Source organism: Pseudomonas brassicacearum, from assembly GCF_003732265.1.
Classification (GTDB): domain Bacteria; phylum Pseudomonadota; class Gammaproteobacteria; order Pseudomonadales; family Pseudomonadaceae; genus Aquipseudomonas; species Aquipseudomonas brassicacearum_D.
Genome location: NZ_MOBK01000006.1, coordinates 343,638 through 400,671 on the forward strand (window position 1 = coordinate 343,638; position 57,034 = coordinate 400,671).

Consider the following 57,034-nt stretch of genomic DNA (forward strand, 5'->3'; position numbering starts at 1 on the left):
TTGCCCGCGCCGAAGAACAGGTCGAGCTGGAACTGTATCTGGTGGAGGCGGGCGCCTGCGCCGAGGCCATGGTGCAAGCCCTGGTGTCGGCAGCCGAGCGCGGTGTGCGCGTGCGCTGCCTGTTCGATGACTATGGCAGCCTCGCATTCACCCTGACCTTGCGTCAGCGGCTGACGGCGGCCGGGGTCGAACTGCGTTTCTACAATCGCCTGAACTGGCGTCGTTGGGTCGGCAACTTCTACCGCGATCATCGCAAGCTGTTGCTGGTCGATCAAAGCCTGGCGGTGGTCGGTGGCACGGGCGTCACCGATGAGTTCTGGACGCCGGGTGAAGACACCAGCGAATGGCACGAGGTGATGGTGGAAATCACCGGGCCTTTGGTCATCGACTGGCAGTTGCTGTTCGACCGCCAATGGATCGCCAACCGCCATCGACGCGCCTGGAAACCGGCTTCGCATTTCGGCTTGCCGCGCCTGCCGCGAGTGCCGTCGATGGGTGAAGGCATGGGCCGGGTGGCCTATGCCGACGCCCGCCAGCACCGCGATATTCTGCAATCGCTGGTGCGCGCGTTGAACAGCGGCCAGCAACGCATCTGGCTGGCGACCCCGTACTTCCTGCCGACCTGGAAAGTCCGCCGCTCACTGCGCCGGGCCGCCGCCCGGGGTGTCGACGTGCGTCTGTTGTTGACCGGGCCGCGCACCGATCACCCGTCGGTGCGCTACGCCGGGCATCGCTACTACCCGCGACTGCTCAAGGCCGGGGTGAAAATCTTCGAGTACCAGCCGTGTTTCCTGCACCTGAAAATGGTCCTGATCGATGATTGGGTGAGCATCGGCTCGTGCAATTTCGATCACTGGAACTTGCGCTTCAACCTGGAAGCCAACCTCGAAGCGCTGGACCCGGGGCTGACGCTGGCCGTGGCGGGGAGTTTCGAACGGGACTTTGCGCAGAGCCAGGAAGTCAGCCTCGAAGAATGGCAACGCCGACCCTTGTGGAAGCGGGTCAAGCAACGGATCTGGGGCTGGGTGGATCGACTGGTGGTGAACCTGCTGGATCGTAGGGGCTGAACCTAATCTTAAGCACACCCTAAACCGAATGTGGGAGCGGGCTTGCTCGCGAAGGGGGAATGTCAGTCAACGATGATGTCGACTGAAAGTCCGCCTTCGCGAGCAAGCCCGCTCCCACAGGTTTTTGCGGTGTTTGAATAATTACAGCAATTCAAAGCTCTGCTGCGTCACGTCCTGGGAGTCCAGGCCGATCTGTACGTTGAACTTGCCCGGCTCGGCAGCGAACTTGAGCTGGGTGTTGTAGAACTTCAGGTCGTCCTCGGTGATGGTGAAGTGCACGACTTTCTGTTCGCCGGCCTTGAGCATGACTTTCTGGAAGTTCTTCAGCTCCTTGAGCGGCCGGATCATCGAGCCGGTCACGTCCTGGATGTACAACTGCACCACGGTTTCGCCGTCACGTTTGCCGGTGTTTTTCAGTGTGACGCTGGCGTCGAGCTTGCCGGTCTTGTTCAGCGTGGTCGACGACAGGGCCATGTCGCTCAGGCTGAAATCGGTGTAGCTCAGACCGAAACCAAACGGGAACAGCGGACCGGTAGTGTCATCGAAATACTGCGAGGTGTAGTTGCCCGGTTTGCCCGGCGTGAACGGCCGGCCAATGCTCAGGTGGTTGTAGTAGGTCGGAATCTGACCCACCGAGCGCGGGAAGGTGATCGGCAGTTTGCCCGACGGGTTGTAGTCGCCGAACAGCACGTCAGCGATGGCGTTACCGCCTTCGGTGCCGCTGAACCAGGTTTCCAGAATCGCGTCAGCCTGGTCTTTCTCTTCGAGAATCGACAGCGGACGGCCGTTCATCAATACCAGCACCAGCGGTTTGCCGGTGGCTTTCAGGGCCTTGATCAGATCGCGCTGATTGGCCGGGATGTTGATGGCGGTGCGGCTCGACGATTCGTGGGACATGCCACGGGACTCGCCCACCGCTGCCACCACCACGTCGGCATCTTTGGCGGCTTTCACCGCTTCGTCGATCAACACTTGCGCCGAGCGCGGGTCATCCACGACTTCCGGTGCATCGAAGTTGAGGAAGTTCAGGTAATCCAGAACCTTCTTGTCGCTGGTGATGTTGGCGCCACGGGCATAGATCAGCGTGGCCTTGTCGGCGACGGCGGCGTTCATGCCGTCGAACAGGGTCACCGATTGCGCCGGCTTACCGGCCGCTGCCCAGCTACCCATCATGTCGATTGGCGCCTTGGCCAGCGGGCCGACCAACGCGATTTTCGCGGTTTTCTTCAGCGGCAGGGTTTCGTTCTGGTTCTTCAGCAACACCAGGCTGCGACGCGCGACGTCACGGGCTTCGGGGCGGTGCAAGCGGCTGTCGGCGTAGGTGTCGGCCGGATCATCTTCAGCCTTGCCGATGCGCAGGTACGGGTCCTTGAACAGGCCCATGTCGTACTTGGCGCCGAGCACTTCACGCACGGCGTTGTCGATGTCGCTTTGCTCGATCTCGCCCGCTTTCAACAGCCCCGGCAGTTCTTTGCCGTACAGGGTGTCGTTCATGCTCATGTCGATGCCGGCCTTGATCGCCAGCTTCGCGGCTTCGCGACCGTCAGCGGCGACGCCGTGTTTGATCAGCTCGAAAATCGCCCCGTGGTCGCTGACCGCCAGGCCTTTGAAGCCCCATTCCTTGCGCAGCAGGTCGTTCATCAGCCAGGTGTTGGCGGTGGCCGGTACGCCGTTGATCGAGTTCAGGGCAACCATTACGCCACCGGCACCGGCGTCAATCGCCGCGCGGTACGGTGGCAGGTAGTCCTGGTACATCTTGACCGGGCTCATGTCGACGACGTTGTAGTCGCGACCGCCCTCGACCGCGCCGTACAAGGCGAAGTGCTTGACGCTGGCCATGATGCTGTCGGCCGCGTTGGCGCCAGTGCCCTGGAAGGCTCGGACCATCACGCCGGCAATGCGCGACACGAGGTAGGTGTCTTCACCGAAGCCTTCGGAAGTCCGGCCCCAGCGCGGGTCGCGGGAGATGTCGACCATCGGCGCGAAGGTGATGTCGAGGCTGTCCGCCGCGGCTTCCTTGGCGGCGACGCGCCCGGACCGGCCGATGGCGTCCATGTCCCAGCTCGAAGCCAGGGCAATCGGGATCGGGAAAATGGTGCGGTGGCCGTGGATCACGTCGTACGCGAAGAACATCGGGATCTTCAACCGGCTGCGCATGGCCGCGTCCTGCATGGGACGGTTTTCCGGGCGGGTGATCGAGTTGAACGTGCCGCCGATGTTGCCGGCCGCGATTTCCTTGCGGATCAGTTCGCGTGGCATTTCCGGGCCGATGCTGATCAGGCGCAATTGGCCGATCTTTTCATCGAGGGTCATCTGCTTCATCAGGTTGCTGATGAAGGCGTCCTTGTTCTCCAGAGGTGCGGGGGTCGTGGCGGCCAATACGTTATGACTGGCCAGGCTGACGAACAGGCCCAGCAAACACAGCTTCTTCATGAATAGTTTTCTCAAAAGCCTAAACGGCAGTGAATACGCGCCGGTCAGCCAAAAGTTAGGGAACGACTATTGTTGTTCAGGTAAATGCAGCACACTTCTGCGTGTTTTTTGTGCAGGGGCATCTTTTAGCCCATTGGCTCGATGCAATCCAGTGGCGGCGGCAGATTATGCCCCAAGTGCCCGGTCAGAAGGGTGTGATTGGTTTTTCAACGGAATGTGCCAGGGAGTGAACCAGATGAATGCAAGACACCACTATCGCTCGAGCTTGCAGGTGGCAGCCTTGATGCTGTTGACCACCGTGCTCGCGGGCTGCGGCATCAATACGATTCCGACCCTCGACGAGCAGGCCAAAGCCGCGTGGGGCCAGGTGCAGAATCAGTATCAGCGCCGCGCCGACTTGATCCCCAACCTGGTGGAAACCGTCAAGGGCTATGCCAAGCACGAAGAAGAAACCCTGACCGCGGTGATCGAAGCACGGGCCAAGGCCACGTCGATCCAGGTGGACGCCAAGACCCTGGACAACCCGGAAAAACTCAAGCAGTTCCAGCAAGCCCAGGATCAGCTGACCGGTGCCTTGAGCCGTTTGATGGTGGTGTCCGAGCGTTATCCGGACCTCAAGGCCAACCAGAACTTTCTCGCCTTGCAGTCGCAACTTGAAGGCACCGAGAACCGCATCGCCGTGGCCCGTCGCGACTTCATCCTCGCGGTGCAGAAGTACAACACGGAAATTCGCACCTTTCCCGGTCGCCTGTGGCACAGCGTGATGTACAGCGATTTGCCGATCCGCGAAACCTTCGAGGCGACTACGCCGGATGCCGATAAGGCGCCGCAGGTAAAGTTCTGACCGGCTAAAAGCATCACCACGGATGAGGTTGCCAATGCGCGTGTTGAAAGTGGGGCTGATGCTGTTGCTCTGGGTGTGTGCCCTGACGGCGCAGGCCGAATTGAAGTTTCCCCCGCTGACCGGGCGGGTGGTCGATAACGCCCAGATGATCGAGCCGTCGGTGCGCGAGCAACTGGCGCAGCAACTCCAGGCCCATGAAGGCGCCACCGGCGAGCAGTTGGTGGTGGTCACGTTGCCGGACTTGCAAGGCACCGACATCGCGGACTTCGGCTACCAACTGGGGCGTGCCTGGGGCATTGGCCAGAAAGATAAAAATAACGGCGCGTTGCTGATCGTCGCGCGTGATGAGCGTAAATTGCGCATCGAAGTCGGCTATGGCCTCGAAGACCGCCTGACTGATGCGCAAAGTTCGGTGATCATCAATCAGGTGATCACCCCGGCGTTCAAGACTGGCAACTTCAGCAAAGGCATCAGCGACGGGGTCGCGGCGATGCTGGTGGTGTTGGGCGGCAGCCCGCTGGATGAACCCTCGACCGTCTATGAACCGCGCGGCGATGAGGACAGCGACTTCGTGGCGCGCCATCCCGGCGTCTTTGTGTTTCTGGTGATGCTGTTCATCCTGACGATTTTTGTGTTGCAGATGCTCGGGCTTCTGCCCGCCGGCCGAGGAGGCTCGGGTGGTTCGGGCGGAGGTTTCGGCGGCGGTGGTTTTGGTGGCGGCGGCGGTGGAGGCGGGGGCTTCAGCGGCGGCGGGGGCAGTTTCGGGGGCGGCGGTTCGTCGGGCGGCTGGTGATAACAATAATGAGCAGGCACTTTTCAACATGGCATTACTGACTGAACACGAACAACGCAAAGTCGCCGAGGCGATTGCCCGGGTCGAGCGCGATACCGACGCCGAACTGGTGACCGTGCTCGCTGCCCGCGCCGATGACTATGCGTACATCCCGCTGCTGTGGGCCAGCCTGCTGGCGCTGATGGTGCCGGGGATCGTGCATTACCTCAGCGGCTGGCTGACTTTGCACAGTCTGCTGCTGGTGCAATGGATCAGCTTTATTGTGCTGTGCCTGGTGTTCCGCCTGCCGAAAGTCACCACGCACCTGGTCCCGCGTTCAGTGCGGCACTGGCGCGCCTCGAACCTGGCGCGCCGGCAATTCCTGGAGCAGAACCTGCACCACACGGTCGGCAGCACCGGGATGCTGATTTTTGTCTGCGAGGCTGAGCGCTATGTGGAGATCCTGGTGGATGAAGGGATTTCCAAACGGCTGGACAACAAGAACTGGGATGCGATTGTGGCGGCGTTCACCCAACAGGTGAAGCAGGGGCAGACGTTGCAAGGGTTCGTGACGTGCATCGAGGCGTGTGGCGAGTTGCTCAAAGTGCATGTGCCGGTGACGCAGGTGCGCAATGAACTGCCGAATCGGTTGGTGGTGTTGGGCTGACCGAATCAGATCAAGATATCTGGCACCCCCTTGTGGCGAGGGGCTTTTGTGGCGAGGGGGCAAGCCCCCTCGCCACAAAAGCCCCCTTACCACTGTCAAACCCTTAGCCTCAGTGAACTTCATTTGCCCCAGGATTCGTGCCGTTCGGTAAATAACTGCGTGTTCCGAACGGCCATCCCCCCTAAAATACCCGCCATTCCCCGATTCGCTCCGCCCGAGGCCGTTTTGCCCATGTCCGTCACCGCCACTCCCGCCAGCCTCGCGCCGGATCACCACGCCCAGTTCATCGACCTGTTGCAAACCAGCCTCGACGCCAACGCCTTCATCAAACTGGTGCTGGCCAAGTACGTCGGCACCGAAGCGGATTTGCAGCGCCTGATCATCAAGCAACTGACGGTCAAGGATCAGCCTTGCCTGTCCTTCGTCTACCGCTACAAAACCCGCGACATCACCAAGAACCTGCCGCTGGCCGAAGGCGTCGCGACCATCGCTGCGTTGCTGCCGGCCTCGTTCAAAAATGCGCATTTGCTGTCATTGACTGACGAAGCCCAGCTCGAATACAGCAAAAAGGGCAAGTCTTCGCTGTTCAAGAGCAAACCTCAGCAATTGCGTGAAGTGCCGTCCGCCGAGCACAACCGCGAGAAAAACCGCTTCCTCGACCTGAACCGGCCGTTCCTCGCTGACCTTGGCGTGACCAACAGCAAGCACGAGCTGATTCCGGCGATGTCGCGCAAGTGGAAGCAGATCAACAAGTTCATCGAAGTCTTCAGCCATGCGCTGACCACCTCACCGCTGGCGCTGGACAAGCCGGTGCAGGTGGCGGATTTCGGTTCGGGCAAGGGTTACCTGACGTTCGCCATCCACGACTACCTGCGCAACACCTTGAACGCCGAAGGCGTGGTGACAGGTGTCGAGCTGCGCGAAGAAATGGTCAACCTGTGCAACGCCGCTGCGGCGAAACTCGAGCACCCGGGGCTGGTGTTCAAGTGCGGTGACGTGCGCAGCGTGGCACCGAGCGAGCTGGACGTGATGATCGCGCTGCATGCCTGCGACATCGCCACTGACTACGCGATCCACACCGGCATCCGTTCCGGCGCCTCGATCATCATGTGTTCGCCGTGCTGCCACAAACAGATCCGCCTGCAAATCCAGAGCCCGGCACTGCTCAAGCCGATGCTGCAATACGGTTTGCATCTGGGGCAGCAGGCGGAAATGGTCACCGACAGTTTGCGTGCGCTGTTCCTCGAAGCCTGCGGTTATGAAACCAAGGTGTTCGAGTTCATCTCGCTGGACCACACCAACAAGAACAAGATGATCCTGGCGGTCAAACGCGCCGAGCCGGTGGACCCGGCCCAGCTGTTGGTGAAGATTCAGGAGCTGAAGGATTTCTACCACATCAGCGAACACTGTCTCGAAACCCTGCTCCGGGCCGACGGCTACCTCTGATCCCTTGTGGGAGCGGGCTTGCTCGCGAAGGGGCCGTCAGATCCAACATCTACTTCGGCTGTTAGTCCGCCTTCGCGAGCAAGCCCGCTCCCACACTTGGTTTGATGGCGGTCTTGCGGCCCAGCATCACCGTCACAATCACCCCGGCAGCAAACAGCCAGGTGATCGGCTCGATGTGTTCACCAAAGAACAACGCCGAAAACGCAATCGTGAAGAAGATCTGCAACAACTGAATCTGACTGACCCGGGCAATCCCGCCCATCGCCAGCCCGGCATACCAGGCAAAGAAGCCGATGAACTGCGAAAACAGCGAGACATAACCAAACGCCCACCAGGTCTTCGCCGAAATCTCGCCTTGATGTTGCAGCGCCAGATACACCACCGGCCCGATCAACAGCGGCGTCGACAGCACCAGCGCCCAGCAGATCACCTGCCAGCCGCCCATCTCCTTGGCCAACCGACCGCCCTCGGCGTAGCCCAGACCACCTACCGCAATCGCCCCGAGCATCAACAAGTCACCGGCCTGAATGCTGCCGGCACCGCTGATCAGCGCATAACTCAGCACCAACGCGCTGCCCAACGCCGCGCAGGCCCAGAAGGCTTTTGACGGACGTTCGTGGGAAAGCCACGCGGCGTAGAGCGCCACGCACAGCGGTTGCAGGCCGTTGACCAGGGCGCCGTGGGACGCCGGCAAGGTTTGCATGGCCCACGCCGACAACACCGGAAAACCGAGAATGACCCCGGCGATCACCAGCGTCAGGCCTTTGACCTGCTTCCAGGTGGGCCACTTCTCTCGTCGCCACAGCAACAACAACGCCGCCGGCACCGCCGCGAACAGCGCCCGGCCGAGGCCATTGAGCAGGGGATGCAGTTCCTGCACGACGATTCGCGTGAAGGGCAGGGTGAGGCTGAAAATCACAACGCCGAGCAGGCCGAGGGCCATGCCGGTGTTTTCGCGCGAGGACATGATGGGGGACCAGAATTCAGGGTGGTGGAATGTCTTTATCTAGCCACAAACCGCGTTGGCTGCGCTGTTACAGCTAGGCGCGGAGTTATCCGTACAGTTTGAGGGCCCCTTCGCGAGCAAGCCCGCTCCCACATTCAACCGCAGTCCACTTGGAGGAACGCGGTTGAATGTGGGAGCGGGCTTGCTCGCGAAGAACGATAACGCGGTAGTAGCTGGTTATTACCCGACCTCCAGGATAAGGACTACCTTGAATACTCCTGCCAACGTTCCCCCAGAGGAGTCCTCCCCATGGCTGCCAAGAAAATCCTGATGCTGGTCGGCGATTACGTCGAAGACTACGAAGTGATGGTGCCGTTCCAGGCGCTGCTGATGGTCGGTCACACCGTCCACGCCGTGTGCCCTGACAAAGCCGCCGGCCAGACCGTGCGCACGGCGATCCACGACTTCGAAGGCGACCAGACCTACAGCGAAAAACCCGGCCACCTGTTTGCCCTGAATTTCGACTTCGCCAAAGTTGCTGAATCCGACTACGACGCGCTGCTGATCCCCGGCGGTCGTGCGCCGGAATACCTGCGCCTGAACGACAAAGTCCTGGACCTGGTGCGTGCCTTCGACAAGGCCGGCAAGCCGATTGCTGCCGTGTGTCATGGTGCGCAATTGCTGGCGGCGGCCGGGGTTCTTGAAGGCCGTGAGTGCAGCGCTTACCCGGCCTGTGCCCCGGAAGTGCGCCTGGCTGGCGGCACGTTCATCGACATCCCGGTGACGGAAGGCCATGTTCAAGGCAATCTGGCCACTGCCCCGGCCTGGCCGGCACACCCGAACTGGCTTGCCGGTTTCCTCGGGTTGCTGGGCACCAAAATCACGCTGTAACGAGGGACCTGTCCATGTGCGAGCTCTACGTCAAAGCCGATCCGATCCTCTACGAATCGCGCTCCCGCTCGCTGCGCATCTGCGGGGTGGTCACCACCCTGCGGCTGGAGAATCAGTTCTGGGACATCCTCAGCGAAATCGCCGAAGTCGATGGCATGACCACCAACCAGTTGATCGCCAAGCTGTATGAAGAGGTGATGGATTACCGCGGGGAAGTGGTGAATTTTGCGTCGTTTTTGCGGGTGAGTTGTATGCGGTATTTGAGTCAGCGGCGGGTCGCTGCGCCGGAGTTGTCGGTGGTTCGGGCTGTGGTGAAGTAGCGAATACCGTGTCGACTCATTCGTCGGAACGCCGCCCGGAGCAAGCCCGCTCCCACATTTAATCGCATTCTCATGAGCGACTCGGTCAAGTGTGGGAGCGGGCTTGCTCCGGGCGGCGTTCCGACGAAGGGGCCGGTGCAGGCGACAGAATCAGCAGGCTGGTCTTTACTCTGAAGCGCGAAACCTCTCAATCGCCAAGGAGAAAGAGCATGTCCGGATGGTACGAAGTGAGCAAAAGCAGCAGTGGCCAGTTCAGGTTTGTCCTCAAGGCCGCCAACGCCGAAACCATTCTGACCAGTGAGCTGTACACCACCCGCGCCGCTGCCGACAAAGGCATTGCATCGGTTCAGTCCAACAGCCCGCTGGATGAGCGCTACGAAAAAAAGACCACCAAGGATGGCCATCCTTATTTCAACCTCAAGGCCGGTAACCACGAGATCATCGGCAGCAGCGAGTCGTACTCCTCCGCCGCCGCAATGGATAAAGGCATTGCCAGTGTGAAAGCCAACGGGCCGACCACGGTGATCAAGGACAAGACTTTGCCGGTGCTTTAAGTAACGACGCTCCCACATTCAATCACGGTCAAATGTGGGAGCGGGCTTGCTCGCGAAGGCGTCAGCCGCCTCGCCGCTAAACCTCAACCGGAACCGTAAGCTTCGGATTCCCCAACGCATGTGTCTTCGAATCAAAAAACCGCAACGCTGATCCTGTCCCCTCGAACACCTTCGCGTAATGCCGCTTCTGATGCTGGATAAACGCCTTGCTGCGCGGATAGATCGAGATCGCCACCACCGACGGTTTCGCCTGACGCAACGCATGAACGATATGGCTGTCCTGCTCACCCAGCGCATGCCCGAAGACACACAACCCGTCGCCATGCCCCAATAACTGGTCATAACAGAACGACAGGTAATCCGAACTGCGAATGGTCTTGAGCTTGTCCTGCGCCGGCCCTTCGTTCACGAACAGCGGCACGTCATCCAGGGTCTTGATCGTGTTGTTGATCGCGAAACTGCCGAGCAACGTGCCCTCGGTCGACATCAGCTTGCGCGCCGTGCCGTCCTGATTGCGCACCAGATGCAAACCACCGTGCAGGTACAGCAAGCGGGTTTTGTCGGTCGCCGTGGTGCTCAGGTCAAAGCCCGGCTCGGCGCCGTGGAACAGGTCGGTGATCGCGTCCGGCTGCTGCTGGATAGACCAGTAATTGAGCAAGTCATAGTTGGTGGTAAACACCGTCCGATAGTTGCCCAGTTCCGCACGGATGGTCGCCAGCGTCGAAGGCACCACCAGCCGCCACGGAATATGCACGGCGTGCACGGTGTTGATCAGCGCTTCCTTGATTGCGTAATAGCGATTGCGCGGTGCGGCGGAGCTGACGGCCAGTGCCTTGTTGACGCGACTGGTGGTTTTCAGTGCGCTAAGCACCTGTTCGAAACTGCGCGTCTGCATCGCCTCGAACACGCTCAGCTCGGACTGGCTCAGGGGTTTTTCTTCGACGGTGCGCGCATTCTCGAACAGCGAGTCGTAGCCAAAATCGTCCCACACCGCACGGCTGGCGCCGTTGCCCACCAGCAGGCCGCTGAACGAGGCGGTGGCGCGCAAGGCGTTCCAGTCTTCAAGTTGGGCATCAACATCCTGGAAATCGGTCATTGCGGTCAAAGTCTCAAAGCAAAAGGTCTGATGGGCGGCGACTTTATCACGACCATGACTTGAGCCAGATCAAGTTACTGCGTGAGCGAAGGGTCGATGCTGTGGGCGTCCCGCTGGATCGGCGTCGCCGATTCGGCCCAGACAGGAGAATCGCTCATGAGCAGCACGTTTTTCATTCCCGCCGTGAACATCATGGGCACCGGTTGCCTCGACGAAGCCATGGACGCCATTGGCAAGTACGGCTTTCGCAAAGCGCTGATTGTCACCGACGTTGGGCTGGCCAAGGCCGGCGTCGCGAAAATGATTGCGGAAAAACTGGCGCTGCAGGACATCGACTCGGTGATCTTCGACGGTGCCAAACCCAACCCGAACACTGCCAACGTCGAACTTGGCCTGGGCTTGTTGAAGGAAAGTCGCTGTGATTTTGTGGTGTCACTGGGGGGTGGTTCGCCCCACGACTGCGCCAAGGGCATCGCGTTATGTGCGACCAACGGCGGGCAGATCCGCGACTATGAAGGTGTCGATCAATCAAGCAAACCACAGCTGCCGCTGATCGCGATCAACACCACCGCCGGCACCGCCAGCGAGATGACCCGTTTTTGCATCATCACCGACGAATTACGCCACGTGAAAATGGCCATTGTTGACCGCAACGTCACGCCGCTGCTGTCGGTCAACGACCCGGCGCTGATGGTCGCCATGCCCCAGGGGCTGACGGCAGCCACCGGCATGGACGCACTGACCCACGCCATCGAAGCGTACGTTTCCACCGCCGCCAACCCGATCACCGATGCTTGCGCACTGAAGGCGATCACGTTGATCAGCAACAACCTGCGGCTGGCGGTACGCAACGGCGAAGACATGGCTGCGCGGGAAAACATGGCCTACGCGCAGTTCCTGGCTGGCATGGCGTTCAATAACGCGTCCCTGGGTTATGTCCACGCCATGGCGCACCAACTGGGCGGGTTCTACGACTTGCCTCATGGCGTCTGCAACGCGGTACTGCTGCCCCACGTTCAAAGCTTCAATGCTCAGGTTTGCGCCCCGCGCCTGACCGACGTGGCTCATGCGATGGGCGCCGACATTCGTGGTCTCAGCCCTGAAGAGGGGGCTCAAGCGGCTATTGCCGCAATCCGTCGCCTGTCCAGTGATGTGGAAATCCCTGCCGGGTTGCGTGAGCTCGGCGCCAGACTCAACGACGTTCCCATGCTTGCCACCAATGCGCTGAAAGACGCCTGCGGTTTTACCAATCCCCGGGCGGCGGATCAGCGCCAGATCGAGGAGATTTTCCGCAACGCCTTTTAGGCCGTTTTGCGACCGGGCGCGAGCATGACGCACAGCATCGCGCCCAACGCCAGCAAGGTGCAGAGCAACGACAACGGCCATGCCTGCTGACTGGCGATCAGGCTGGCAATCGCGCCGATCAGCGCAGCCATCAGTTGATGAATAAAGCCGCTCAACGCCATCGCATAAGCCCCACCGACCGGCGAGCCGTCGTTGGCCAGTGACAGGCTGATGCCTACCGTCATCAACCGGCGCTGTCCGGTGCGCAGTACCAAGGCATTGACCCCCAGCGCTCCCAGAAAATACGCCGCGCTGATCGGCCAGCCCAGCAGACCATATTCCACGACCGACCAATTGAACGGACCTTGCAGAATCAGCGGTGCGGCGGTGTTGAAGGCAATGATCACCCCATAGCCGAGGCCACCGGTAAGGGCCGGCAGCAAGAGGGCCCGATCACGCAGGATGCGCCCGTAACTGGGCCACGCGGCCGATGCGCTGACCCAGGCTACCCCAGAACAACATGGGCAGCGCCATGCCGATCAGATACACCGCCAGTCCCCAGGACACCTGCGAAGCGTTGGCGGACAGATGCCGGGCCATCTCCGGCAGCGCCGGCAGGTAAATGCTCATGCCCAGTTGCGCGAGGAAAACCGTGCTGCAGGTGACGAGGAGGGTGGTGCTGCTCTTCATGGAATCATCCCTGGATGTCTAGCTGATGTCCCCGGCGCATGCGCGCAACAGCTCGGTGACGAGTTCACAAAAATGGCGAATCAGCGTCGGCTCCATGTCGGCGCGCAGCGTGATTCTGATGGCGGCCTTGCCTTGCGCAACCACGGGGAAAAACACGGCCGAGGTAAAGAAACCTAGATTGGATAACTCGATGGCAATACGGTTGGCCAGCCGCGCTTCACCGCAGTGGATCAAGCGAATCGCCATGTTGCTGCCGTGTTGTGCGGTTCGAATCAGGCTGTCGAAGAGCCGGATATTAACCTGAAGTTTTTCCTGTAACGCAGTCAATGCAGGCGTGTGATGCAGCTGGATCGACGCTCTGCCCGCACCGATGGATGCGCTGTTCAGGCTTTGCGACCAATTGCTGGGGCCGCCGTAGCGTTGAATCAGCTTTTTCTGCCGTTCATTGCCCAGCATCACCAGCCCGCCGCTGGCCCCAAATGACTTGGCCAATGAGGCGACAATCAAGGCGTCATCCTCCAGGGCCTGCAACCTGGGACGCACGAGGCCCGCACCGAAAGTGCCGACAGCGGACAACGCGTGGGAGTCGTCGAGGTAAAGAAACAGGCCATAGCGGTCCTTCAGGTACAACAAGCTGTCCATGTCGGCGACCCCGCCCATGCTGTACGCGCCGTCGGCCACATACGCGACCCTGGAATGTTGCTGGCACTGCGTTTCCAGAAAATCCATGTCGTTGTGCGGGCTGGTCACGACCCTGGTTTCGTCGGCGCAGGCGGCTTTGAGGTGACTCATCGAATAGTGTGCCAAACGGTCAAACACCATCACCGGCGGCCGGTTCTCGGTGAACACGCCGCTGGCCAGCAGCGGCAGGATGCCGGCACTCGCCGCGCTGCATGACAAGGTGCTCAGGCACGTGGCGCCGAATAATGCTGACAGCTCGGTTTCGTACTGATCGAGGATCGCCAGTTTGCAGCGGTTTTTCGCGTTGGCGATGCGCAGGGTGCCGGTTTCCCACAAGGTGGTCATGGCGCCGTCGAGCAAGTCGGGGTGGTGGTCCAGGCCGAGGTAGGAGGTGGTGCAGAAGTGATGAAAGGCGCGTCCGTGCTGGTCAACCATGCGGTTGCTGCTTCTGATGTCGACGTTCAGCCCCGCGACTTTTCCGGCTTCTGCGGTTTCCCAGTCGTGATCGGCCAGCGAGATCAGTTTTCGATAGTTGGTGAAGGTGTTTGCCGCGTGCGTTGTCTGGTCCATGTGACGTGTCTGTCCTTGAGTGATGAAACCGTCCGTGTATTTCCAGACTTTACCGCGTGCGATCTGGGCGCTGAATCGGCCGTTTCCTGTTCGGTTGAGTGTTACAAGAGATTTACGTGTAGGGCGATGGCGTGTGAGGTTGTGGGGCAAAACCGGGCTATCCTGCCGACTCAGCCGAACTGAAGTCATCGAGCCCTCCATGCTGCAAAAAAGCCTGATCCGCCGTCTCGACCTGATCACCCTCCAGTTGTTCGTCGCCGTTCACGAAGAAGGCACACTGACCCGCGCCGCCGCGCGTGAAGCCATCGCGGTGTCAGCGGCCAGCAAACGCTTGATGGAACTGGAAGAGGCGCTGGGGATCAGTCTGTTCGTGCGCCAGGCCAAAGGCATGACCCTGACACCGGCCGGCGAAACGCTGCTGCACCACGCCCGGCAGATGCTGTTCAATGTCGAGAAAATGGGCCTGGAGCTGGGTGAGCACAGCCACGGCATTCGCGGTTATGTGCGCATGCTTGCCAACCTGTCGGCGATCATTCAGTTTTTGCCCGAGGACTTGCGGGATTTTTCCGAGCGCCATCCGCAGGTCAAGACCGACCTCGAAGAACGCCCCAGCAGCGGGGTGATTCAAGGAGTGCTGGATGGGGTGGCGGACCTGGGCATTTGCTCCATCGACAGCGACACCAAAGGTTTGCACAGCGTGCTGTACCGGCAGGACAAGTTGGTGGTGTTGATGCTGCCCGATCATCCGTTGGCCAGCCGTTCGAGCCTGGCCTTTGCCAACACGCTGGACAGCGATTACGTGGGGCTGCATTCGGCCAGTTCGATCAACATGCGCACCCATGCGGCCGCGCGTCAGGCGGGCAAGGTGCTGCGGTTGCGCATTCATGTGCCGGGTTTTGATGCGATGTGCCGGATGGTCCAGGCCAACATGGGCATCGGGATTTTGCCGCAGAAGGCCTATGAATTATTTGGCCGGGCGTTGGGGCTGCATGCGGTGCCGTTGACGGATGAGTGGTCGGATCGGGCGTTGATCATTGTGGTGCGGGATGAGGCGGGGTTGTCGCCGGTGAGCCGGATGTTGTTTGAGCAGTTGCGTGGGCAGGTCTGAAGTTTCTTTATTGGTTGTGCCGGCCTCTTCGCGAGCAAGCCCGCTCCCACATTTAACCGAGTTCCTACATGAGAATGCGGTTAAATGTGGGAGCGGGCTTGCTCGCGAAGGCGGCCCGGAGGTCGCAGCAGTCTTCCAGAGCGTTCGCGTTTCACGAACGCCCGTTGCCAACTGAAGGTTGGATTCCTAAACCCCGGCTCCTCTAGCCTTGGCACCTATTCCAAGAACAAGAGGTACGCCGCGATGACTGCCCCGTTAAGTGCAATCAAAGTGATCGAGATCGGCACGCTGATCGCCGCGCCATTTGCCGCGCGGATCCTCGCCGAGTTCGGCGCCGAGGTGATCAAGATCGAAGCCATGGGCCAGGGCGATCCCCTGCGCAAGTGGCGCAAGCTGCACGAAGGCACCTCGCTGTGGTGGTACCTGCAATCGCGCAACAAGAAGTCCCTGGCGCTCAACCTCAAATCCCCCGAAGGCATCGAACTGGTCAAGCAACTGGCGACCAGTGCCGACGTGCTGATCGAAAACCTGCGCCCTGGGGCCCTGGAAAAACTCGGCTTGGGGTGGGACGTGTTGCACGCCCTCAATCCCAACCTGACGCTGGTGCGGATTTCCGGTTACGGCCAGACCGGCCCGTACCGTGATCGTCCGGGTTTCGGCGCCATCGGCGAGGCCATGGGCGGGATTCGCTACACCACCGGCACCCCCGGTTCACCGCCAGCGCGGGTGGGCGTCAGCCTCGGTGATTCCCTCGCGTCGCTGCACGCGGTGATCGGTGCCTTGATGTCGTTGCTGCGAGTCAAGACCGGGCAGGGCGGCGGGCAAATCGTCGATGTGTCGCTGGCCGAAAGCGTGTTCAACGTGATGGAAAGCCTGGTGCCGGAATACGACATGCTCGGCCATGTCCGTGAGCGCAGCGGCGGTGCCTTGCCGGGCATCGCCCCGTCCAATACCTACCTGACGGCCGATGGCGCCTACGTGGTAATCGCCGGCAACAGCGACCCGATCTACAAACGCTTGATGGAGGTCATCGGCCGGCGCGATCTGGCGGATGCACCGGAGTTTGCCCATAACGACGGCCGTGCATTGAAAAGCAATGTACTCGACGCCGCGATCACCCACTGGACCAGCAGCCTGCCGATCGACGCCGTGCTGTCGGCGCTGGAAGCGGCCGAAGTCCCTGCCGGGCGCATCTATTCGGTGGCCGACATCGTCGCCGACCCGCATTATCAGGCGCGGGACATGCTGCTCAGCGCCGACCTGCCGGGCGGCGCCACCGTGAAGATGCCGGGCATCGTGCCGAAACTCTCGGAAACCCCGGGCGGCGTGAACTGGTCGGGGCCGAGTCTGGGCCAGCACACCGACGGAATTCTCGCCGGGCTGGGCCTGACGGACGCCGATATCGAACGCCTGAAAACCGAAGGGGTGGTGCAATGATCACTGACGTTTCCCAGACCCTGATCGTTCAGGAAGTCTCGCCGCGCGACGGTTTACAGATCGAGCCGACCTGGGTCGAAACCGTCGACAAGATTGCCCTGATCGATCAACTGTCGCTGGCCGGGTTCAGCCGGATCGAAGCCGGTTCGTTTGTCTCGCCCAAAGCCATTCCGGCGCTGCGCGATGGCGAGTCGGTGTTCAAGGGCATCACCCGCCAACCGGGGGTGATCTACGTCGCGTTGATCCCCAACCTCAAGGGCGCGCAACGGGCATTGGCGACGCAGGCCGATGAGCTGAACCTGGTGATGTCCGCCAGCCAGACCCACAACCTGGCGAACATGCGCATGCGCTGCGAAGACTCGCTGGTCGCGTTCGGCGACATCGTGCAGTACGTGGGCGACACGCAGGTGCGGCTCAACGGCAGCATCGCCACCACCTTTGGTTGCCCGTTCGAAGGCAGGATTGATGAGGATCGCGTGCTGCAAATCGTCGAGGCTTATCAGGAACTCGGGATTCAAGGGATTACCCTAGCCGACACCACTGGCATGGCCAACCCGCGACAGGTGGATCGGCTGGTACGGCGGGTGTTGGAACGGGTTTCGCCCGCGGATTTGACCCTGCATTTTCACAACACACGTGGCCTCGGCTTATGCAACGTGCTCGCCGCTTATGAGGCCGGTGCCCGACGCTTTGACGCGGCGCTGGGCGGCCTTGGCGGCTGCCCGTTTGCGCCGGGTGCCTCGGGCAATATCTGCACGGAAGACCTGGTCAACCTGTGCGATGAAATCGGCATTCACACCGGCATCGACCTGCCGCTGCTGCTGCAATTATCCCGAGGACTGCCCGCGCTGCTGGGCCACGAAGTGCCGGGTCAACTGGCCAAGGCCGGCCGCAATTGCGACCTGCACCCAAGCCCCTCCTGACCACACGAAATCCCCCTGTGGGAGCGGGCTTGCTCGCGAATGCGGTCTGACATTCAGCATACATGTCGACTGGCACACCGCCTTCGCGAGCAAGCCCGCTCCCACAGTAAAGCTCCCCTACAGTCCCATTCAACCAGACAACAAAAACAATCGGACACCCACGGGAAGTCCGCCTGGAGAACCACCATGAGCCTCAATGTACTGGAGGCGGGCGCGAGCCCGTCCGTTAGCCACGACGAAGAAAAAGCCCTGGTCAGCAAGGTCGCCTGGCGCCTGATGCCGCTGATCATGGTTTGCTACCTGTTCGCGTTTTTCGACCGCATTAACATCAGCTTCGCCAAGTTCCAGTTGCAGACTGACCTGAGCCTGAGCGACACCGCTTACGGGCTCGGCGCCGGGCTGTTTGTGGTCGGCTACGTACTGTTCGAAGTGCCGAGCAACATGATGCTGTACAAGGTCGGCGCGCGGCGCTGGATCGCCCGGATCATGATGTCCTGGGGCCTCGCCACCGCCGCCATGGTCTTCGTCAACAGCGAATGGCAGTTCTACGCGCTGCGCTTTGTGATCGGTGCGATGGAAGCCGGTTTTGCCCCGGGCGTCCTGTATTACCTGACGCTGTGGTTCCCGCAGCACTATCGTGGCCGCATCACCTCGATGCTGTTTCTGTCGTCGGCGTTCGCCGGTCTGGTTGGCGCACCGTTCTCCGGGCTGGTGCTGCAACACCTCGACGGCTTCCTCGACATGCGCGGCTGGCACTGGCTGTTCCTGCTCGGCGGCGTGCCGTGCATCGGCCTCGGTTTGCTGGTGCTGACCTTGCTCAAGGACCGCATAGAAGATGCCCATTGGCTGACCGCTTCCGAGAAGACCCTGCTGGCCAGCCGCATCGCACACCATGAGCCACACAAGAGTGGCGGCTCGTTGCTCGCGGCGCTGCGTATTCCGGGCTTCCTGACGCTGGGCCTGATCTACTTCCTGATCCAGGTGGCGTCTTACGGCTTGAATTTCTGGGCCCCGCAACTGATCCGTAGTGCCGGCACTGAAAGCCCGGTGATGATCGGTTTGCTGACTGCAATCCCCTACATCTGCGGCGCGATCAGCATGGTAGTGATCGGGCGCTTGTCCGACTCGACCGGCGAACGGCGCAAGTTTGTCGCCGGCCTGGTGGCGGTGGGCGCGGTAGGGTTCTTCTGCGCCGGGATCTTCGCTGATCACACGACCTTCCTGATTATTGCGCTGGGCTTGCTTGGTGCAGGGATCATCGCGTCGATTCCGAGCTTCTGGACCCTGCCGCCAAAACTGCTGGCCGGTGCTGGCGCAGGGGCGGCGGGCGGGATTGCGGTGATCAATACTCTGGGCCAGTTCGGCGGCATCGTCAGCCCGGTCATGGTCGGACGGATCAAGGACCTGACCGGCAGCACGACGCCGGCGCTGTATGTGATCGGTGTCTGTGCGCTGATCGCCGTTGCGTTGCTGATGTGGGGCCTGCCGCAGAAGCTGCGTACGCTCGACAAGTTCTAAAATCTGTGTCGTCGGATAGACCGCTTTCGCGAGCAAGCCCGCTCCCACACTCGATTTGCGCCACGCCGCCGATCAAATGTGGGAGCGGGCTTGCTCGCGATGGCGGCCTGACAGTCAACATCTTACCGTCAGTTCCCCTCAACCCTCCGTTTCCATTGCCTTCGCCGCCGAGATGTCGGCGATCTGGCGTCACGGCTGGCGGCCTGTCGACAACGGCCCTATGCCGGAATGAAGTTCTTCGACGATCAGTCAGTCCACGCGCAAGGACCTGAGATAGACTGGCGCCCATTCACCAGACAGTTCAAAAGGATTTCCCGATGACCCCATCGCTGCTAATGGCAGTTCTCGCCTCGGGTTTTATCTACGGCATCACGCCGGGGCCGGGTGTGTTGGCGGTGTTCGGCATTGGCGCGGCGCGCGGTCGGCGGGCGGGGGCGGGGTTCTTGTGCGGGCATTTGCTGGGCGATGTGGTCTGGTGCAGTACCGCGTTGATCGCGATTGTCGGCGCGCGGGAAATCGGCAGCACGGCATTCGATGTGTTGGGTGTGTTTAGCGGGTTGTACTTGTTCTGGCTGGGGTTGCGCGCCGTGCGGGCAAAACGTAGCAGTGCCGAGACACCTCAAGGCCCGGCTCGCCAACCGTTCTGGCACGGTATTCTGTTCGGCCTGACCAATCCCAAGGCATACCCGGTGGCGGTGGCTACGTTTACCGCGCTGCTGTCGAGCCGCGCGGAGTTGCTGCACTGGTCGATGCTGCCGTGGCTGATTGTGCTGAGCTTCGTCGGTGGCCTGATCGCCTACGCTATTCTCATCGGCATCGTCGGTGCGCGGCAGGTTCGCGCCCTGTATCAACGCCACGAACTGGCGATCACCCGGTTGTGCGGGGTCATGTTTATCGGTTTTGCCATTAATGCCCTAGCGCACGCGTTGCCGGGGCTGGTCACGAACAAGACTTGAGGCCATATGCAAGAGACCATGGCATCCAGAAATTCCGCGCCGTTGGCGAGCTACATCGATCTGTTGCTGGACGCCGTTTGTGCGGTCGACAAGCAAGGTCGCTTCGTTTTTGTCAGTGCGGCGTGCGAGCGCATTTTTGGCTACACCGCCGATGAACTGATCGGCCAGCCGATGATCGACATGGTGCATCCCGGCGACCGCCAGCGCACCCTCGATGCCGCGCGGGAAATCATGGGCGGCGAGCCCAAACTCAATTTCGAAAACCGTTACCTGCGCAAGGACGGCCAGGTGGCGCACATCCTCTGGTCGGCGCGCTGGTCGGAGCTCGATCAGTTGCGCATCGCCGTGGCTCGGGACATCACCGAACGCAAGCTGGCCGAGTCCCGGCAAGCGGCGTTGTATGCGATTTCCGAAGCGGCTCACGCGGCGGAAGACTTGCTGGCGCTGTTCAAGCGCATTCACCTGATCATCGGCGAATGGCTGCCCGCGCTGAATTTCTCCGTGGCGCTGTATGACGAACACTGCGCGCAGCTGAATTTTCCCTATCACGTCAACGACCATGAGCTGCAACCCGAGCAGCCCGGCACCATCACCGGGCGCCTGTGTGCGGAAGTGATCCGCAGCGGCCTGCCAATTTTGCTGACCCCGGACCAGGGCCATTCGCCCGCAGGCTTTGAAATGTTGGTCGAGGGGCCGAACTCACCGTGCTGGCTCGGTGTACCCCTGAATTCGCAAAACGGCACCATCGGCGCGCTCATCGTCAAAAGCGTTCCGGGTGGCGAGCGCTACACCGAGCGGGACAAGGAACTGCTGCAATACGTCTGCGCCCAGGTCGCGACCGCCATCGAGCGCAAGCAATTGCATGCCCGGTTGCAGCGCATGGCGCAGTACGACCAGTTGACTCAACTGCCCAATCGCGAGCTGCTGCGAGATCGTCTCAAAGCTTCACTGGCGCTGGCTCGAGCCGATGGCGGGCGCATGGCGTTGCTGTACGTCGACCTCGATCGTTTCAAGGACGTTAACGACACCCACGGTCATGCGGTGGGCGACATGCTGTTGCAAGCGGTGGCCAATCGGATCAAAGGTTGCGTGCGCGAAACCGACACCGTGGCGCGTATCGGCGGGGACGAGTTTGTGGTGTTGTTGCATAGCATCCACGGCCTGGAAGACGCCGACAGCGTGGCGGAAAAAATCCTCCAGGTCCTGGCTCAGCCGCTGCGTCTGGACGGGCATAACCTGAACATCCACACCAGTATCGGCGTCGCTCATTACCCCGAGCACGGCACCGAAGAAAAGCAGTTGTTCAGGCATGCCGACGAGGCCATGTACGCCGCCAAACGCCAGCATCACCTGCGACTCGAAGTCTGATATTTCGCCGCCGTTCGTCGCGGCGTTTTCAGGTTTTCTAAACCTTTTGGGGCTCGTTCATTCTGATTTTATGCGGGCTGCTGCTCGCCTGGATCATTTACCAAGAGGTAGAGAATCATGCCTAACTCAAGAAACTCGAACTCGGGAAACTTCGCCAACGATCGAACGAAGGCGTCTGAAGCCGGTCGCAAAGGTGGGAAAACCACCACAACGACTGTTGATAAAGACTCTACGAAACCCGAGATGGGCCGCAAAGGTCCTCAGAAGTCCAAGTAGTGATTGAAGGTGGTTTTGATCGAGAGGCGGGGGCGCAAGCTCCCGCTTGAATTTTTTCAGAAGGAGGGCGCGACCATGAGCCGGATGGCCACCCGAATACGTAACACAGGTTTCGCCACGTTACTGGGATTGTGCGCCAGCAGTGCCTTTGCCCAGTCCCCCGCCGAATTCATCAACGATACCTCGGCCCAAGGCATGGCCGACATCGAAGCCAGTCGCCTGGCGCATCAGAAATCCGAATCCAAAGAGGTCAAGGACTACACCATCGTCGTCATCAACGACCGCACCACCGCCAACCAGCACCTGGCGAAAATCGCCAAACAACTGGATTTGCCAGTGGCCCCGCGCGAAGAAGTGGTCGACAAGGCCAAAGCCTTGATGCCGCAAGCGATGGACGGCGCAACCTTTGATCAGGCCTACGCCGCCAGTCAGGTGAAAACCACTCAGCAAGCCATCGAGCAACTTCAGCAGCAAGCGCAAACCACGGACATTCCGCAAATCAAAGCGTTCGCTGAAGAAACCCTGCCCAAACTGCAAAACCATCTACAAATGGCCAGGGCGTTGCAGGCCGGTCTATAACCCGGTTTTTTACGACGTTTAAAGCAAACGGCGCGTGATTTACATCACGCGCCGTTTTGTTTGTGTTCAGCACTTATTCAAATCCTGTTTGCGCTGGCTCGTCGTCGCCAGCCCCGCCAGGTCATGCACATCTTTTTCGCCCATGGCCCGATAGTGCCGGCGCAGCGCCTCCAGTTGCTTGAGGTCCAACAACTCCAGCCCCAGCATCGCGTTCTGCGCCTCCTTGTTCACCCGCAGCAACTCATCGATTTTCAAATGCAGGATGTCGGTGTCGCGGTTCTGCGTGTTCTGGATCAGGAACACCATCAGGAACGTGATGATGGTGGTGGAGGTGTTGATGACCAGTTGCCAGGTGTCGTTGAAGCCAAAAATAGGACCGCTCAGGGCCCACAGAATAATAAGAATAAGCGCCCCCATGAATGTCTTGGGGCTGCCGGCCCACAGGGCGAGTTTCTGCGAGATTTTTGCGAATTTCATAGCCGTGTTCCTTATTGGGATGCGCCTGAATGTGTGACAGCGCGGACAGGATGAAAATTCTTTCGGGTTTTGCGCACTCATGGAAGGCCGTATTGCGCTGGCTTCGGATGTAAGAAACCTCTGTATTTCGCAAATCCTGATCGGAATCTTTCTTTGTGCCGGTTTGTGTCTAGTATCAAGGGCAGTCAATTTGCCAGCATGCAAGCACACGGATCGAAACCAGCTCAGAGGTCACTCATGGAATTCTTCGAAAAGTTAGCAAGTCTAGCCGCCAAAGTTCGTTTGCAGAGCGCTGCAATTCAGACGGAAGAAGCGACCAAAAACGCTTTTGTCATGCCGTTTATCAGCACAGTACTGGGCTACGATGTCTTCGATCCGACTGAAGTGACTCCCGAGTTCGTTTGCGATATCGGCACGAAAAAAGGAGAAAAAATTGATTACGCAATCATGAAGGGAGGAGAAGTTCAGATCCTCATCGAATGCAAAAAAATAGGCGAGCCACTCCACATCAATCACGCGTCTCAGTTGTTTCGTTATTTCCATGTCACCAGCGCTCGAATCTCCATCCTTACTAACGGTCAGGTCTACAAATTCTTCACCGACCTGGATGCGCCCAACAAGATGGATGAGAAGCCGTTCCTTGAACTCGACCTGTTGGACATCGATGAGTATTCCGTCCCGGAATTGGTAAAACTCACCAAATCAGCTTTCGATGTGGATTCGATCATCAGCGCCGCAGGTGAATTGAAGTACGTCAGCCAAATCAAAAAGGTCATTGCGGCTCAAGTCAGCAAACCCGATGACGACTTCGTCAAAGTGTTCGCTTCGCGTGTCTACGACGGGGTGATTACTCAAAAGGTCCGCGAGCAGTTTCATGAACTGACAAGAAAAGCGGTGGTGCAATTTCTCAATGATCAAATCAACGACAGGCTCAAGTCCGCCATGAGCGGTGCCATACAACCTGCGTTGGCTTCTCTGCCAGTTTCGTCCAGCGGGGCTGATCAACCGGATGTGCGGGACGAGTCGGAGGACAAGGTCCTGACGACATTGGAAGAACTGGAGGGGTATCACATCGTTCGTGCCGTGGTCCGGTCTGTGGTCGATGCCAAGCGGATTGTTCAGCGCGACACTCAGAGTTACTTCGGTATTCTGCTCGACGACAACAACCGTAAACCGATCTGTCGCCTGCACTTCAATCGTTCACAGAAGTACATCGGCATTTTTGACGAAGAGAAGAATGAAACCCGACACGCGATAAATTCGGTAGACGATATCTACGAGTATTCGGATCATTTGAAGAAGACGGTTGGGTATTACGCCTAGCATCGATTGTCGTAAACCAGCAAAGATTGGCCGATACGGCCAATGCCAGTTAAGGATGATGCATACCTTGTGGCGAGGGAGCTTGCTCCCGCTGGACTGCGCAGCAGTCCCCTTCTTTTTTGGGTGAGAAAGGGGGGACGCTTCGCACCCCAGCGGGAGCAAGCTCCCTCGCCACAGGTTTCTTATCGCTTGTGCTTCTCCGGCATAAGCCTAGGTGGTCGGTTTTTTGTGGCTGTTGTTTGCTACTTCAGTTTCACTACCCAACTCAAGTTACCCATCGCCTCGCAACAACGCACCGACAGGAGAACGCAATGAGTTGGTCCGCCAAACAATACGTCGCTTTTGAAGATGAACGCACCCGCCCGGCACGAGACCTGCTCGCGGCCATCCCGCTGGTGGATGCGCGCTCAGCCATCGACATCGGGTGCGGTCCTGGCAATTCGACCGAGTTGCTGGTCGAGCGCTTCACCGGCGCCACGGTGCGTGGCGTCGACAGTTCGACCGACATGATCGAGGCCGCTCGCAAGCGCCTGCCAAACGTGCAGTTCGACACCGTTGATATCGGAACCTGGAACGATAGCGGCCCGTTCGACGTGATTTTCGCCAACGCCGTGTTGCAATGGCTGCCCGATCACGCGACGTTACTGCCGTCGCTGGCCACCCGACTGACCGAGGGCGGCAGCCTGGCCATCCAGATGCCCGACAACCTCAACGAACCGTCCCATCGCCTGATGCGCGAAGTAGCCGCCGAAGGCCCGTGGGCCAGCAAACTGGCGGATGCCGCCGGTCAACGCACAGAGATGGCCAGTGCCAGCGATTACTACTCGATGCTGCGGCCGCACTGTGCGCGCGTCGATGTGTGGCGCACCACCTACCATCATCCGCTGGCGGGTGGCGCGTCGGGTGTGGTCGAGTGGTTCAAGGGCAGCGGTTTGCGGCCGTTTCTCGAACCGCTGGATGACGCGGAAAAGGTGCAATACCTCAAGCAATACCACGCGGCGATTGAGCAGGCTTATCCGGCGTTGAACGATGGTTCGGTGCTGTTGCCGTTTCCGCGGTTGTTTATTGTTGCGACTCGATAATGCAAAAAGGGACGGATCACGCTGAGCGTTATCTGTCCCTGTGTTTGGCACTCAAGTATTCAAAAATAAACGAAGCAAAGCCGAACAACCCGATCAACGAAATGATCATGATCCCCAACTCTGAATTGTCCATGTAGATCTCTAGGTGAATGTTGAGCTGACAGAATAAGGCACCTGTAGTCAGGACCAACACCGCACTACTGCTTCTTTACCTGATTTCAAAGACCTATACGCAAAATATACAAGAACCCGGCGTGGCTCTTAGCGATGAACGCTAACCAGCAACATCATCGGCCGTTCCCGCTCTTCGGCCAGCGCCGGTTGCGCCGCGACCTCGGCATCGCTCGGCCCCCATTCGTTGACATGCTCGATGCTGAAACCCGCGCCAATCAGCGTATTGAACAGCGTGCCAAGGGTTCGGTGCTGCTTGATCACGCCTTCCGCCAGCCAGTTCGTCACCCGCTCGCCTTCCCGTTGATAACTGTCCACCGGCCACCGCTTGCGGCCCTCGCCGTCGATCAACCATCCCGGATTGCGCGGAGCCATGAAGATCGGATGCTCGATGGAAAACACAAAGCGCGAACCAGGTTGAAGGGCCGCGTGGATCGTCGCGAACAACCCCGGCAGATCCTTGATGTAGTGCAGCGCCAGTGAGCTGTACGCCAGGTCGAAACCGCCTTTGGGTAAATCAAGCTGTTCCAGATCTGCCCGTGAATAGTGGATATTTTCCGCCGATGTAGTTTTGCGAGCCTGCTCCAGCATCTTCTCCGAGACGTCCAGACCGAGCACGCTATCAGCGCCTCGCTCACTGGCCCAGCGGCTGAACCAGCCGTAACCGCAACCGAGGTCTACGACCTTCAGGCCTTTCATCGGTGGCAGCATTGATTTGAGTGTTGGCCATTCCGGTGCTGCGTCGAGGCCTCCGAGGGAACGGCCCATTTGGCTGTAGCCCTGGAAAAACTCCGGATCGTCGTAGATGTTTTGAGTCATGTCGGGTTGCTCTCGTTGAGATCGTTGGTGGACGGAATTTGGGCCGCGCCGATTGGTTTCCCTCGAAGCGTTGTGGCGCGTATTCGTTGATGGTCGCGCGGGGGGAGGGGGCGTTGGAGATGGCGAAAATGCGAGAGTATCCCGAAGAAACAAGGGGCAACAAGACGATCAACTGAGCGAAAACAGTTAACGCTGTTTCATGCGCAGCTCTCGGATTTTGCCTACGACCTAAGCGGGAATCACCCGCTATCCACTGGTGGGTAGACGGGACATAGTGCTCCGCAGAACGGACTGCACGATGGGTGCTGAGTGATTGACGTCCGATAGATTTTGCCGGCTTCGCAGAAAGCGACGCTTAGGTTGGCGGCTAAAAGCCGAGAAGGATGATCAATGCTCCAGAACGACCGCGACAATTCACGGACTCAACACGGTCCGCGAGAGGAGAAAGAAACATGTCCACACATCGTAGTAATCGAGCAAGCATCGAGCAATTGCATCGTGAAATGGAGGCTTTAGCTGAAGAGATGAGACGCCCGGCCCCGACCAAAATCCGCACTACGTTGTTGCCGTTCAGCATCGGTGCTGCATTCGCGCTGACCCTGTTTGTCGTCGTCGCTTTTGTCGCAAAGCATCTTTAATTCTCTGTCGGCTCAGATACCTTTTTTCGTAGTATCGGAGCGCTGAAACAAACCTCATCGTTGTGCCCTCCCTGGCAACCTCCCACCAACTAACGCTTGTCGGCTATCTACCGTCCACAACTGATCGGCGGCGTCGTACAACTCACGGCCAAATTGATCGGCTGGCGTTGACTGGCAGTACCGGCCGAAGAGTCAGCGCTGCACACAAATCCCGCCCATAAAAAAACCGGCCACGAAGGACCGGTTTTTTCTTATCTCTACATCCCCCGTCTAAACATCCTCAACGTGAGACCAAAATTCGATTGGAGCGGGTGAAGGGAATCGAACCCTCGTTATCAGCTTGGGAAGCTGGAGTAATGCCATTATACGACACCCGCTCAGAGCGGCTGACTTTGTACCAGATGTGCGCGTGGAAATGAAGTTTTTCTTTGCGCGGGATAGCTTTAGCGCAGATGTAGCAAGGCACACACCGCAAAAACGGTCTATCGCGGGCAAGCCTCGCGCCTACAGGAATGCGTTGAACTACTGTAGGGCGACGCTTGCTCGCGAGGACGCTGTTTCAGATTGCCAGTGCATGGTGATCCTGGACGTAGTGGTAACGCGTTCGACTGGTGTGTGGTTCAGGTTTCAGGAACCCCAGCAGGGCATTGCGGCTGTCTCGGCAGGCGGCTTTGTGTTCCATGTCGAGAAAGTGGCCGGTGGCTTCCAGGGTCGTGAAGGTGGCGTGTTGCACATGGTTGGCGAACAAGCGCGCGCCATCGGCGGCGGTGTATTCGTCCCATTCGCCGTTCATGAACAGCACCGGTACGTTGATTTTTTCCGCGGCCTGAAGAAAGCACTGGCGATCACTGTGCAGCAGGTCGTTGATGTGGAAGTGCATCTGCCCGTATTCATGATCGGCCAGGCTGCTGACGTGCCGGTAGTTGAAGCGCTTGAACAGGGTCGGCAAATGTTTGCCGATGGTGCTGTTCACCAGGTTGCCGACCCGGTCGCCGTCGCGGCTGCCGAGGTAATCGACGCCGCGCTCGAGGTAGTCGAGCATGTGCGCGTTGATCTCCGGGGAGAATGAGCTGATCACGGCTTTTTCGATCCGGCGTGGCCGTTGGGCGAGGGCGACCAGGGTCGCGGCACCGCCCCAGGAAAACGACAGCACGTGTTCGGCGCCGAAGTGGTCGATCAGCTCCAGGAGGATCTGCCCTTCGACTTCCTTGGTCAGCAATTTCTCGTGCAGGTTGTGCGCCTTGGACTTGCCCGCGTAGGGCTGGTCGTAGCAAACCACATTGAACTGCGGATGAAGGTTTTTCACGGTTTGTGCAAACGACGCAGTCGTGGCCATCGAGCCGTTGACCAGGATAATGGTCTTCTCTGCGGCGTCTGCGCGATAGAACTCCGTGTAAACCCGATACTGACCCTGTATATCCAGCACAGCGATTTCTGGCCTCATGTCATAAGACTCCTGGCAAGCGGGTATGCGCGCAAATGAGATTGCACGAGCTTTGTGACAGGTAGGCATACGCCTGGAATTTGGAGGCCCATGTCGATCCGTACAGCAGGTCGACGGGTATTATTATTGGCGGGCAGTCTGCCGGTCTGAGGCGGAACCTGAGGGTTCTCTAACCGACAAAAAGTTTCTTAGAAGTATGTTGTGACTCGTCAGTCACATTTCGGCTGACGACCTGATTCAAGCAGGGGCGGCGTCATCGCGCAAGTGTCATCGGTGAATTGTTCGACAACTTCTGCTGAGCGGTCGCCTGCTTAGAACAAATGAATCTCTTCGGTGCGCAATGCGCGGTACTCGCCCGGTTTTAGCGCGTTATCGAGCGCCAGCGGGCCCATGCGTTCGCGGTGCAGGCGCAGGACCTTGTTGTCGAAATGGCCGAACATGCGCTTCACCTGGTGGTACCGGCCTTCGACAATGCTCAGCCGCGCCGATTTCGGTCCCAGCAGTTCCAGCTCGGCGGGCTGGGTGGTGAGCTCTTCGAAAGCGAAGTACAGCCCTTCAGTGAATTTCACCGCATATTCCGGGCCGATGTCCTGCTCGGTCTCGACGTAGTAGACCTTGGGCAGTTTGGTTTGCGGTTGAGTCAGGCGTCGCGACCAGCTGCCGTCATTGGTGATCAGCATCAGACCGGTGGTGTTGAAATCGAGACGACCGGCGATGTGCAACTCGTCCTTGTCCGGCTCGTGGATCAGGTCGAGGACCGTCGGGTGTTCGGGGTCGCGGGTGGCGCTGACGCAGCCGGGTGGCTTGTGCAGCATGAAGTAGCGCGCTGGCTTGCCGGCTTGCAGGACTTCTTCATCGACCTCGACGCGGCTGAACTCGAGCACCTCGGCATGCGGGTCGCTGACAATGTTGCCGTCGATCCGCACGCGCTTTTCCACCAGCAACAGGCGCACTTGCTTACGGTTGAAGCGCGGCAGGTTACTGAGGAAACGGTCAACGCGCATGGCAAGGGTTCGGTGGGAAAAGGGCCGCGTATCTTACGTGATCGGCCGGGCGCGTGCTTACAGCTGCGCCTCGACCTGCGCGCAGCGTGGGCACAGGCAGGATTTGTCACGCAGTTCCGGCGGCAGCGCTTCGAGCACGGCCGGGTCGATGCTGACGCCGTAGCACCAACAGGCGCGATCGGCGGTTTTCGGATCGGCCAGGGTGCAGTCGTTGGACGCGCCGCAGGCCGGGCAGAAGTCAGGCGTGTTCATGGATTATTCATAGCTGGAGTGAGACTTTCCACGCAGGTGCGATTACGGCCGGATTGTTTGGCTGTGCGCCAAAGGCAGGCATTCTAACGGCACTGCCGGGAAATAACTGCTGCATTGCGTCGGACACGCACCTTGTGGGAGTGAGCCTGCTCGCGATAGCGGTGGGTCAGACGACATTTGTGTTGAATGTGCTGACGCCATCGCGAGCAGGCTCGCTCCCACAGGGGATTGGGTTCAGGTTCGGGATTGCAGGTAGGCGCGCCAGCCACCGAGGTGGCTGATGTCCACCGCGCCTTCTAATCCATACGCTTCGCAGATAAACCCGCTCTCCCAGCGTCCGTCCGCCAGTTGCACTTTGCCCAATCCGAGCGGTGCCGGGATTCCAGTCAAGAACGAGCCCAACTCGCTGCTCGGCAATTCCCAAACCTCCACCGCAATCGCCACGCCGCCATCCTTTACCCGAACCATCCCCGGACGAAACGGCGGGCCGCCGGCCAAGGCATACAGTTGATAGTCTGGCGAACTGAACGTCGTCTCGACCAGCCGCGCCCCGCGCCGCTTCAATTGCCAGTTCAGCGCCAAGCCGTCCAGGTGCGCGCCACACACCACCAGCCGCGCCCGATCGTTACGCGCGACCGTCGTCGGCGCCGCCGTGGTCAAGCCTTGCTGGCGCTGGAAAGCGTCCGCCACGCTCAGCAAGTACTGATCGGTAAACGCCCGGCCAAACAGGGTCACGCCCCACGGCAGGCCATTGCCCATGAAGGCGCTGGGTACGGCGACGGCGGCGTAGTCGAGCAGGTTCATGAAGTTGGTGTAGTAGCCCAGTTCCGAATTGCGCAGCACCGGTTCGGCGTCCAGTTGCGCCAGTGTCACCGGGCGGCCTATGGTCGGCGTGAGCACGCAATCGAGGCCTTCCAGTGCCTTGTCGCACAGCGCCTTCAAGGCTTGCAGCCGATACTGCGCGCGAAAGGTTTGTACGCCGGTCACCGCCGGCGCCTTGGCCAGCACCGCACGAATCACCGGCAACACGGCTTGTGGTTTTTGCTCCATCAATTCCCCGGCCACGCTGTAGCGCTCGGCCACCCATGGTCCTTCGTAGAGCAAACGAGCCGCTTCGAGAAACGGCGACATATCCAGTTCGACGGCTTCACCGCCCAAGGCCTTGAGCCGGTCGATGGCATCCCCGAACAATAGCGGGCCTTCGGGGCAACCGAAGAATTCCAGGTCCTGCGCACGCGGCACGCCGAAGCGGAACGGGCGCGGTGTACCGAATGCTGCGCCGTCATTCCACTGCGGATTGCTACGGCTGTATTCATCGCGCGGGTCGAGGTGTGCGGTGAGCGCGAGTAACTGGCTGGCCTCGCGAGCGGTCGCGGTGAAGGTCGTGACGCAATCGAGCGTGCGACAGGCCGGCACCACACCGGCTGTGGAGATCAAGCCTTTGGTGGCTTTCAATCCCACCAGATTATTCAACCCCGCCGGCACACGCCCCGATCCTGCGGTGTCGGTGCCCAACGAAAAACTCGCCACACCCAACGCTACTGCCAACGAAGACCCGGCGCTGGAACCGCCCGACGGATATTCCGCCAACACGCTGTTCGGGCACGCGCCATACGGTGAACGGCTGCCATTGAGGCCGGTGGCAAATTGATCGAGGTTGGTCTTGCCCAACGGGATCGCCCCCAGCGCCAGCAACTGCTCGACGATGGTCGCCGAACGCTCCGGCACATAGGCGAAATCAGGACACGCTGCTGTGGTCGGAATGCCCGCCAGGTCGATGTTGTCCTTGATCGCGAACGGCACGCCGTACAGCGGCAGGCTGTCGATGTCGCAGCCGTCGAGGGCGGCGAGGTACGGTTCCAGTTCTTCGACACTGAGCAAGTGGATGAACAGGTGATAGTCCGGGTTCAGCGCCGCGGCTTTGTCGCGCAGACCCAGCAGCAATTGACGGGGCGTGATGTTGCCGAGGCGATAAGCGCTGCGCAGGGCGTCGAGTTGCAGATTGATGTTCATGGCGTTAATCCTTTTCGAAATAGGTTCAGTCGAGTTCCAGCACCACGACGCGCTGTCCGGCGCGCACGGCGGATCCGGGCTGCACACGAATCTCACGCACCACGCCGGCCGTCGGCGCTAGCAGCGGAATTTCCATCTTCATCGACTCCAGAATCACCAGCACATCGCCGGCTTCCACACGGCTGCCGGTCTCCACTTGAACCTGCCAGAGGTTGCCGGCGATGTGGCTGTCGACGCTCATTTCACCGCTGGCGAGAGCGGCATCTTCGGTCGCTTCCGGGACCAATTCTTCGCTGTCGAAATGCGCCTGACCGCTGGCAATCCAGCGTTCGCGTTCAGCGTTGAAAGCGCCTTGCTGCTGATCGCGAAACGCAGCGATGGTCTCGGCTTCTTTCGCCAGGAATGCCTGATAGTCCGCGAGGTTCAACTGGCTGTGTTCGATGTTCAGCTCGAAACGCCCGAGCGGGAAGTCCTTGCGGATGCGCAGCAGTTCATCGGCGCTCACCGGGTAGAAACGGATCTGGTCGAAGAAGCGCAACAACCACGGTTTACCATCGAATGCGGCGACTTCGCGGTAGCGGTTCCACATCTGCAAAGTGCGCCCGACAAACTGATAGCCGCCGGGGCCTTCCATGCCGTAGACGCACATGTAGGCGCCGCCGATGCCCACCGAATTTTCCGCGGTCCAGGTGCGGGCCGGGTTGTATTTGGTGGTCACCAGACGATGACGCGGGTCGAGTGGGGTGGCGACCGGTGCGCCGAGGTAAACGTCGCCCAGGCCCATCACCAGGTAGCTGGCGTCGAACACCGTGCGCTGCACTTCGTCGAGGTTGGGCAGGTCGTTGATGCGGCGGATGAACTCCAGATTGCTCGGGCACCACGGCGCGTCCTTGCGCACGGTGGTCATGTATTTCTCGATGGCGAGCTGGCAGGCCGGGTCGTCCCAGGACAACGGCAAGTGCACGATGCGCGAGGGCACTTGCAAGTCCTTGGCGGCGCACACGGCGTCCCATTCACCGGCGACGATGCCGAGCAGGTCGGCCAGCGGCAGTTGCTCGGGTTGGTAGTGCACTTGCAGCGAACGGATGCCCGGAGTGAGGTCGATCACACCGTGCAGGTGTTTGCTTTCCAGCGCTTGCATGAGGGCGTGGGCGCGGAAGCGCAAGACAAGATCGAGCTCCGGCGCGCCGATTTCGAGCAGCAGGTGAGTATCCCCGGAAAGGCGTGCAACCAGCCGCGTATCCCCCTGACCCAAATCCAGCACCACAGGCGACACAACCCTCTGTAGGAGTGAGCCTGCTCGCGATAGCGGTGTGTCAGTCACATCAATGTTGGCTGTACTGCCGTCATCGCGAGCAGGCTCGCTCCCACAAGGGGAATTCCATTTCAAGGCGAGGGTGCGGGCGGTCTGGATATCGACGGGGATGAATTGCACTTTGTCCCCGGCCTTCAATTGGCCAAGCTGCCAAAGGTCCGCCTCGATCACGGTCACCGGGCACACAAACCCACCGAGGCTCGGGCCGTCCGGGCCGAGGATCACCGGCATATCCCCGGTAAAATCCACCGCCCCGATGGCATACGGATTGTCATGAATGTTCGACGGATGCAGCCCCGCTTCACCGCCGTCGGCACGCACCCATTCCGGCTTCGGCCCGATCAGGCGCACGCCGGTCCGGCTGGAGTTGAAATGCACTTCCCACTGGGTCGCGAAGAACGTGCCGATGTAATTTTCAGTGAAGTATTCCGGCGCGCCATGCGGGCCGTAGATCACGCGGATTGTCCGCACCGCAGGCAAACCGGCGATGTCAGGCAGTTGCGCACCGACACTACGGTCATTCAACGCCGGTACATGCAACACATCCCCCGCCCGCAACGCACGACCGCCGTGCCCGCCAAACTGACCGAGGGTGAAGGTGCTTTTGCTCCCCAGATAGTCCGGAACCTGCAAGCCACCGCGTACGCACAGATAGCTGCGCGCGCCCGCACCGGCAATCGTTCCGAGACTCAATGCGGCACCGGCCGGAATCAGCAGCGCCGTGTTCATTGCAACGGATTCACCGTTCAGCGTCAGCGGAATCACCGCCCCGGTCACCGCCACCACGGCATCACAATTGAAGCGCAGCAACGGCCCGCTCATGGTGATTTCCAGCGCGGCGGCACCTTCTTCGTTGCCCAGCAACAGATTGCCCAGACGCAGCGCGCGACTGTCCATCGGCCCCGACGGCGGCACGCCCACCGCCCAATAACCGAGGCGGCCGGGATAGTCCTGAACGCTGGTTTGCGTCCCGGCGCTGAGCACTTCAAAAGTGTTGGCCTGATACACCAGGTTTTCCAGGCAACGCGTCCACGGCTGGCCGCTGGCGAAAGGCGCATCCTGCAAAATCTGCCGCAGATAATCGCGGTTGGTTTCCACGCCATAAAGCAGGCTGTCACCCAATGCCTGATGCAGATCGGCGCGTGCTTCTTCGCGGGTTGGTGCCCAACTGATGACCTTGGCGATCATCGGGTCGAAGTACGGCGGGATCTCACAACCGGCCTCGACCCAGGTGTCGATGCGCAGTTGGATGCCGTTGGCGGCCGGGAAATTTACGGCGGTGAGCAGGCCTGGGCTTGGCTGAAAATCACGCCCCGGATCTTCGGCATACAGCCGTGCCTGAATCGCGTGCCCTTCGGCTCTCAACCCTTGGCTCAACTCACGCAGCGGCGGCAAATCACCGGCGGCGAGTTCGACCATCCAGCGCACCAGATCGACGCCCCAGACTTGTTCGGTAACGCCGTGTTCGACCTGCAAACGGGTGTTCACTTCAAGGAAATAGAAGCGCTGGTCTTCGCTGTCGAAGACAAATTCCACGGTGCCGGCGCTGCGGTAGTTCACCGCTTTCGCCAGTTTGATCGCCGCTGCGCACAGGTCGTCGGCCATGCCTTCAGGCAGGTTCGGCGCCGGGGTTTCTTCGAGGACTTTCTGGTTGCGCCGTTGTACTGAGCAGTCGCGCACGCCGAGGGCAATCACCTCGCCGCGACCATCGCCGAACACCTGAACTTCCAGGTGCCGCGCGCGCTGGATGTACTTCTCGATGAACACGCCGGCATCACTGAAATTGTTCTGGCCGAGGCGTTTCACCGCTTCGAAGGATTCGCTCAGTTCAGCCGCGCTGCGGCACACGCGCATGCCGATACCGCCACCGCCGGCAGTGCTCTTGAGCATCACCGGGTAGCCGACCTGTTCGCCGGCGATCAGGGCGGCGTCGAGGCTGTCGAGCAGTTCGGTGCCTTCAAGCATTGGCACGCCGTGTTGCTTGGCCAGGGCGCGGGCGGTGTGCTTGAGGCCGAACACGCGCAGCTGTTCGGGAGTAGGGCCGATGAAGGCGATGTTGGCGGCTTCACAGGCTTCGGCAAAAGCGGCGTTTTCCGAAAGGAAACCGTAGCCGGGATGAATGGCCGTGGCACCAGTAGATTTGGCGATGGCGAGGATCTTGTCGACCGCCAGATAGGTGCCGGCGGCCGCGCCTTCGCCGAGGCTGTGGGCCTCGTCTGCTTGCAGGAGGTGCAGGCTCGCGGCATCGGCTTCGGAGTACACGGCGACGCCGTTGACCTGCAACTCACGCAGGGTGCGCAGGATGCGGCAGGCAATGGCGCCACGGTTGGCAATCAGGACTTTTTCGAACATGGCATAACCCCCGGAGGCGATTGCGCATCAGCCTCGACCTGGGATGCGGGCCGTCCCGCAGTTTTTCGATAAGCGCCGGGGTCGTCCCCGACGGCAGAATCACTAATCTTGAAAGCACCGTCGATCAAATGTGGGAGCGGGCTTGCTCGCGAAAGCGGAGTGTCAGTCGACATCAATGTTGAATGTGACGGTCCCTTCGCGAGCAAGCCCGCTCCCACATTTGAGTTGTGGTGGTTTTACTTTTTCAGGCACTGACCGGAGCGGGACTGGCACAGGGTGAATAACCATCTGCGCAACCGCGCGATTTTCAGTTCCATACCAGTAACTCCGCAGGTGTCGGGTTGTAGGCGTTGCACGGGTTGTTCAGTTGCGGGCAGTTGGAAATCAGCACGATCACGTCCATTTCCGCCCGCAGGTCGACGTATTTGCCCGGTGCCGAAATGCCGTCTGCAAAGGTCAAGCCGCCGTCCGCCGTGACCGGCACATTCATGAAGAAGTTGATGTTCGGCCCGATGTCGCCCTTGCCCAGTCGCCCGTCGTGGACGCAGGCGCGCAGGTAGTTGTCGCGGCAGCTGTGCATGTAGCGTTTTTCCAGGGCGTAGCGCACGGTGTTGCTCTCTTGCGCGCAGGCGCCGCCGAGGGTGTCGTGACGGCCGCAGGTGTCGGCGACGATGGTCAGCATCGGTTTGCCGAGGTTGGAATACAGGACGCTGCCGGTGCTCAGGTACACGCTGTTTTGTCGACGCAGGGTGCGTTGCACGTCGTAGCGTTCCTTGGGGTTGGCCACGCTGTAGAACAACGTATCGACGGCTTGATTGCCTTCCAGGTCGAGGATGCGCAAGGTCTGGCCGGCCTTGACTTCCATCAGCCACGGTTCGCCGGCCGGTATGGTTGCACGGTAGATCGCGGTGTCGGGCTGTCTGCTTGTGTGAACGGCAGCGGTAGAGATTGCAAGTGACATGGCAGCGATCCTCAGGCGAACAAACGGTCGGTGTTGATGAAACCGCGCTCGTTTTCCGGGCGCGACGTGCGGCAGTGTTCGGCGACGCTGGCGTCGGCGTTCATCCAGCTGAGTTTCAGCGGTTTCGGTGCGTATTCAGGCGACGGGTCCATTGGGTGTTGCAGTGCGGTGAGCACCACCAGTGTGTCCATCGGTGCATACAACTCGATGTAATCACCGGCCCGGGAATTGCCTTCGACGAAGTGGAAGCGCCCGGCTTCGTCGACGTCGACGCGGCTGAACAGGTTGAGGGTCATCAGCAAGTCCGACAGGCCCAACCCCCACTTGCCCAGCTCGACCAGCAGGTTGTCGGTGCCGTTGCGGAAGAAGCCGTTGCGCAGTTCCTGATAGCGGCCGGCGCCATATTTTTCCGCGACTTCATCTGCGCAGAGCACACCGCCGAGGCTGTCGCTCCAGCCGCAGGTGTCGGCAGTGATCGCGGCCAGTACGCGGCCCATGTCCGAATACAGGCAATGGCCGTTGGTGAGCTTGGCGGTGTGTTGGCATTTGAGGCTGTCGGGCAGGTTCAGGCGTTCGGTTTTTTCATTGGCATTGAGCAGCGTCAGGCTGACGTTGGCACCGCCGCGCAGGTCGGTCAGGCGCAGCAGTTGGCCGCGCTTCAATACGAACGAACGATGGCCGCCACCGGGCAGCAATTCTTCGGCGAAGGGGGTGAACAGTTGGGTCGAATCAGTCATGTACAGAATCCTCAAGCGATACGAAACGTGCCTGCCAGGGGCATCGGCAAGGCGTCGACGGCGGCACGGGTGGTGCGGCGGTCGCTGTTCAAAGGGATGTCATAGGTGATGCGCGCGCCATAGGCACCGGGGGCGTGCGGGTCGACGCGAACCTTGTCGAACACCAGCAGACGCGTGCCGAGGCTGAAACCTTCGGACAGGTCGTGGGTGACCATGAACACCGTCAGTTGGGTCTCGCGCCACAGTTCCAGCAGCAAGGCGTGCATGTCTTTGCGGATACCCGGATCGAGCGCGCCGAAGGGTTCGTCGAGCAGCAACACCCGGGGTTTCATGATCAGCGCCTGGGCGATGGCCAGCCGTTGCTGCATGCCGCCGGACAGCTGCGCCGGGTATTTGTCCAGCGAATGGCCGAGGCCGACTTTGTGCAGCAACACCGAAGCCTGTTCCCGCGCATCACGCTTGGCGCTGCCGAACAGGCGCCCGAGCAATGGCGAGCGCGGCAATTCGAGGCCGAGGGCGACGTTGTCCAGCACGGTCAAATGCGGGAACACCGAGTAGCGCTGGAACACCACGCCACGGCTCGAATCCGGTTCGCCGGCCAGTGCCTGGCCGTCGAGCAGAATCTCGCCGCGACTGGCGCGTTCCTGGCCGAGCAGCAAGCGCAGGAAGGTCGATTTTCCGCAACCGGAGGCGCCGACGAGGGTGCAGAACTCACCCTCGTTGACGTTCAGGTTCAGGCCTTCGAGCACCACTTGATCGCCATACTGCTGCCAGACGTTTTTCACCGTGATGAAGCTCATGCGCGCGCTCCTTCATACCAAGGGAAAGCACGTTGGGTCAGGCGCTTCAGGCCCCAGTCCATCAGCCAGGCGAGGAGGGTGATCCAGACCACGTACGGCAGGATCACGTCCATCGCCAGGTAACGACGCACCAGGAAGATTCGGTAGCCGAGGCCGTCGGTCGAGGCGATGGCTTCGGCGGCAATCAGGAACAACCACGCCGAGCCGAGCATCAGCCGCAACGAGATCAGCAGACGCGGCAACAGTTGCGGCAACACCACGCGCAGCATCAAGGTCCAGGTCGAGGCGCCGAGGGTCTGGGCCTTGATCAGCAACTCGAGCGGAATTTCCCGGGCGCGCTGTTCCAGATCACGGGCTAGGGCCGGGGTGATGCCGATAACGATCAGCATCACTTTCGACAACTCCCCGAGGCCGAACACGATGAACAGAATCGGCAGGATCGCCAGCGGCGGCACCATCGACAGCACCGTCAGCAGCGGCGACAACGGCGCGCCGAACAGCGGTAAAGTCCCGGCCGCCATGCCCAGGCACAACCCTGCCAATGCGCTGATCCCGAGGCCGATGGCCAAGCGGCGCAGGCTCGAAGCGCTGTCCTGCCAAAGCAGGTATTCGCCGGTACGGGAGTCGGCGACGAAGGCCAGGCGTTTTACCGCGTCGGTCATCTGCACCGCGCTCGGCAGCAGCTTGTCGTTGGGATTGTCCATCAGCCGCTCGGCCGAGCCCATGAAGTAGGCGAACAGCACCAGGGCGAACGGCATGATCACCAGCAGCAGGCGACTCGGGCGATCCGGGTGGCGATTGATCAGGCGCATGGCCAGCTCCTCGTGATTACAGCTTGGCGTCAGCAGCCATCTGCACGTAAGTCGGGTCGAAGCGCAGCTTGAGGTTGGACTTGTCGCCGCTGGTCACGCCGTTGGCGAACGCCATGCCGACGGCGCTGGTGTCCTTGGCGCCTTCGCCGAGCAAGCCGTGCTGGAACGAGAACTCGGCGACTTTGCGCATGGTTTCCGGCAGCTGCTTGCTGGTGGAGAAATCCAGGGCTTCTTTGGGCGTGGCGAACAATTTGGTGGTGTCGAGTTGTGCCTGGAAACCCGGCAGGTCGGTGCCGGAAGCCTTGGCCATGTGTTCAAGCGCGGCTTTGCTGGCGGCGTTTTTCGCGTTCATCAACTCGACCACTTCGAACCAGGCGCCGGTCAGCGCTTTGCCCAGGGCCGGGTTGTCTTTGAGGGTGGCGCTGTTGACCACCATCATGTCCATGATCTCGCCGGGGATCTGGCTGGAGTTGAACACTTCGGTCACGTCAGGCTTGGCCTTGATGTCCGAGAGCATCGGGTTCCAGGTGGTGACGGCGTTGACCTGCTCGGTGTTGAAGGCGGCCGAGATGTCGGCGTCGGAGGTGTTGACCACTTTTAGGTCTTTCTCGGTGAGGTCGACCGAATCCAGCGCGCGGGCCAGCAGGTAGTGGGAAACCGAGAGCTCGACCAGGTTGACGTCCATGCCCTTGAGGTCGGTGATTTTCTTGCCGTCACCCTTGAGCACGATGCCGTCGTTGCCGTTGGAGAAGTCGCTGACGATCAGCGCGGTGCTGTCGACGCCACCGGCAGCCGGAATGGTCAGGGCGTCCATGTTGGTCATGGTGCAACCGTCGAACTGGCCGGCGGTGTATTGATTGATCGATTCGACGTAATCGTTGAGCTGCACCACATCAATCTTGATGCCGTACTTCTTCGCCCATTTGTCGACGATGCCTTGGCTGCCGGCGTATTCCCATGGCATCCAGCCGGCGTAAATCGTCCAGCAAACGCTGAAATGGTCTTTCTGGGCGGCCTGGGACGAGAAACTCACGAAGGCTGCGAACGCAGCGGCGAGCAGGGCGGGTAAACGAAGCTGGGACATGGTGGTTCTCCAGTTGATCAGGGGCGGGCAGGAGTCAACGCGGCACCGCGAACGGTGGCTTGTCTCCCGGGCTTTTGTCCCGCCGTGTAACCTCAACTGGAGGTCGCCAACTCTCGGACCAGCCACTCGCACAAGCGAGCCGGAACCCTAGTCAGCCATTGCAAATTGTGGTGCCGCGAACCTGTGATGAACTCCTGCACGCTGTTGCTAAAGCGAGAGGCGTGCCAAGTCGGCGCGAGCGCTCTAGCGCGGGGGATGACGCGCGTACCGGCGCCGGATGGGCCGGCGCGTTGCCTTTTGATGGTGCGCGGCTGCACCGCAATGGGACGGGTGGGCCGCTGATCTGAAGGTGTTTGCGATGCAGCACTCGACGGTGGTTTTCCAGTCAAACGCTATGTCAGCCGACCGTTGCCGGCTGCTGTCCCGGGTCTTTTCGGAGGCCGTCATGCTGCGTCGAATGGTGTTCTGTGCGTTGCTGGGGTTGGGGTTGGGGTTGTCTGGCTGCTATTACTATGCAGGCTACGACGACGTGTACACCGCCCCTTATTACTACCCCGGTTATTACTCGCCCTATTACTACGGTGGCTATTACCCCCGCTATTACGGTGGCTATCACTACCGTTATTACGGTGGCCACGGGCCGCGTTATTACGGCGGTGGATATCACCGCTGGCACCATTAATCAGCGTGTGAATAGATGAAAAACCTTTCATCGGGCAGATGTTTCAATGTGTTTCAGGAACGCACCAGATTTCGAAAACGATGTCTGATCTTTCGACAGTCACCGAATAATTGACTGTCGCTCGCCAGCGTCGCTGGTGTGGCTCACTCGCGGTCCAGGAGGCCGCCATGAACTGTCGAAAACAGCTCAGCCGAATTCTTCTGATTGCTCTGTCCGGATTGTCGCTGGGTGCGTGCGTGCCCTATTCCGATGGAGGAGACAGCTACTACGGTTCCGAGGTCTATACCTCGCCAGCGCCCACCTATTACGCCGGTGGCAGTTCCTACTATTCCGGTGGCGGCGGTTACTACTCGCCACCGCCCCGGTACTACTCACCGCCAGCGCGGTATTACCAGCCGACACCGCGCTATTACTCTCAACCAAGGGTGTATCAACCGGCTCCGCGTTATTACCAATCACGGGGTGATTACCGGTCCCATCAGAATCAAGGGTGGGACGGGCGTAATCGAGGCGGCTGGAATAATGACTATCGGGGTGGCGGCGGGCGTAACAACAATCACGGCGGACGTGGTGACCACAATGGTCGTGGCGATCACGATGGTCGTGGTGGCCACCGGTAGTCTTCACAAGACATCTCTCCAAAGAAGCGGCGCGTTAAGCGCCGTTTTTTTGCTTCAGAAATAGCTCGAAGGGAGAAAAAAACGAGGGCAATGCCTGATCAGTTCGAAATTCACTCGCTTTGCTCCATCTCCTCGGACGTTCTCGGAACCCTCCTACATTTTTACTTCTGAACGTTTGTTAGCGTCTGTGCATTCGTATTGATGTTCGAAAAACTTCAATTAAATCGGGGCGCACATGAAAGAACCTGAATCATGAATTTACTGATTATTCATCAAAACTTTCCAGGTCAATTTCGACACGTTGCGTCGGCGGCGTTGAATCGAGCGGGCGTTAAGGTTTTGGCCATAGGACGAATTACTGCTCCAGGCTTGCCAGGAATAAAGTTATTTAGATATCGACCAGTAAGAAAAGTATCAAATTGTACTCACCCGTTCTTACATAAATATGAAGACGCAATAGTTGATGGGCAACAAGTACGTCGAATGTTACTTGGGCTTAAACAAGGTGGCTATTGCCCTGACGTGATACTTGCTCATCCGGGATGGGGTGAAACGCTGTTCATCAAGGATGTGTATCCCGACGTCCCTCTGATTCATTTGTGTGAGTTTTATTATCATCCCAAAGGTACGGATGTCGATTTTGATCCTGAATTTCCGTCTACCCCAAATACTTATTCAAGCCTTCGTCCGCTTAATTCGATGCATTTGTTGAATCTTGAGCAGTGTGATATTGGAATTGCGCCTACCCACTGGCAACGGAGTCTGTTTCCTCGAACGTACCATTCTAAAATTCACGTAATTCATGAGGGGGTGCCTCTGCAAGTACCCGAGTATGCGCCGGTTTCCTCTGTGCAGTTGAATAGCGGGTATGTGCTGGAGACCGGGCAACCAATCGTTACCTATGTCGCCAGAAATCTTGAGCCTTATCGTGGCTTTCATAGTTTTATGAGATCTATTCCTTATATTCAGGCCGAGTGCCCGGATGCCCAAATTGTAATCGTGGGAGGTGATGAAGTCAGCTATGGGCGTTTGCCGAAAGGGTTTGAGAGTTGGCGTAGCAAATTGGTCGCTGAGTTGGATCTGGATCTCTCCAGAATACATTTTACGGGACGGTTACCTTATAAAACTTATAGGGCCATTTTGGAGGTTTCAAAAGCGCATGTTTATTTGACTTATCCCTTTGTTTTGTCTTGGTCATTGTTGGAGGCGATGGCATTTGGGTGTGTTGTCATAGGTTCAAATACCGCTCCAGTTGAAGAGGTTGTCGTTGATGGCGTCAATGGGGTGTTAGTCGATTTTTTTGACGCTGAGGCGATAGCTGGAGAAGTGTGCAGGGTTTTGCAAAACGCTGATGATTTCAGTTTTATGAGAGAAAATGCGAAATCGACAGCTAGCAGATTTGATCTGAAATACGGAGTGCAAGGCTATTTCGATATTTTTAATCGGGTAATTCAATAGGCTGATTTATCATTTTAAATGGAGTTTGAAATGTATAAGGTGATTCGCAAGGATGCATATTGGTGGTGTAAAACCATAATCAAGTACGTTTTGGTTGTGGCTTTTTGTTCTTGGTTGGTGAGTTGTTATGTTGAATCGGAGCGCATGGCGGAGGAGCAAGATCGTAGCCGAGAGATATCAAAGAAATGCAATAAAAAACTAGCGGGTATGGAGCATGTTCCAATATTGGGAGGAAGCTTTCTTGATATAGCTAAAATACCGGGGTTCCATTTCGGTTCTGCCACAAGGAATGGCCAGTGCATTGCAACGCTTTTGGAAGGAGACTTCTGGTGGACTGGCACTGAACTTCGTCCCACCTATCAGGACCTCGGGAACGAGCCATTACCCAGTTGGAGGTATTTTAGTTTGGCTGCCAGGCTGTACACAAGAACAGAGTCTACGGAGCCAATTAACATGGGCCGTCAGACCAAGGAATGGCCTGAAGAGCTTATTGTGAAGCTCAAGAATTATCCCGGTTTGGAACTCTGGCTCAAAGCGCCCCCTCCTAGTGTTGAAAATGAATTCGCGGTAAGCGGTTTTGTAATGCGCGACTGGCGTCGAAGTGATGGAACTCCACGAGTGATTGCGTGTGATGGTTTGGGTTCTCCATCTAGCGAAGTTCTGGAAAGTGGGTTCAGTAGAGAGATTTTGTTAACGTTTAATAAATCACAACTGGAAAATCTGGATTTTGGCCAGTTAAATACCTATTGCACAGTGGGGTTGCATAATTTTGATTTTGCAGGTGGAGACGCTCGTGTTCATCTAGGGACGCGCTCGCTGCGTGTTGCTCCTACAGCACTTAAATTTATTAGTGAATACCTTTCGAATGCCATAGTTACAGGGAAGTAATAATGAGTTATATATTTGATGCCGTCGAGAAAGAAAAAATTATCAGTGCTGTCAGTATGTGCAGTGGCATGAAATTTGATCTGGATATAAAAGAATATAGTGCAGTTGCGATAGTGGGTGCGAATTGTGCGCCTTTTTATAAAACATTGTCAGGCATGATTGCTGAAAAACTTTCTGGTTCGGTGATTTTTGATAAGAGTATCAAGAGAATTTTTAAAAATGCCAAATTGTGGCTTGATGTGGCGATCGATGCGAACGGAGGAAACGGTGCTTATTCAGCATTGATCCGTGCTTACACAGTGCGACAAGGACAGTTGCGACTGAATAAAGCGTTCAGTGATGAATTGATACAACAGTCATCGAACCAGGTGGCCGTCAATTTCATGAATACTTTGCTGTACGGTTCAATTGAATTTAACTTGGCACCGTGGACTGTGCCTGCAATTGACCAAATCGCTTCCATCGATGCAAGCGCCATCGGTAAAATACTGTTTCCTCAGGAAGGAGCGGAAAAAGACACCGCTGCAAGTCGCAACGCTGGATGGTCTGGCACAATTGGATTTAGTCTGTTGGGCGGGGAATATCCCTATGAAACGTGGCGATTGATTTCGGCAGGTGATCCCGGCTCGGAAATAAAAGGAAGACACGAACTGGCGAGAGTGAATAGGCTGGACGATTATAAGAATATCTTGTTTGCTATCAATTCCTACAATGTAGCGCTTGAAGCAGTGGTCAAAAACTTTGGTTGGAATGCATTTGAGAGCCTGCTTTCAGTTGTGCCTGCGCAGATAAATATTGCGCGCAGCAGTCGAAGTTATAATCCGCTCATTCAGTCTGTTGTCAAAGGTACACCGATTTCATCCACGGTGGATTTGATATTAAGGTATGGGGTGAATGCCTTCTTTGATATGTTCAAGCTAACCTATGATGGTGTCTCTTCAGCTGCACCCACTACAGATGCAACATTTTCCGCAAACGCCCATGCATTTTTCTCGTCGTTATCACCTAGCCAATCTCAAAATATTGTTGCCAAGGCAATTAGAGAGTACGGCAGCGCTTCTGATTGGGGAACACTAGCGGCCCAGGAGTCGCCTGCCGGGATGGCGCTACGGAATTCCCTAAAGTACTTGAGTGAAATAGTCATTGAAAGAACCGACGGTTTTCCAGAGCGGGGACTAGAACTCTATAAGCCGGAAACTGGTAGTGGAGTTATCACTGAACAATGGCTTGTTGATCGCGCGGATATGTTAGGTCGCTTGATAGCCAGGACTAACGAATCATTCGGAGAAAACACGATTCAGGCCCATTCCTACTCGGATCTTGAATCAGGTAAACAAGCGCCTATGACTACCGGGGTTTCAAATCCTCTGATTATGTTTGGTGATGATGGAGGCCGTTCGCTCAGCGGCGGACCCAATAGCGACCATCTCTATGGTGGCGTGGGTAATGACACGATCATCGGCCTCGAAGGAAATGATTACATTGAAGGTGGTCAGGGGCGTGATTCGTTAAAGGGCGGAGATGGCAGAGACGTGCTATACGGTATGTATGGGGATGATGTATTAGTCGGCGGTCAAGGTAACGATATTCTGATTGGAGGCGTTGGCAGTGATCGATACGAGTTTTCGAGTGGCGATGGCGTCGATCAGATTTCCGACTTTGATGTTGATGGCCAGATACTTATAAATGGTTTACCTATTCCTGCCCTTAAGCGTAGTGGTCCTCTGAGCAATACCTGGATTACGGAAGATGGGGGTATCGCTTTAACTGTCATCGAAGAGCTTTCTGAAAAAACGCTCCATATCAAATACGGCCGGAATGATCTGGTTTTTATTAAACACTTCACGCCTGGCATGTTGGGTATCCATCTCCCGGATTACCAAAGCCAAGACTTTTCAGGGCCTGGTCTAACCGTCGTGGGCGACTGGAAAGCAAAAGACACCGACCCCACTGTTCCCGGTGATCAGCTCGCTCAAGATGAATTGGGCAACGTTATCGTGCGCAAGGTGAAGCAGAGAAATAAGGCAGATGTGCTTCACGGATCGCCGAACGACGATGTCCTCATCGGGCTTGGTGGTTCCGATCAGTTATTCGGTAAAGCCGGAAATGACCGGCTATTTGCAGATCAGCAGTTAACAATCGAACAATCGATGGCTGCTGGAGTTGGTCCCGGCAAGGCAAGTCGTGGCGATTGGCTTGATGGGGGGCAGGGTGAGGATCTACTCGTGGGTACTGAGTCCCGAGACGTGCTGCTCGGTGGCGACGGTTCAGATACGCTCATAGGTGGAGCCGGCGATGACAATTTATCCGGTGATGATGTGACCGGTGTGCTGGAAAAAACCTGGAATTTCAAGAGGATTGACGTCCTCATTGGTGAAGGTGTCGTTAGCTGGCGTAATGTCTTTGCCCGTGCCTCTCTCAGCGCTCCTGCGGAAGGTGGCAATGACATTCTTTTTGGTCAGGGTGGCAGTGACTTTATCAATGGCGGCTGGGGCGATGATTTACTCAACGGTGGAACTGAAAACGATGTTTTGAGTGGCGATGGGGGGAATGACACTCTTCATGGTGGCAACGATAACGACATTTTGTTGGGTGACAACCTGGATTGGGGAGGCGGTCTGCAAAGTCGGCACCACGGCAACGATTTGTTGGATGGGGGCGATGGTAGTGATTCCCTGGCCGGTAATGGTGGTAGCGATGTGTTGTACGGCGGTATCGGTAACGATGACCTGACCGGCGATGACTTTGTTTTGCAGGGTGTTGAGGGTAACGCCGCGAATTATTTCGGTAATGATTTTCTGGATGGTGGTGCAGGTGACGACACTCTCCAAGGTGGCGGTGCTGATGATTCTCTTTATGGCGGCGCAGGCAACGATGTTTTATCCGGGGATTACTCCGATCACCCGGCTCGATACCAAGGTAATGATTTTCTAGATGGCGGTACTGGAGATGACACGCTTCGAGGCATGGGGGGCTCCGACACGCTGATAGGGGGCGAGGGGAATGACGCCTTGGATGGAGACGAGCACAGTCAGCCAGCCGGACTAACCAATAATGACTACATTCGAGGTGACGCTGGAAACGATACGCTCTGGGGAGGCTTAGGCGCCGATACGCTTCACGGTGGTGCCGATGATGACTTCTTGCTGGGTGATGATGAGCAAACACCCGAAACAGAGCACGGAGCGGACTATCTTGATGGCGGTTCAGGAAACGACACCCTAATAGGCGGTGGCGGAAACGACACTTTGTATGGCGGTGCAGGTGCAGATTACCTTCGCGGTGGTTCCGGTAATAACGTATATAAAGGAGGCCGCGGCAACGACTATCTGGATGGGGAAGACGGCGATGATACCTATCATTTTGGTATTAGTGATGGGCTCGATGTTATTGCTGATGCAGGCGGAAACAACGTCATAAAGTTCGACCCTGGATTTACTGTGGATAATTTAAAAGCTGACATCATTGTTGTAGATGTTGGTCCGGTATTACGAATTTTTAACGGGTTGGGTGATGCTGTTCTGATTCGTGGTTACGATAAATGGCAATATTCATCGTTCAGTTTTAGTGACGGTTCTGTTTTAAGTTTTCAGGACGTTATGAAAATAGTCCATGGTCCGACAGATGTTTCGTCCTTGGCGGAAACGTTTGTGGTGCGAGGCGTAGACGACAACGTCATTGGGGCTCCAAATAATACTCTTATTAAGTCGCAATTAGGAGATAAAGAAAAACCCAATGGGGCGGAGGATGCCAATAATGCTGTGGTTGATATTCCACGAGTTGAATTTGAAATCAGTAAATTGTGGAACGAAGAGTTTCTAGTGAATATGAAAAAGCGCCGCTCGGCATTCATACTAGCATCGGGTTTTGTGCTGAATTCTCAGGGTGCCTGGAGCAAAAGTCATATCGCTGATGACGACTACAGCTACCACGAAAAAACTAACCTAATTGTTGAAAGCTTCCAGGCAGGATCATTGTCAGAGACCCCGGAACGAATGAATCTGGTTTCTGGGAGGGCGGTACTTAGCGATAGAACTTCAAGTGCAACGTCCCATGCTGAGTCGAGACTCTCTGTAGTAGGCGGTATGAAATACAAGCCAAAACAAGAGCCACATTATTATCCCTCTGGCTCAAGTCATAGTGGTTTTTCTTTAAGTGCTGGCGAAGTTATCGTCGAGCATAAAAGCGCGACAGGTGTCGTTCAAGGTTGGTATGTGTATCCAGTTGGAAGCTTCGAAGGTAGTGAGTTAAGTTATAAAAAATTTATGTGGGACGTCACGTCTGAATCTATCACGCACCAAGTTGTTCAAGGCGACGATGAGGGTGGCAGAGTAAATCTCGAAGCCGGTAATATCTTTCATGGTGGAATGGGCGACGACTTAGTGGTCACCTATGAGGCTCCCAATGTTTATCATGGTGAGAATGAGGATAGGGTTTCCGGTGCCTTTCTGTCAGGCGGAGCAGGAAACGATACGCTGATCGGATCAGAGGGCCAGGATTATTTAATCAGTGGCTCCGGGCATGATTGGCTTTACGGAGGGAATGGTCCAGATACTTATATAATAACCGCGCATACTGGAGCGACTACTATTGTTGCGGATATTTTAAGCCCTGTTTTTCTTCGTCCAGAAGTAGGCGTTGCCGAGTGGAAAGCGGAGTTCGGATTAGACGATACGGATACCGTTAGACTTCCTGAAGGGGTGACGCTTGAGCAGTTGCAATTAAGCTGGGGTGCTGTGTTGGTTGAAGCGGTCAATATTGAGTTGGCGCCAAACCCAAAACCCGGTACCTACCGCGACCCACCCCGTGGACAGATGCTGTATCCAACACTCGATATTTCTTGGGCTAAGGATCAACAGGTTCGCATTGTATTGCCGAATGTTAGTGATCTCGGTGGTTCGGGCATTGAAGTTGTGAAATTCGCCGATGGGTCAGATATCAGTCTGGAACACCTTATGAATAATAGTAAGTTGGGTCCCGCGCCTGATACTTATAGTTACGGTGTTTTCATCGATAATGCATCAGAGATTGTCTCTTTTAGGGATGGTAAAAAACTCCCTCTCGTTGGTGGTCAAGGTAATGATACTTTGAGCGGTAATGGAGAGATACGTGGCATGCAGGGGGATGACGTGATTTCGGGTGCTGCAGGGGACGATATCCTGTGGGGAGGGCCTGGTAACGACACTTTAAACGGTGGCGCGGGTAATGATATTTACAAGTATGAGGGGCTTGGAAGAGATTTAATTGTTAATGCGTCTGGCGGTATGGATGGGATCGATTTTACAGATTTTGGTGCATCCATTCATCAGTTGAAATTTCATCGCGATAATAACGATCTCGTCGTAGTGGTGAATTATGGTGTAGCTCCGAAGATACGAGTGGCCAATCATTTTTTAGGCGGTGACTCCGCGATAAGTTTTGTAAGAACTCAAGGAATGGATAGAACCACTCAGGACTACACCGCTGATCAATTGGTTGGGCTTCTACATCCTCTACCCCCGCTAAGGGATATGGACGATATATTTCTACGTGGTGAGGAGGGGGTTTTGGAGGCGACCAAGGAAATAGCTGAATTTTATGGGCTTAAAATTTAGCTACAGCCCCGAAAAAGAACAGGCAGTGATTATTAGCTAGATCGTACCAAACGACTTGATCTTGAGTTAAAGCCGCCCGCGATAGCCTCCTTTAATATGGCTATCGCGGACAACGCCAGCATTTCAGTACTCCGACAAATCCGCCAATGGATGCCGGCCTTCCCAAGCCTTCTGAAAGTGCGCCTCCACCACCGCATCCGGCACATTATTGATATCCGGCCAATGCCAATGCGGTTTCTGGTCCTTATCAATCAACCGCGCCCGTACACCCTCGCTGAATTCCGGATGACGGCAGCAGTTGAGGCTCAGGGTGTATTCCATCTGAAATACCTGCGCCAGCGACAAATGCCGGGCTCGAACGATTTGCTCCCAGACCAGATGCGCGGTCAGCGGCGAGCCTTCGCTCATGGTTTTTGCCGCACGACTGAGTAGCGGGTCGGTGCTGTCGCGTTGCAGGCTGATGGCTTTCCAGGCGCAGCTCACGTCACTGACATCCAGCAGTTCATCGATGTGCTGGCGCCGTGGCAGCCACTGGGCTTCGGGCATTTGCGCAACTGCTTCTTGCTGCAAGGCCTTGAGCAAACTGTTGAGCTGCATCGGCGTTTGCTCCTGCCAGTTCAACTGCAGCAACCCTTGGATCAGTTCCTCTTGCTGTTCATCGAGCAGGAAGCGGTCGGCCAGGTCGAGGTCGATTGCATCGCGTCCGTTCATATGAGCGCCGGTCAGACCCAGAAACAGGCCGAGCTTGCCGGGCAGTCGCGAGAGGAACCAACTGGCGCCAACGTCAGGGTACAGGCCAATGCTGATTTCCGGCATCGCCAGCCGACTGCTCGGCGTGACAATCCGGATGCTCGCGCCTTGCAACAACCCCATTCCGCCACCGAGCACATAACCATGGCCCCAGCAGATCAACGGTTTCGGGTAGGTGTGCAGTTTGAAGTCCAGGCGATATTCAGCCGCAAAAAAATGCGCGGCCAGCGGCGGCACCTCTCCGGGATGCGCGCGGCAGGCTTCCACCAGACTGCGCACTTCACCGCCGGCACAGAAGGCCTTGGCGCCGTTGCCGCGCAGTAACACGCAGACGATTTGCGGGTCCTTGGCCCAGGTGTCCATTTGATCGCTCAGGGCGCTGATCATCGGCAAGGACAGGGCATTGAGGGACTTTTCGGCATCGAGGCTGGCGATGCCGATGCGCGCGCCGTCGGTGCCGGTGAGTTCTTCGAAGTGCAGATTCATCGTGACCTCGATCGGGAATTTGAGCGTTCAGTATGATCGCTGTTGAGGAAAGTGCCGGATGTGCGTCAGATCAATTGACAAGCGTGATGGGCTTTCCTAGGGTTCGCCCCATTGTTTTTGCCGGATGTAACCATGACTGCTGACGACCGTATCAAACTCGAACCGAGCTGGAAGGAGGCACTGCGTGCTGAATTCGACCAGCCCTATATGGCGCAGTTGCGTGAATTCCTGCAACAGGAGCGTGCGGCGGGCAAGGAGATCTATCCACCGGGCCCGATGATTTTCAACGCGCTCAACTCCACGCCGCTGGACAAGGTCAAGGTCGTCATCCTCGGTCAGGACCCCTACCACGGCCCGGGTCAGGCCCATGGCTTGTGCTTCTCGGTGCAACCGGGTGTGCCGGCGCCGCCGTCGTTGGTGAACATCTATAAAGAGTTGAAGCGCGACCTGAACATCGACATTCCCAACCATGGCTATTTGCAGAGCTGGGCCGACCAGGGCGTGCTGATGATCAACACCACCATGACGGTCGAGCGCGCCAATGCCAATGCGCACAAGGACAAGGGCTGGCAGTTTTTCACCGACCGGATCATTGAGGTCGTCAGCCAGCAGCAGCCGCACCTGGTGTTCATGCTGTGGGGCGCGCATGCCCAGAGCAAGCAGAAACTGATCGACGCGACCAAGCACCTGGTGCTGACGTCGGTGCATCCGTCGCCGCTGTCCGCATATCGCGGATTTCTGGGTTGCGGGCATTTCAGCCGGACCAACAAGTTTCTTGAGCAGAATGGCGAGACGCCGATTGAGTGGCGGTTGCCGCCACTCTAAAAGCATCGCGAGCAGGCTCGCTCCCACAGTGGATCTTCAGTGTCCAGACAATCCCTGTGGGAGCGAGCCTGCTCGCGATGGCGGCGACCCGATCTCAAGAGGACTCTGGCATCCGGTTCCAATACTTGAACAACGGCTCCGCCAGAAACAGCACAAACAACAACCGCATCACCTGCATCGCTGTCACCAGCGGCACCGACAATTGCAGCGTCTCCGCCGTCAGGCTCATTTCCGCAATCCCGCCGGGCATCATGCCCAGGGTCAGCGAGCGCAGATCCAGATGGGTCAACGCACTCAACCCCAGCGCCGCCGCCGTGGCGATCAACATGGTCAACACCGTGCCGATCAAGGTCCGGCCCATGAAGGAAGGCGCACGCCGGAAAAACTGTCGGTTGAAGTGACAGCCCAGGCCGCTGCCGATCAGCCATTGGCCAATCTGACTGCCGCCGTGTGGCAAACCGATGTGCAAATCCCAACCGATGCTCACCGCCGCACTCACCAGCAACGGCCCGAACAGCCACGGATTGGGTTGACGGAGACGCTCCCAGAGCCACGCCGCCAAGGCGCCCGCCGGGAACAATAGGGCCAGCCACCACCCGTTGACGGCTGTTGGATGAGCAACCGGCGCACCGTCACCCAACAAATACTTGAACGCCGCCGGCACACACAGCACCACCACCAGCACCCGCAGACTTTGCCCCGCCGCGACACGGCTGAGCACCGCGCCATTGCGCGCGCCGAGGTTGACCATTTCCCCGGAGCCGCCGGGCATGCTGGAAAAGAACGCAGTGGCGCGATCCTCACCGGTACGGCGCATCAACCAGACCCCGACCACGGCCGACAGGCTGGTGACCAACGCACCGAAGAAGATCAAACCGAAATGACTCAGCACCTGCTCCATCACCACCGGGGTGAAGTGCAGGCCGATGCCGATCCCTACAATCCACTGGCCGCACTTGCGGCCGCCAGGGATTTCCGCCAACTGCCAAGGCGTCAGGCAGCGCACGAGGATGATCGCCAGCAACGAGCCGACCATCCACGGCAGCGGCCAGCCGATTTGACTGGCAAGGTAACCGCCCAGCGCGCCGACCAGCGGCGTACCCCACCAGGCGTTGAACGGTGTTCGATCAGACATCGGCGATCGCGCGTTGGGCGGCCGAACGTTTACGCCAGATCCGCAGGATCGGCATCAACAGCATGATCGCGGTCAGTACCCAGACACCGAACGTGATCGGACTCGACCAGAGGATTTCCAGCGCACCGTTGGAAATCGACAGCGCCCGACGCAGGTTTTGCTCCATCAAGCCGCCGAGGATGAAGCCCAGCAGGACGGGCGACAACGGGAAGTCCTGCTTGCGCAGGAGGTAGCCGAAGATGCCGATGCCGATCATCAGGAACAGGTCGAACGTGGTGGCGTGCACCGCGTAGACGCCGATCCCGGTGATGATCGCGATCACCGGCACCAGTGCCCAGTTCGGCACGGCGAGGATGCGGGTGAAGATGCGGATCATCGGAATGTTGAGGATCACCAGCATGATGTTGGCGACGAACAACGAGGCGATCAGGCCCCAGACGATGTCGGGTTGCTGTTGGAACAGCAATGGCCCCGGCGTGATGTTGTACAGCGACAGGGCGCCGATCATCACCGCCGTGGTGCCGGAACCCGGAACACCGAGGGTCAGCATCGGCACCAATGCGCCGCACGCTGCGCCGCCGATGGCGGTTTCCGGTGCCGCCAGGCCGCGCATGTCGCCCTGGCCGAAGGTGCCTTTGGCGCCGGCGATACGTTTTTCGGTCATGTAGGCCACGGCGCTGGCGAGGGTCGCACCGGCGCCCGGCAATACGCCCATGATGAAGCCCAGCACGCCGCAACGAATGTTCACCACGAACACCGCCGAGGCTTCCTTGAAGTTGAACATCATGCGGCCGGTGGCTTTCACCGCTTCCTGACCGTGATGGGTTTTTTCCAGCAGCAGGAGAATTTCACTGATGGAGAACAGACCCAGCACCAGCACGACGAATTGAATGCCGTCGGTCAGGTGGATGTTGTCCCCGGTGAAGCGATACACGCCGCTGTTGGCATCGATGCCGACGGTCGATAAAAACAGGCCGATCAACGCCGCAATAAATGTCTTCAGCGGTCGGTCACCGGCCATGCCGCCCAGGCAGACAATGGCGAATACCATCAGCACGAAATACTCCGCCGGACCAAAGGCAATCGCCCATTTCGCCAGTAGCGGGGCGAACAGGACCATGCCGCAGGTGGCGATGAACGCACCGATGAAGGAACTCCATGCCGACAACGACAGCGCGACACCGGCCAGGCCTTTGCGGGCCATCGGGTAACCGTCGAGCGTGGTCATCACGGTGGAGGCTTCACCGGGAATGTTCAGCAGGATCGAGCTGATGCGCCCGCCGTATTCGCAACCCAGGTACACCGCCGCCAGCAGGATCAATGCCGATTCCGGTGGCAGGCCCAGGGCAAACGCGATCGGGATCAACAGCGCCACGCCGTTGATCGGGCCCAGGCCCGGCAACAGGCCGACCACGGTGCCGATCAGGGTGCCGCATAAAGCGGTCACCAGGTTGTACGGGCTCAGCGCGACGCCGAAACCCTGACCCAAATAGCCAAGCGTATCCATATCAGTTCTCCAGAACGTCGAGCACGCCCAAGGGCAGCGGGACATCCATCAACTTGTCGAACAGCAGGTAAAGGCCGACGGCCATTAGCGTGATGATCACAATGCTCGGCACCCAGCGACCGCCGTACAGGCGTGCCATCGGAATGCCGATCAGGATGCTGGCGACGATGAACCCAAGGGGTTCGAAGGTGCCGGCAAACACCAGCAACAGCACCACGCAAATGCCGATTTTATTCAGGGTCTCGCGGTCCATAGGGGGTTCGTCAGCGTCGTGCTTGATCGGTGCGGGACGAAATACCATGTACAGCAGCGCCAGGCCCATCAGCCCGAGCATCAGCAGCGGAAAGGCCCGCGGCCCCACCGGTTCGTAGGAAAAAGCCGCTTGATACGGCCACGCCATCAGCGCCAGGCCGACACAGGCCAGCAACAGCACCGAAGCAAAAATGCGTTGTAAGAGCATGGGAAACTCCTGTGCCGCAGCCCCGCGAAACGGGGCCGCAGCCGCTAGACAGAGACGATCACTGAATCAGGCCGAACTCTTTGGCCAGCACTTTGTAGTCCGCTACCTGCTTCTTCACGTAGGTGTCCAGCTCCGGGCCGGTCATGGCGAACGGGAACAGTTCACGCTGATCGCGCAGCTTGGCGAAGTCTTCGGACGCCAGCAGTTTGTCGAAAGCATCTTTCCACCAGGCGTAGTCTTCGTCGCTGACCTTTGGCCCAAGGTAGAAGCCGCGGACCACCGGCCAGACGATGTCGTAGCCTTGCTCTCTGGCAGTCGGGATGTCTTTCATTTCCGGCTCGTCCAGGCGCTTCTCGGCGAACACGGCCAGCAAGCGCATGTCGCCGCTCTGGATGTGCGGCATGGAGTCGGAGATGTCGGTGCTGCCGACCTGGATGTGGCCGCCGAGCAGGGCAGTGGCGATCTCACCGCCGCCTTCGAGGGCGACATAACGCAGGTCACGCGGATTGATCCCGGCGGCCTTGGCGATCAGTGCGGTTTGCATCCAGTCCTGGCTGCCGACGGTGCCACCGGAACCGATCACCACTTTGCTCGGGTCTTCTTTCAGTGCCTTGACCAGATCGTCGAGGGTCTTGTAGGGCGAATCGCTTTTCACTGCGATGGCGCCGTAACTGGTACCGACGGCGGCCAGCCAACGCACGTTGGTTTCATCGAAACGGCCGAACTTGCCTTGGGCCAGGTTCAGCAAAGAGCCGCTGGACCACGCCACCAGGGTGCCGGCGTCGGCAGGGCGCTGAGCGACCACTGCGTTGTAGGCCACAGCGCCGACACCGCCGGGCATGTAGGTCACGCGCATCGGTTTGGTCAGCAGTTTTTCGTTGACCAGCGCGCTCTGCGCCAGTTTGCAGGTGAGGTCGAAACCGCCGCCCGGGGAGGCCGGGGCGATGCATTCCGGACGTTTGGGTTCGGCCATCAATTGACCGGCGAACAGCATGCAGCTGGCGGCGAGGGCGAAACGGCGCAGTGATCGATTCATTATTGTCTCCACGGGAGTTTTTGTTTTTGGGGATGTTTCAGGTGCGGCGGTTTCGCGTCGTGCAGCCGGCAACGGCGCTGGCAAGCATCAACGACGGGATTCTGAAGAAAAGGTGGGGCGGGCAAGCCTGAAGCTGTGTGGACAGCATGGTGCAGTACCTCGTTTTATTGTTCTTATTGGCGAAAACGCGTCATGGCGTTTTTCGGGAGCTACATTTCAAAGCACGATTGGAGGGTCGGCAGTCGAAACCCTCCGTGGGGCGACTCTAACGGCCCAACCTTTCACTAACCTTTCAGCAGGCTTTCACGGTTTTCGGGCTTCACAGCAGCGGATGCGGCTGTAAACTCCGCGCCAAAGAATGGCGTCGACCATCCCCTGAATGAGGTAAAGATCCATGCGCGTTCTGCTCGTCGAAGATCATTTGCAGCTGGCCGAAAGTGTCGCCCAGGCGCTCAAGAGCACCGGGCTGACCGTGGACGTGCTGCACGATGGCGTGGCCGCAGACCTGGCCTTGAGCAGCGAGGAATACGCCATGGCCATTCTCGACGTCGGCCTGCCGCGCATGGACGGTTTTGAAGTGCTCGCGCGCTTGCGTTCCCGGGGGAAAAACCTGCCGGTGCTGATGCTGACCGCGCGCAGCGACGTCAAGGATCGGGTGCATGGCCTGAACCTTGGCGCTGACGATTACCTCGCCAAACCCTTTGAACTGACCGAACTCGAAGCGCGGGTCAAAGCCTTGCTGCGCCGCAGTGTGCTGGGCGGTGAGCGTCAGCAGCGCTGCGGCGTGCTGGCCTACGATCTGGACACCCGGCGCTTCACCCTCGGCGAAGAATTGCTGACCCTGACCTCCCGTGAACAGGCAGTTCTCGAGGCACTGATCGCCCGACCCGGTCGAGTGATGAGCAAGGAGCAACTGGCCTCCCAGGTCTTCGGTCTGGACGAAGAAGCCAGCCCTGACGCCATCGAAATCTACGTGCATCGCTTGCGCAAAAAACTCGATGGCCAGCCGGTCGCGATCGTGACCTTCCGCGGGCTTGGCTATTTGCTGGAAAGCCGCGATGCATAAGCCCAGCAGCCTGCGCTGGCGGTTGCTGTGGAACCTCGCGCTGTTGCTGGTGGTGTTGATGCTGGCCAGCGGTTTGAGCGCGTACTGGAATGGTCGCGAAGCCGCCGACACCGCCTATGACCGCACCTTGCTGGCGTCGGCGCGGACTATTGCGGCGGGGGTTTCCCAGCGTGACGGCACGCTCAGTGCCGACGTGCCTTACGTGGCGCTGGATACGTTTGCCTACGACAGTGCCGGGCGGATTTTTTACCTGGTCAATGACATCCACCAGAATCTGATTTCCGGTTACGAAAACCTTCCAGCACCCCCGCCGGGAACGCCGCGCACTGATGACTACCCGGCGCTCGCACGGTTTTACAACGCCACGTATCGCGGGCAGAACGTGCGGGTGGTCAGCCTGCTCAAGCCGGTCAGCGAGCCGAACATGAATGGCATGGCAGAAATTCGCGTGGCGGAAACCGATGAGGCACGGGTCAGCATGGCGCGCAGCCTGGCGGCGGATACGCTGCTGCGGTTGGGCATGCTGGCGATTGGCGCGCTGTTGCTGGTGTGGTTCGCGGTGAGTGCGGCGTTGCGTCCGCTGGAGCGCTTGCGTACGGCAGTGGAAGAGCGCCAGTCGGATGACCTGCGGCCATTGCCGTTGGTGGAAGTGCAGCGTGAGTTGTGGCCGCTGGTACGGGCGCTCAATCACTTTACCGAGCGGTTGCGCGGACAGTTCGAGCGCCAGGCGCAATTCATCGCCGATGCTGCCCATGAACTGCGTACGCCGCTGGCAGCGCTCAAGGCGCGGCTGGAACTTGGCCTGCGGGCGAGTGAA

49 protein-coding genes, 1 tRNA gene, 1 pseudogene and 1 riboswitch (2 of these 52 only partly in view) are annotated in these 57,034 nt (G+C 58.5%); of the genes and pseudogenes, 28 read left to right on the plus strand and 23 right to left on the minus strand.

The window, feature by feature from the left end:
• Positions 1–1,067, plus strand: partial view of a phospholipase D-like domain-containing protein gene (locus BK660_RS14280; RefSeq protein WP_123433812.1) — the 3' portion only. It extends 91 nt beyond the left edge of the window; 1,067 of the gene's 1,158 nt are visible here — the last part of the coding sequence; the start codon falls outside the window, past its left edge; it ends in the stop codon at positions 1,065–1,067.
• 141 nt (positions 1,068–1,208) lie between these two features.
• On the opposite strand, the gene bglX is transcribed toward BK660_RS14280, so the two are convergent.
• Entirely contained in the window at positions 1,209–3,500 is a 2,292-nt protein-coding gene (gene bglX, locus BK660_RS14285; protein WP_123433813.1) for a beta-glucosidase BglX, read from the minus strand.
• A 235-nt stretch (positions 3,501–3,735) separates the two neighbouring features.
• On the opposite strand from bglX, the gene BK660_RS14290 reads away from it, so the two are divergent.
• From BK660_RS14290 to BK660_RS14305, 4 genes are all read left to right on the plus strand, one after another.
• Entirely contained in the window at positions 3,736–4,344 is a 609-nt protein-coding gene (locus tag BK660_RS14290) for a LemA family protein (RefSeq protein WP_123433814.1), read from the plus strand.
• Between the two features lie 34 nt (positions 4,345–4,378).
• Positions 4,379–5,137, plus strand: a complete 759-nt coding sequence (locus BK660_RS33450) for a TPM domain-containing protein (protein WP_123433815.1) — start codon at positions 4,379–4,381, stop codon at positions 5,135–5,137.
• Between the two features lie 28 nt (positions 5,138–5,165).
• Complete coding sequence (locus BK660_RS14300; RefSeq protein WP_123433816.1) at positions 5,166–5,783, plus strand: TPM domain-containing protein; 618 nt, start codon at positions 5,166–5,168, stop codon at positions 5,781–5,783.
• A 231-nt stretch (positions 5,784–6,014) separates the two neighbouring features.
• Positions 6,015–7,229 carry a class I SAM-dependent methyltransferase gene (locus BK660_RS14305; RefSeq protein ID WP_123433817.1) on the plus strand — a complete coding sequence of 405 codons (1,215 nt, stop codon included), beginning with the start codon at positions 6,015–6,017 and terminating at the stop codon, positions 7,227–7,229.
• 61 nt (positions 7,230–7,290) lie between these two features.
• Here the strand turns inward: BK660_RS14305 and BK660_RS14310 are convergent, their stop codons facing one another.
• Complete coding sequence (locus BK660_RS14310; RefSeq protein WP_123433818.1) at positions 7,291–8,196, minus strand: DMT family transporter; 906 nt, start codon at positions 8,194–8,196, stop codon at positions 7,291–7,293.
• Between the two features lie 288 nt (positions 8,197–8,484).
• Here BK660_RS14310 and BK660_RS14315 point away from each other — a divergent pair, with 288 nt between their 5' ends.
• The 3 genes from BK660_RS14315 to BK660_RS14325 all read left to right on the plus strand — a co-directional run bounded on the left by BK660_RS14315 (position 8,485) and on the right by BK660_RS14325 (position 9,940).
• Positions 8,485–9,066 (plus strand): DJ-1/PfpI family protein, encoded by a 582-nt coding sequence (locus BK660_RS14315; RefSeq protein WP_123433819.1) that lies wholly within the window; start codon positions 8,485–8,487, stop codon positions 9,064–9,066.
• 14 nt (positions 9,067–9,080) lie between these two features.
• A complete protein-coding gene (locus tag BK660_RS14320) occupies positions 9,081–9,386 on the plus strand; it encodes a ribbon-helix-helix domain-containing protein (RefSeq protein ID WP_123433820.1) in 306 nt (101 codons plus the stop codon).
• A gap of 209 nt (positions 9,387–9,595) precedes the next feature.
• Complete coding sequence (locus tag BK660_RS14325) at positions 9,596–9,940, plus strand: YegP family protein (RefSeq protein ID WP_123433821.1); 345 nt, start codon at positions 9,596–9,598, stop codon at positions 9,938–9,940.
• Between the two features lie 76 nt (positions 9,941–10,016).
• On the opposite strand, the gene BK660_RS14330 is transcribed toward BK660_RS14325, so the two are convergent.
• Positions 10,017–11,036 carry a DUF4917 family protein gene (locus tag BK660_RS14330; protein ID WP_123433822.1) on the minus strand — a complete coding sequence of 340 codons (1,020 nt, stop codon included), beginning with the start codon at positions 11,034–11,036 and terminating at the stop codon, positions 10,017–10,019.
• A 156-nt stretch (positions 11,037–11,192) separates the two neighbouring features.
• Between BK660_RS14330 and yiaY the strand changes: the two genes are divergently transcribed.
• Positions 11,193–12,341 (plus strand): L-threonine dehydrogenase, encoded by a 1,149-nt coding sequence (gene yiaY / locus BK660_RS14335; RefSeq protein ID WP_123433823.1) that lies wholly within the window; start codon positions 11,193–11,195, stop codon positions 12,339–12,341.
• Here yiaY and BK660_RS14340 read toward each other — a convergent pair.
• Positions 12,338–13,010 (minus strand): annotated as a pseudogene (locus BK660_RS14340) (MFS transporter). The gene yiaY and the pseudogene BK660_RS14340 overlap by 4 nt on opposite strands.
• Positions 13,011–13,028: 18 nt before the next feature.
• The gene (locus BK660_RS14345) at positions 13,029–14,261 is read right to left on the minus strand and encodes an aminotransferase class I/II-fold pyridoxal phosphate-dependent enzyme (protein ID WP_123433824.1); all 1,233 of its coding nucleotides are present in this window, start codon (positions 14,259–14,261) and stop codon (positions 13,029–13,031) included.
• A 199-nt stretch (positions 14,262–14,460) separates the two neighbouring features.
• On the opposite strand from BK660_RS14345, the gene BK660_RS14350 reads away from it, so the two are divergent.
• The 8 genes from BK660_RS14350 to BK660_RS14390 all read left to right on the plus strand — a co-directional run bounded on the left by BK660_RS14350 (position 14,461) and on the right by BK660_RS14390 (position 22,426).
• On the plus strand, positions 14,461–15,369 hold the full coding sequence (locus BK660_RS14350; protein WP_123433825.1) for a LysR family transcriptional regulator: 909 nt from the start codon (positions 14,461–14,463) through the stop codon (positions 15,367–15,369).
• 243 nt (positions 15,370–15,612) lie between these two features.
• The gene (locus tag BK660_RS14355; protein ID WP_123433826.1) at positions 15,613–16,806 is read left to right on the plus strand and encodes a CaiB/BaiF CoA transferase family protein; all 1,194 of its coding nucleotides are present in this window, start codon (positions 15,613–15,615) and stop codon (positions 16,804–16,806) included.
• On the plus strand, positions 16,803–17,729 hold the full coding sequence (locus tag BK660_RS14360) for a hydroxymethylglutaryl-CoA lyase (protein WP_123433827.1): 927 nt from the start codon (positions 16,803–16,805) through the stop codon (positions 17,727–17,729). The genes BK660_RS14355 and BK660_RS14360 overlap by 4 nt, the downstream gene beginning before the upstream one ends.
• A 186-nt stretch (positions 17,730–17,915) precedes the next feature.
• The gene (locus BK660_RS14370) at positions 17,916–19,247 is read left to right on the plus strand and encodes an MFS transporter (RefSeq protein ID WP_123433828.1); all 1,332 of its coding nucleotides are present in this window, start codon (positions 17,916–17,918) and stop codon (positions 19,245–19,247) included.
• A gap of 317 nt (positions 19,248–19,564) precedes the next feature.
• Positions 19,565–20,203: a LysE family translocator gene (locus tag BK660_RS14375; protein WP_123433829.1), complete on the plus strand. Its 639-nt coding sequence runs from the start codon at positions 19,565–19,567 to the stop codon at positions 20,201–20,203.
• Between the two features lie 18 nt (positions 20,204–20,221).
• Positions 20,222–21,571, plus strand: coding sequence for a sensor domain-containing protein (locus BK660_RS14380; RefSeq protein ID WP_123434610.1), 1,350 nt, complete (start codon positions 20,222–20,224; stop codon positions 21,569–21,571).
• 117 nt (positions 21,572–21,688) lie between these two features.
• A complete protein-coding gene (locus BK660_RS14385) occupies positions 21,689–21,847 on the plus strand; it encodes a KGG domain-containing protein (RefSeq protein WP_081744010.1) in 159 nt (52 codons plus the stop codon).
• Between the two features lie 75 nt (positions 21,848–21,922).
• A complete protein-coding gene (locus tag BK660_RS14390) occupies positions 21,923–22,426 on the plus strand; it encodes a DUF4142 domain-containing protein (protein ID WP_123433830.1) in 504 nt (167 codons plus the stop codon).
• Between the two features lie 66 nt (positions 22,427–22,492).
• On the opposite strand, the gene BK660_RS14395 is transcribed toward BK660_RS14390, so the two are convergent.
• A complete protein-coding gene (locus BK660_RS14395) occupies positions 22,493–22,903 on the minus strand; it encodes a low affinity iron permease family protein (RefSeq protein WP_123433831.1) in 411 nt (136 codons plus the stop codon).
• 237 nt (positions 22,904–23,140) lie between these two features.
• On the opposite strand from BK660_RS14395, the gene BK660_RS14400 reads away from it, so the two are divergent.
• Together BK660_RS14400 and tam are read left to right on the plus strand one after the other, a co-directional pair.
• Positions 23,141–24,226, plus strand: a complete 1,086-nt coding sequence (locus BK660_RS14400) for a type I restriction endonuclease (RefSeq protein ID WP_123433832.1) — start codon at positions 23,141–23,143, stop codon at positions 24,224–24,226.
• Between the two features lie 311 nt (positions 24,227–24,537).
• Positions 24,538–25,308, plus strand: a complete 771-nt coding sequence (tam, locus tag BK660_RS14410) for a trans-aconitate 2-methyltransferase (RefSeq protein ID WP_123433833.1) — start codon at positions 24,538–24,540, stop codon at positions 25,306–25,308.
• Positions 25,309–25,569: 261 nt separating this feature from the next.
• Here the strand turns inward: tam and BK660_RS14415 are convergent, their stop codons facing one another.
• On the minus strand, positions 25,570–26,298 hold the full coding sequence (locus tag BK660_RS14415) for a class I SAM-dependent methyltransferase (RefSeq protein ID WP_123433834.1): 729 nt from the start codon (positions 26,296–26,298) through the stop codon (positions 25,570–25,572).
• A gap of 452 nt (positions 26,299–26,750) precedes the next feature.
• Here BK660_RS14415 and BK660_RS14420 point away from each other — a divergent pair, with 452 nt between their 5' ends.
• Positions 26,751–26,936: a hypothetical protein gene (locus BK660_RS14420; RefSeq protein WP_123433835.1), complete on the plus strand. Its 186-nt coding sequence runs from the start codon at positions 26,751–26,753 to the stop codon at positions 26,934–26,936.
• Positions 26,937–27,239: 303 nt separating this feature from the next.
• Here the strand turns inward: BK660_RS14420 and BK660_RS14425 are convergent.
• The 11 genes from BK660_RS14425 to BK660_RS14480 all read right to left on the minus strand — a co-directional run bounded on the left by BK660_RS14425 (position 27,240) and on the right by BK660_RS14480 (position 39,710).
• Positions 27,240–27,313, minus strand: a tRNA-Gly gene (locus BK660_RS14425).
• Between the two features lie 182 nt (positions 27,314–27,495).
• On the minus strand, positions 27,496–28,380 hold the full coding sequence (locus BK660_RS14430) for an alpha/beta fold hydrolase (RefSeq protein ID WP_123433836.1): 885 nt from the start codon (positions 28,378–28,380) through the stop codon (positions 27,496–27,498).
• A 311-nt stretch (positions 28,381–28,691) separates the two neighbouring features.
• Entirely contained in the window at positions 28,692–29,384 is a 693-nt protein-coding gene (locus tag BK660_RS14435; RefSeq protein ID WP_123433837.1) for a pseudouridine synthase, read from the minus strand.
• Positions 29,385–29,441: 57 nt separating this feature from the next.
• Complete coding sequence (locus BK660_RS14440) at positions 29,442–29,636, minus strand: cysteine-rich CWC family protein (protein WP_123433838.1); 195 nt, start codon at positions 29,634–29,636, stop codon at positions 29,442–29,444.
• 234 nt (positions 29,637–29,870) lie between these two features.
• Positions 29,871–31,649 carry an allophanate hydrolase gene (atzF, locus tag BK660_RS14450; protein WP_123433839.1) on the minus strand — a complete coding sequence of 593 codons (1,779 nt, stop codon included), beginning with the start codon at positions 31,647–31,649 and terminating at the stop codon, positions 29,871–29,873.
• 25 nt (positions 31,650–31,674) lie between these two features.
• Positions 31,675–35,316 (minus strand): urea carboxylase, encoded by a 3,642-nt coding sequence (gene uca, locus BK660_RS14455; RefSeq protein ID WP_123433840.1) that lies wholly within the window; start codon positions 35,314–35,316, stop codon positions 31,675–31,677.
• 307 nt (positions 35,317–35,623) lie between these two features.
• Positions 35,624–36,277, minus strand: a complete 654-nt coding sequence (locus BK660_RS14460) for an urea amidolyase associated protein UAAP2 (protein ID WP_123433841.1) — start codon at positions 36,275–36,277, stop codon at positions 35,624–35,626.
• A gap of 11 nt (positions 36,278–36,288) precedes the next feature.
• On the minus strand, positions 36,289–37,014 hold the full coding sequence (locus tag BK660_RS14465; RefSeq protein WP_123433842.1) for an urea amidolyase associated protein UAAP1: 726 nt from the start codon (positions 37,012–37,014) through the stop codon (positions 36,289–36,291).
• A gap of 11 nt (positions 37,015–37,025) precedes the next feature.
• Entirely contained in the window at positions 37,026–37,814 is a 789-nt protein-coding gene (locus BK660_RS14470; RefSeq protein WP_123433843.1) for an ABC transporter ATP-binding protein, read from the minus strand.
• Positions 37,811–38,626, minus strand: a complete 816-nt coding sequence (locus BK660_RS14475) for an ABC transporter permease (protein ID WP_123433844.1) — start codon at positions 38,624–38,626, stop codon at positions 37,811–37,813. Before BK660_RS14475 ends, BK660_RS14470 begins: the two co-directional genes overlap by 4 nt.
• Before the next feature lie 16 nt (positions 38,627–38,642).
• A complete protein-coding gene (locus BK660_RS14480; RefSeq protein ID WP_123433845.1) occupies positions 38,643–39,710 on the minus strand; it encodes a putative urea ABC transporter substrate-binding protein in 1,068 nt (355 codons plus the stop codon).
• A gap of 61 nt (positions 39,711–39,771) precedes the next feature.
• A riboswitch (guanidine-I (ykkC/yxkD leader) is annotated at positions 39,772–39,872 on the minus strand.
• Between the two features lie 283 nt (positions 39,873–40,155).
• Here BK660_RS14480 and BK660_RS14485 point away from each other — a divergent pair.
• The 5 genes from BK660_RS14485 (at position 40,156) to BK660_RS14505 (ending at position 48,952) form a co-directional block, all read left to right on the plus strand.
• Complete coding sequence (locus tag BK660_RS14485; protein WP_123434611.1) at positions 40,156–40,392, plus strand: hypothetical protein; 237 nt, start codon at positions 40,156–40,158, stop codon at positions 40,390–40,392.
• 167 nt (positions 40,393–40,559) lie between these two features.
• Positions 40,560–41,012: a hypothetical protein gene (locus BK660_RS14490; protein ID WP_123433846.1), complete on the plus strand. Its 453-nt coding sequence runs from the start codon at positions 40,560–40,562 to the stop codon at positions 41,010–41,012.
• A 252-nt stretch (positions 41,013–41,264) separates the two neighbouring features.
• Positions 41,265–42,470, plus strand: coding sequence for a glycosyltransferase family 4 protein (locus BK660_RS14495; protein WP_123433847.1), 1,206 nt, complete (start codon positions 41,265–41,267; stop codon positions 42,468–42,470).
• A gap of 30 nt (positions 42,471–42,500) precedes the next feature.
• Positions 42,501–43,358 (plus strand): hypothetical protein, encoded by an 858-nt coding sequence (locus tag BK660_RS14500; protein ID WP_123433848.1) that lies wholly within the window; start codon positions 42,501–42,503, stop codon positions 43,356–43,358.
• A gap of 2 nt (positions 43,359–43,360) precedes the next feature.
• On the plus strand, positions 43,361–48,952 hold the full coding sequence (locus tag BK660_RS14505; protein ID WP_123433849.1) for a calcium-binding protein: 5,592 nt from the start codon (positions 43,361–43,363) through the stop codon (positions 48,950–48,952).
• Positions 48,953–49,075: 123 nt separating this feature from the next.
• Here BK660_RS14505 and BK660_RS14510 read toward each other — a convergent pair whose 3' ends face one another.
• Positions 49,076–50,188: an enoyl-CoA hydratase/isomerase family protein gene (locus BK660_RS14510; protein ID WP_123433850.1), complete on the minus strand. Its 1,113-nt coding sequence runs from the start codon at positions 50,186–50,188 to the stop codon at positions 49,076–49,078.
• A gap of 132 nt (positions 50,189–50,320) precedes the next feature.
• Between BK660_RS14510 and ung the strand changes: the two genes are divergently transcribed.
• Entirely contained in the window at positions 50,321–51,013 is a 693-nt protein-coding gene (gene ung / locus BK660_RS14515) for a uracil-DNA glycosylase (protein WP_123433851.1), read from the plus strand.
• A gap of 94 nt (positions 51,014–51,107) precedes the next feature.
• Here the strand turns inward: ung and BK660_RS14520 are convergent, their stop codons facing one another.
• The 4 genes from BK660_RS14520 to BK660_RS14535 are packed head-to-tail and all read right to left on the minus strand — an operon-like array spanning position 51,108 to position 55,151.
• The gene (locus tag BK660_RS14520; protein WP_123433852.1) at positions 51,108–52,148 is read right to left on the minus strand and encodes an AbrB family transcriptional regulator; all 1,041 of its coding nucleotides are present in this window, start codon (positions 52,146–52,148) and stop codon (positions 51,108–51,110) included.
• Complete coding sequence (locus tag BK660_RS14525; protein WP_123433853.1) at positions 52,141–53,655, minus strand: tripartite tricarboxylate transporter permease; 1,515 nt, start codon at positions 53,653–53,655, stop codon at positions 52,141–52,143. Before BK660_RS14525 ends, BK660_RS14520 begins: the two co-directional genes overlap by 8 nt.
• A 1-nt stretch (position 53,656) precedes the next feature.
• Positions 53,657–54,115, minus strand: coding sequence for a tripartite tricarboxylate transporter TctB family protein (locus BK660_RS14530; RefSeq protein ID WP_123433854.1), 459 nt, complete (start codon positions 54,113–54,115; stop codon positions 53,657–53,659).
• Positions 54,116–54,173: 58 nt separating this feature from the next.
• Positions 54,174–55,151 carry a Bug family tripartite tricarboxylate transporter substrate binding protein gene (locus tag BK660_RS14535; protein ID WP_123433855.1) on the minus strand — a complete coding sequence of 326 codons (978 nt, stop codon included), beginning with the start codon at positions 55,149–55,151 and terminating at the stop codon, positions 54,174–54,176.
• A 394-nt stretch (positions 55,152–55,545) separates the two neighbouring features.
• Between BK660_RS14535 and BK660_RS14540 the strand changes: the two genes are divergently transcribed.
• Complete coding sequence (locus BK660_RS14540) at positions 55,546–56,217, plus strand: response regulator (protein WP_007944085.1); 672 nt, start codon at positions 55,546–55,548, stop codon at positions 56,215–56,217.
• Positions 56,210–57,034, plus strand: partial view of a sensor histidine kinase gene (locus BK660_RS14545; RefSeq protein ID WP_123433856.1) — the 5' portion only. 561 nt of this gene lie beyond the right edge of the window; 825 of the gene's 1,386 nt are visible here — the first part of the coding sequence; it begins with the start codon at positions 56,210–56,212; its stop codon lies beyond the right edge, outside the window. The genes BK660_RS14540 and BK660_RS14545 overlap by 8 nt, the downstream gene beginning before the upstream one ends.

What these genes read in the sequence shown, in the direction of transcription:
- bglX (WP_123433813.1), bottom strand. Translation starts at nt 3,500, where the DNA reads ATGAAGAAGCTGTGTTTGCTGGGCCTGTTCGTCAGCCTGGCCAGTCAT.
- BK660_RS14290 (WP_123433814.1), top strand. Translation starts at nt 3,736, where the DNA reads ATGAATGCAAGACACCACTATCGCTCGAGCTTGCAGGTGGCAGCCTTG.
- BK660_RS33450 (WP_123433815.1), top strand. Translation starts at nt 4,379, where the DNA reads ATGCGCGTGTTGAAAGTGGGGCTGATGCTGTTGCTCTGGGTGTGTGCC.
- BK660_RS14300 (WP_123433816.1), top strand. Translation starts at nt 5,166, where the DNA reads ATGGCATTACTGACTGAACACGAACAACGCAAAGTCGCCGAGGCGATT.
- BK660_RS14305 (WP_123433817.1), top strand. Translation starts at nt 6,015, where the DNA reads ATGTCCGTCACCGCCACTCCCGCCAGCCTCGCGCCGGATCACCACGCC.
- BK660_RS14310 (WP_123433818.1), bottom strand. Translation starts at nt 8,196, where the DNA reads ATGTCCTCGCGCGAAAACACCGGCATGGCCCTCGGCCTGCTCGGCGTT.
- BK660_RS14315 (WP_123433819.1), top strand. Translation starts at nt 8,485, where the DNA reads ATGGCTGCCAAGAAAATCCTGATGCTGGTCGGCGATTACGTCGAAGAC.
- BK660_RS14320 (WP_123433820.1), top strand. Translation starts at nt 9,081, where the DNA reads ATGTGCGAGCTCTACGTCAAAGCCGATCCGATCCTCTACGAATCGCGC.
- BK660_RS14325 (WP_123433821.1), top strand. Translation starts at nt 9,596, where the DNA reads ATGTCCGGATGGTACGAAGTGAGCAAAAGCAGCAGTGGCCAGTTCAGG.
- BK660_RS14330 (WP_123433822.1), bottom strand. Translation starts at nt 11,036, where the DNA reads ATGACCGATTTCCAGGATGTTGATGCCCAACTTGAAGACTGGAACGCC.
- yiaY (WP_123433823.1), top strand. Translation starts at nt 11,193, where the DNA reads ATGAGCAGCACGTTTTTCATTCCCGCCGTGAACATCATGGGCACCGGT.
- BK660_RS14345 (WP_123433824.1), bottom strand. Translation starts at nt 14,261, where the DNA reads ATGGACCAGACAACGCACGCGGCAAACACCTTCACCAACTATCGAAAA.
- BK660_RS14350 (WP_123433825.1), top strand. Translation starts at nt 14,461, where the DNA reads ATGCTGCAAAAAAGCCTGATCCGCCGTCTCGACCTGATCACCCTCCAG.
- BK660_RS14355 (WP_123433826.1), top strand. Translation starts at nt 15,613, where the DNA reads ATGACTGCCCCGTTAAGTGCAATCAAAGTGATCGAGATCGGCACGCTG.
- BK660_RS14360 (WP_123433827.1), top strand. Translation starts at nt 16,803, where the DNA reads ATGATCACTGACGTTTCCCAGACCCTGATCGTTCAGGAAGTCTCGCCG.
- BK660_RS14370 (WP_123433828.1), top strand. Translation starts at nt 17,916, where the DNA reads ATGAGCCTCAATGTACTGGAGGCGGGCGCGAGCCCGTCCGTTAGCCAC.
- BK660_RS14375 (WP_123433829.1), top strand. Translation starts at nt 19,565, where the DNA reads ATGACCCCATCGCTGCTAATGGCAGTTCTCGCCTCGGGTTTTATCTAC.
- BK660_RS14380 (WP_123434610.1), top strand. Translation starts at nt 20,222, where the DNA reads ATGGCATCCAGAAATTCCGCGCCGTTGGCGAGCTACATCGATCTGTTG.
- BK660_RS14385 (WP_081744010.1), top strand. Translation starts at nt 21,689, where the DNA reads ATGCCTAACTCAAGAAACTCGAACTCGGGAAACTTCGCCAACGATCGA.
- BK660_RS14390 (WP_123433830.1), top strand. Translation starts at nt 21,923, where the DNA reads ATGAGCCGGATGGCCACCCGAATACGTAACACAGGTTTCGCCACGTTA.
- BK660_RS14395 (WP_123433831.1), bottom strand. Translation starts at nt 22,903, where the DNA reads ATGAAATTCGCAAAAATCTCGCAGAAACTCGCCCTGTGGGCCGGCAGC.
- BK660_RS14400 (WP_123433832.1), top strand. Translation starts at nt 23,141, where the DNA reads ATGGAATTCTTCGAAAAGTTAGCAAGTCTAGCCGCCAAAGTTCGTTTG.
- tam (WP_123433833.1), top strand. Translation starts at nt 24,538, where the DNA reads ATGAGTTGGTCCGCCAAACAATACGTCGCTTTTGAAGATGAACGCACC.
- BK660_RS14415 (WP_123433834.1), bottom strand. Translation starts at nt 26,298, where the DNA reads ATGACTCAAAACATCTACGACGATCCGGAGTTTTTCCAGGGCTACAGC.
- BK660_RS14420 (WP_123433835.1), top strand. Translation starts at nt 26,751, where the DNA reads ATGTCCACACATCGTAGTAATCGAGCAAGCATCGAGCAATTGCATCGT.
- BK660_RS14430 (WP_123433836.1), bottom strand. Translation starts at nt 28,380, where the DNA reads ATGAGGCCAGAAATCGCTGTGCTGGATATACAGGGTCAGTATCGGGTT.
- BK660_RS14435 (WP_123433837.1), bottom strand. Translation starts at nt 29,384, where the DNA reads ATGCGCGTTGACCGTTTCCTCAGTAACCTGCCGCGCTTCAACCGTAAG.
- BK660_RS14440 (WP_123433838.1), bottom strand. Translation starts at nt 29,636, where the DNA reads ATGAACACGCCTGACTTCTGCCCGGCCTGCGGCGCGTCCAACGACTGC.
- atzF (WP_123433839.1), bottom strand. Translation starts at nt 31,649, where the DNA reads ATGAACATCAATCTGCAACTCGACGCCCTGCGCAGCGCTTATCGCCTC.
- uca (WP_123433840.1), bottom strand. Translation starts at nt 35,316, where the DNA reads ATGTTCGAAAAAGTCCTGATTGCCAACCGTGGCGCCATTGCCTGCCGC.
- BK660_RS14460 (WP_123433841.1), bottom strand. Translation starts at nt 36,277, where the DNA reads ATGTCACTTGCAATCTCTACCGCTGCCGTTCACACAAGCAGACAGCCC.
- BK660_RS14465 (WP_123433842.1), bottom strand. Translation starts at nt 37,014, where the DNA reads ATGACTGATTCGACCCAACTGTTCACCCCCTTCGCCGAAGAATTGCTG.
- BK660_RS14470 (WP_123433843.1), bottom strand. Translation starts at nt 37,814, where the DNA reads ATGAGCTTCATCACGGTGAAAAACGTCTGGCAGCAGTATGGCGATCAA.
- BK660_RS14475 (WP_123433844.1), bottom strand. Translation starts at nt 38,626, where the DNA reads ATGCGCCTGATCAATCGCCACCCGGATCGCCCGAGTCGCCTGCTGCTG.
- BK660_RS14480 (WP_123433845.1), bottom strand. Translation starts at nt 39,710, where the DNA reads ATGTCCCAGCTTCGTTTACCCGCCCTGCTCGCCGCTGCGTTCGCAGCC.
- BK660_RS14485 (WP_123434611.1), top strand. Translation starts at nt 40,156, where the DNA reads ATGCTGCGTCGAATGGTGTTCTGTGCGTTGCTGGGGTTGGGGTTGGGG.
- BK660_RS14490 (WP_123433846.1), top strand. Translation starts at nt 40,560, where the DNA reads ATGAACTGTCGAAAACAGCTCAGCCGAATTCTTCTGATTGCTCTGTCC.
- BK660_RS14495 (WP_123433847.1), top strand. Translation starts at nt 41,265, where the DNA reads ATGAATTTACTGATTATTCATCAAAACTTTCCAGGTCAATTTCGACAC.
- BK660_RS14500 (WP_123433848.1), top strand. Translation starts at nt 42,501, where the DNA reads ATGTATAAGGTGATTCGCAAGGATGCATATTGGTGGTGTAAAACCATA.
- BK660_RS14505 (WP_123433849.1), top strand. Translation starts at nt 43,361, where the DNA reads ATGAGTTATATATTTGATGCCGTCGAGAAAGAAAAAATTATCAGTGCT.
- BK660_RS14510 (WP_123433850.1), bottom strand. Translation starts at nt 50,188, where the DNA reads ATGAATCTGCACTTCGAAGAACTCACCGGCACCGACGGCGCGCGCATC.
- ung (WP_123433851.1), top strand. Translation starts at nt 50,321, where the DNA reads ATGACTGCTGACGACCGTATCAAACTCGAACCGAGCTGGAAGGAGGCA.
- BK660_RS14520 (WP_123433852.1), bottom strand. Translation starts at nt 52,148, where the DNA reads ATGTCTGATCGAACACCGTTCAACGCCTGGTGGGGTACGCCGCTGGTC.
- BK660_RS14525 (WP_123433853.1), bottom strand. Translation starts at nt 53,655, where the DNA reads ATGGATACGCTTGGCTATTTGGGTCAGGGTTTCGGCGTCGCGCTGAGC.
- BK660_RS14530 (WP_123433854.1), bottom strand. Translation starts at nt 54,115, where the DNA reads ATGCTCTTACAACGCATTTTTGCTTCGGTGCTGTTGCTGGCCTGTGTC.
- BK660_RS14535 (WP_123433855.1), bottom strand. Translation starts at nt 55,151, where the DNA reads ATGAATCGATCACTGCGCCGTTTCGCCCTCGCCGCCAGCTGCATGCTG.
- BK660_RS14540 (WP_007944085.1), top strand. Translation starts at nt 55,546, where the DNA reads ATGCGCGTTCTGCTCGTCGAAGATCATTTGCAGCTGGCCGAAAGTGTC.